41 protein-coding genes and 1 tRNA gene are annotated in these 44838 nt (G+C 62.3%); 27 read left to right on the forward strand and 15 right to left on the reverse strand.

What is annotated here, in order from left to right:
• Positions 1 to 85: 85 nt before the first annotated feature.
• The 5 genes from lptG to V7D69_RS07055 all read right to left on the reverse strand — a co-directional run bounded on the left by lptG (position 86) and on the right by V7D69_RS07055 (position 6280).
• On the reverse strand, positions 86 to 1183 hold the full coding sequence (lptG, locus tag V7D69_RS07035) for an LPS export ABC transporter permease LptG (protein ID WP_333605422.1): 1098 nt from the start codon (positions 1181 to 1183) through the stop codon (positions 86 to 88).
• Positions 1183 to 2409, reverse strand: coding sequence for an LPS export ABC transporter permease LptF (gene lptF, locus V7D69_RS07040; protein ID WP_333605423.1), 1227 nt, complete (start codon positions 2407 to 2409; stop codon positions 1183 to 1185). The genes lptG and lptF overlap by 1 nt, the downstream gene beginning before the upstream one ends.
• 162 nt (positions 2410 to 2571) lie before the next feature.
• Positions 2572 to 2958 carry an ATP-dependent Clp protease adapter ClpS gene (gene clpS / locus V7D69_RS07045; RefSeq protein WP_324064680.1) on the reverse strand — a complete coding sequence of 129 codons (387 nt, stop codon included), beginning with the start codon at positions 2956 to 2958 and terminating at the stop codon, positions 2572 to 2574.
• A gap of 125 nt (positions 2959 to 3083) precedes the next feature.
• Entirely contained in the window at positions 3084 to 4109 is a 1026-nt protein-coding gene (locus V7D69_RS07050; protein WP_324064681.1) for a phasin family protein, read from the reverse strand.
• A gap of 308 nt (positions 4110 to 4417) precedes the next feature.
• Positions 4418 to 6280 (reverse strand): PHA/PHB synthase family protein, encoded by a 1863-nt coding sequence (locus V7D69_RS07055; protein ID WP_333605424.1) that lies wholly within the window; start codon positions 6278 to 6280, stop codon positions 4418 to 4420.
• Between the two features lie 189 nt (positions 6281 to 6469).
• Here V7D69_RS07055 and V7D69_RS07060 point away from each other — a divergent pair, with 189 nt between their 5' ends.
• Both V7D69_RS07060 and V7D69_RS07065 read left to right on the forward strand, forming a co-directional pair.
• The gene (locus tag V7D69_RS07060) at positions 6470 to 7669 is read left to right on the forward strand and encodes an LL-diaminopimelate aminotransferase (protein WP_333605425.1); all 1200 of its coding nucleotides are present in this window, start codon (positions 6470 to 6472) and stop codon (positions 7667 to 7669) included.
• A gap of 127 nt (positions 7670 to 7796) precedes the next feature.
• Positions 7797 to 8564: a winged helix-turn-helix domain-containing protein gene (locus tag V7D69_RS07065; protein WP_333605426.1), complete on the forward strand. Its 768-nt coding sequence runs from the start codon at positions 7797 to 7799 to the stop codon at positions 8562 to 8564.
• On the opposite strand, the gene V7D69_RS07070 is transcribed toward V7D69_RS07065, so the two are convergent.
• Entirely contained in the window at positions 8550 to 9074 is a 525-nt protein-coding gene (locus V7D69_RS07070) for a molybdenum cofactor guanylyltransferase (RefSeq protein ID WP_324064686.1), read from the reverse strand. The genes V7D69_RS07065 and V7D69_RS07070 overlap by 15 nt on opposite strands.
• A 220-nt stretch (positions 9075 to 9294) precedes the next feature.
• On the opposite strand from V7D69_RS07070, the gene V7D69_RS07075 reads away from it, so the two are divergent.
• A tRNA-Cys gene (locus tag V7D69_RS07075) sits at positions 9295 to 9368 on the forward strand.
• A 19-nt stretch (positions 9369 to 9387) separates the two neighbouring features.
• Here V7D69_RS07075 and V7D69_RS07080 read toward each other — a convergent pair.
• A complete protein-coding gene (locus tag V7D69_RS07080; RefSeq protein WP_333605427.1) occupies positions 9388 to 10599 on the reverse strand; it encodes an indolepyruvate oxidoreductase subunit beta family protein in 1212 nt (403 codons plus the stop codon).
• A gap of 187 nt (positions 10600 to 10786) precedes the next feature.
• Complete coding sequence (locus V7D69_RS07085) at positions 10787 to 11659, reverse strand: alpha/beta hydrolase (protein ID WP_324064664.1); 873 nt, start codon at positions 11657 to 11659, stop codon at positions 10787 to 10789.
• 165 nt (positions 11660 to 11824) lie between these two features.
• Between V7D69_RS07085 and V7D69_RS07090 the strand changes: the two genes are divergently transcribed.
• The 4 genes from V7D69_RS07090 to acs all read left to right on the forward strand — a co-directional run bounded on the left by V7D69_RS07090 (position 11825) and on the right by acs (position 16241).
• A complete protein-coding gene (locus V7D69_RS07090) occupies positions 11825 to 12190 on the forward strand; it encodes a hypothetical protein (protein WP_333605428.1) in 366 nt (121 codons plus the stop codon).
• Positions 12162 to 13370 (forward strand): oxidoreductase, encoded by a 1209-nt coding sequence (locus V7D69_RS07095; RefSeq protein ID WP_333605429.1) that lies wholly within the window; start codon positions 12162 to 12164, stop codon positions 13368 to 13370. The genes V7D69_RS07090 and V7D69_RS07095 overlap by 29 nt, the downstream gene beginning before the upstream one ends.
• Before the next feature lie 246 nt (positions 13371 to 13616).
• The gene (locus V7D69_RS07100) at positions 13617 to 14093 is read left to right on the forward strand and encodes a MarR family winged helix-turn-helix transcriptional regulator (RefSeq protein WP_324064662.1); all 477 of its coding nucleotides are present in this window, start codon (positions 13617 to 13619) and stop codon (positions 14091 to 14093) included.
• A gap of 198 nt (positions 14094 to 14291) precedes the next feature.
• Positions 14292 to 16241 carry an acetate--CoA ligase gene (acs, locus tag V7D69_RS07105; protein WP_324064661.1) on the forward strand — a complete coding sequence of 650 codons (1950 nt, stop codon included), beginning with the start codon at positions 14292 to 14294 and terminating at the stop codon, positions 16239 to 16241.
• Positions 16242 to 16323: 82 nt separating this feature from the next.
• Here the strand turns inward: acs and V7D69_RS07110 are convergent, their stop codons facing one another.
• On the reverse strand, positions 16324 to 18207 hold the full coding sequence (locus V7D69_RS07110) for a potassium transporter Kup (protein WP_324064148.1): 1884 nt from the start codon (positions 18205 to 18207) through the stop codon (positions 16324 to 16326).
• A 226-nt stretch (positions 18208 to 18433) separates the two neighbouring features.
• Between V7D69_RS07110 and V7D69_RS07115 the strand changes: the two genes are divergently transcribed.
• From V7D69_RS07115 to V7D69_RS07150, 8 genes are all read left to right on the forward strand, one after another.
• Positions 18434 to 18658, forward strand: a complete 225-nt coding sequence (locus V7D69_RS07115) for a hypothetical protein (protein WP_333605430.1) — start codon at positions 18434 to 18436, stop codon at positions 18656 to 18658.
• A 108-nt stretch (positions 18659 to 18766) separates the two neighbouring features.
• Entirely contained in the window at positions 18767 to 18856 is a 90-nt protein-coding gene (gene kdpF / locus V7D69_RS07120) for a K(+)-transporting ATPase subunit F (protein WP_324064146.1), read from the forward strand.
• 12 nt (positions 18857 to 18868) lie between these two features.
• A complete protein-coding gene (kdpA, locus tag V7D69_RS07125) occupies positions 18869 to 20569 on the forward strand; it encodes a potassium-transporting ATPase subunit KdpA (RefSeq protein ID WP_324064145.1) in 1701 nt (566 codons plus the stop codon).
• 14 nt (positions 20570 to 20583) lie between these two features.
• Entirely contained in the window at positions 20584 to 22596 is a 2013-nt protein-coding gene (gene kdpB, locus V7D69_RS07130; RefSeq protein WP_333605431.1) for a potassium-transporting ATPase subunit KdpB, read from the forward strand.
• A 10-nt stretch (positions 22597 to 22606) separates the two neighbouring features.
• A complete protein-coding gene (gene kdpC / locus V7D69_RS07135; RefSeq protein ID WP_324064143.1) occupies positions 22607 to 23200 on the forward strand; it encodes a potassium-transporting ATPase subunit KdpC in 594 nt (197 codons plus the stop codon).
• Positions 23197 to 25851 (forward strand): sensor histidine kinase KdpD, encoded by a 2655-nt coding sequence (locus tag V7D69_RS07140; protein ID WP_333605432.1) that lies wholly within the window; start codon positions 23197 to 23199, stop codon positions 25849 to 25851. The genes kdpC and V7D69_RS07140 overlap by 4 nt, the downstream gene beginning before the upstream one ends.
• Positions 25848 to 26534: a response regulator transcription factor gene (locus tag V7D69_RS07145; protein WP_324064141.1), complete on the forward strand. Its 687-nt coding sequence runs from the start codon at positions 25848 to 25850 to the stop codon at positions 26532 to 26534. The genes V7D69_RS07140 and V7D69_RS07145 overlap by 4 nt, the downstream gene beginning before the upstream one ends.
• Positions 26535 to 26729: 195 nt before the next feature.
• Positions 26730 to 28004, forward strand: a complete 1275-nt coding sequence (locus V7D69_RS07150) for an N-succinylarginine dihydrolase (RefSeq protein ID WP_324064140.1) — start codon at positions 26730 to 26732, stop codon at positions 28002 to 28004.
• On the opposite strand, the gene maiA is transcribed toward V7D69_RS07150, so the two are convergent.
• The 3 genes from maiA to phhA all read right to left on the reverse strand — a co-directional run bounded on the left by maiA (position 27983) and on the right by phhA (position 30696).
• Complete coding sequence (gene maiA, locus V7D69_RS07155; RefSeq protein ID WP_324064139.1) at positions 27983 to 28621, reverse strand: maleylacetoacetate isomerase; 639 nt, start codon at positions 28619 to 28621, stop codon at positions 27983 to 27985. The two genes, V7D69_RS07150 and maiA, sit on opposite strands and share 22 nt — an antisense overlap.
• 117 nt (positions 28622 to 28738) lie before the next feature.
• Positions 28739 to 29836: a 4-hydroxyphenylpyruvate dioxygenase gene (hppD, locus tag V7D69_RS07160; protein WP_333605433.1), complete on the reverse strand. Its 1098-nt coding sequence runs from the start codon at positions 29834 to 29836 to the stop codon at positions 28739 to 28741.
• Positions 29833 to 30696, reverse strand: a complete 864-nt coding sequence (phhA, locus tag V7D69_RS07165) for a phenylalanine 4-monooxygenase (RefSeq protein WP_324064137.1) — start codon at positions 30694 to 30696, stop codon at positions 29833 to 29835. Before phhA ends, hppD begins: the two co-directional genes overlap by 4 nt.
• Positions 30697 to 30803: 107 nt before the next feature.
• Here phhA and V7D69_RS07170 point away from each other — a divergent pair, with 107 nt between their 5' ends.
• The 5 genes from V7D69_RS07170 (at position 30804) to V7D69_RS07190 (ending at position 34898) form a co-directional block, all read left to right on the forward strand.
• Positions 30804 to 31265: an Lrp/AsnC family transcriptional regulator gene (locus V7D69_RS07170; protein ID WP_324064136.1), complete on the forward strand. Its 462-nt coding sequence runs from the start codon at positions 30804 to 30806 to the stop codon at positions 31263 to 31265.
• Positions 31266 to 31590: 325 nt separating this feature from the next.
• The gene (locus V7D69_RS07175) at positions 31591 to 31929 is read left to right on the forward strand and encodes a P-II family nitrogen regulator (RefSeq protein WP_324064135.1); all 339 of its coding nucleotides are present in this window, start codon (positions 31591 to 31593) and stop codon (positions 31927 to 31929) included.
• A gap of 123 nt (positions 31930 to 32052) precedes the next feature.
• Positions 32053 to 33462 (forward strand): type I glutamate--ammonia ligase, encoded by a 1410-nt coding sequence (gene glnA / locus V7D69_RS07180; RefSeq protein WP_324064133.1) that lies wholly within the window; start codon positions 32053 to 32055, stop codon positions 33460 to 33462.
• Between the two features lie 205 nt (positions 33463 to 33667).
• Positions 33668 to 34231 carry a fasciclin domain-containing protein gene (locus V7D69_RS07185; RefSeq protein WP_333605434.1) on the forward strand — a complete coding sequence of 188 codons (564 nt, stop codon included), beginning with the start codon at positions 33668 to 33670 and terminating at the stop codon, positions 34229 to 34231.
• 79 nt (positions 34232 to 34310) lie between these two features.
• Positions 34311 to 34898 (forward strand): lysozyme, encoded by a 588-nt coding sequence (locus V7D69_RS07190; RefSeq protein ID WP_333605435.1) that lies wholly within the window; start codon positions 34311 to 34313, stop codon positions 34896 to 34898.
• A 130-nt stretch (positions 34899 to 35028) separates the two neighbouring features.
• On the opposite strand, the gene V7D69_RS07195 is transcribed toward V7D69_RS07190, so the two are convergent.
• Positions 35029 to 35451 (reverse strand): hypothetical protein, encoded by a 423-nt coding sequence (locus V7D69_RS07195; protein WP_324063740.1) that lies wholly within the window; start codon positions 35449 to 35451, stop codon positions 35029 to 35031.
• 169 nt (positions 35452 to 35620) lie between these two features.
• Entirely contained in the window at positions 35621 to 36175 is a 555-nt protein-coding gene (dcd, locus tag V7D69_RS07200; RefSeq protein WP_324063741.1) for a dCTP deaminase, read from the reverse strand.
• Positions 36176 to 36419: 244 nt separating this feature from the next.
• Between dcd and V7D69_RS07205 the strand changes: the two genes are divergently transcribed.
• The 6 genes from V7D69_RS07205 (at position 36420) to V7D69_RS07230 (ending at position 41394) form a co-directional block, all read left to right on the forward strand.
• Entirely contained in the window at positions 36420 to 36593 is a 174-nt protein-coding gene (locus V7D69_RS07205) for a Flp family type IVb pilin (RefSeq protein ID WP_324063742.1), read from the forward strand.
• A 131-nt stretch (positions 36594 to 36724) separates the two neighbouring features.
• Positions 36725 to 37858, forward strand: coding sequence for a non-hydrolyzing UDP-N-acetylglucosamine 2-epimerase (gene wecB / locus V7D69_RS07210; RefSeq protein WP_333605436.1), 1134 nt, complete (start codon positions 36725 to 36727; stop codon positions 37856 to 37858).
• Positions 37842 to 39143: a UDP-N-acetyl-D-mannosamine dehydrogenase gene (gene wecC, locus V7D69_RS07215; protein WP_333605437.1), complete on the forward strand. Its 1302-nt coding sequence runs from the start codon at positions 37842 to 37844 to the stop codon at positions 39141 to 39143. Before wecB ends, wecC begins: the two co-directional genes overlap by 17 nt.
• Before the next feature lie 99 nt (positions 39144 to 39242).
• Entirely contained in the window at positions 39243 to 39440 is a 198-nt protein-coding gene (locus V7D69_RS07220) for a zinc-finger domain-containing protein (RefSeq protein WP_333605438.1), read from the forward strand.
• 42 nt (positions 39441 to 39482) lie between these two features.
• On the forward strand, positions 39483 to 40901 hold the full coding sequence (gene tldD, locus V7D69_RS07225; RefSeq protein ID WP_333605439.1) for a metalloprotease TldD: 1419 nt from the start codon (positions 39483 to 39485) through the stop codon (positions 40899 to 40901).
• Positions 40902 to 40980: 79 nt separating this feature from the next.
• Positions 40981 to 41394: a hypothetical protein gene (locus tag V7D69_RS07230; protein WP_333605440.1), complete on the forward strand. Its 414-nt coding sequence runs from the start codon at positions 40981 to 40983 to the stop codon at positions 41392 to 41394.
• 113 nt (positions 41395 to 41507) lie between these two features.
• Here the strand turns inward: V7D69_RS07230 and V7D69_RS07235 are convergent, their stop codons facing one another.
• The gene (locus V7D69_RS07235) at positions 41508 to 42491 is read right to left on the reverse strand and encodes a zinc-dependent alcohol dehydrogenase family protein (protein ID WP_333605441.1); all 984 of its coding nucleotides are present in this window, start codon (positions 42489 to 42491) and stop codon (positions 41508 to 41510) included.
• A gap of 196 nt (positions 42492 to 42687) precedes the next feature.
• Here V7D69_RS07235 and V7D69_RS07240 point away from each other — a divergent pair.
• The coding region (locus V7D69_RS07240) for a thiamine pyrophosphate-dependent enzyme (RefSeq protein ID WP_333605442.1) at positions 42688 to 44838 on the forward strand (2151 nt) is incomplete at its 3' end.

Raw genomic sequence — 44838 nt, forward strand, 5'->3', positions numbered from 1 at the left:
GCACCTGGGGTGACCCGGTTATCCCGAGTGCTGCGGCATATAACCCAAATGGTTCGTTATGTCAATGATAATGTTCCCTTAAGACCTATTCCTCAGTGCGGATCAATACCGTCTCGCCGATCAATGCAAACAGCACGAAAGGCGCCCAGGCTGCGATGAGCGGAGGATAGCCGCCGAAATTTCCCATGGCCAATGCGGCATTGTCGATGACGAAATAGGCAAAGCCCAGCGCCATGCCGATCACGGCGCGGATCAGCAATTGCCCGGAACGGGCCAGACCGAAAGCCGCGACCGCGCCCAGCAGCGGCATGAGCGCCGAGGACAGCGGGCCGGAAAGCTTGTGCCACCAAGCCGCCTCCAGCGCGCTCGTACGCCGGCCAGCGATCCGCATGGCCTCGATCGAGCGGGCCAGCGTGAGAAGATCCTGCGAATCCCCATCGACGTTCGTAAGCTTCACTTTGGCGGGAGTGATCCCCGGCGCGACAGTGATTGAGGGAATCGTGCTGACGGTCGTGCTCGCGACATCGAAGCGTAGCGGGTTTTCCAGCCGCCACCCCGGCCTGGCGTAAGTGGCGCGCGGGCTGCGCAACTGTTCCACGATCATATCATTGGCATCGCGCCGGTAAAAGGTCACGCCGGTCATGACCATGGTGTCTCCGTGGCCGGTCAACATCTGCGCCAGCAACAAATCCCGCCCGTCGGAAAGATAGAGATTGTTGCGAACGCCCGAATCCTTCGGCACTGGCCCGTAATGAACCGCCTGCCAGACGGCGAGCGCGGCATTCGCCCGCGTGACCACCCGCTCGTTGAACGCAAAACTCAGGCCCGAGATCACCAGCGCCGTCAATATCAGCGGCGCCAGCACCTGGTGTGCAGACAGCCCCGCCGCCTTCATCGAGATGACTTCGCTGTTCTGGTTCAGCGTGGCGAGCGTGATGATCGTTGCCAGGAGCACGGAATAAGGCAGGAACCGCGCGATCAATTGAGGCGCCCGCAAGGCCACGTAATGAAGCAATTGCGCTTCGCCATTGCCCGTATAAGCCAGGATATCCCCGCTTTCGCCCAACAGATCAAGCACTTGCAACACCATCACCAGCATCAGCAGCACCGCAAGGATGCGTGTGACGAAAAGGCGCGACAAGTAAAGCGTCAGCGTGCGCGAGGGAAAAAATTCAAGCTGCATCAGGTCTGATCCACCGGAGTCGGCAGGATGGGCCCGCGACGATTGCGGCGCAGAAGGGACTTGAACCGCTTGGCCACCACGTCAACCGCCTTTTCCAGCCAACCGATCGCCTGGCCGCCGGGCACATAGGCTACGCGCCAATACATCCAGAGGATCAACAGGGAAAAAACCGCGAACGGTCCCCAAAGGCCCAGAACCGGGTTGATCCGACCAAGAGAGGCCACGTCATTCGCGTATTGATTGACCTTGTGATAAGCGACGATCATCACGATCGACACGAATAGGCCCAGTGCCGAAGTGGAGCGTTTGGGCGGGATCGCGAGGGCGACCGCCAGCAGCGGCAACAGCAACATCATCACCACTTCGACCAGACGATAACTGAAATTGGCCTGACTGGAAACGCGGCCCTGCTCCGGCATCTGGTCATTCCAGCCTAGTTTCATCAGTTCCGGCAGCAGGTATTCGCGGGCCGCGCCGCCGCGCTGGCGAAATTTCTCAACCTGCGGCAGTTCAATCGGCAAGTCATGGCGTGTGAAAGTCAGCACGCGTGATTTCTGGCCGGGTTCATCCTGAATGATCTGCCCCTGCTCCAGCCGCAATATGATCGTATCCGGCGAACCTCTAAGCGCCAGGAACCGCCCCTCGCGCGCGGAGATCGACAGCACCTGCCCCTTGCTGTTGGCCACCCGCGCGAAGATGCCCATCAACCGCCGGCCATTGTCACGGCTTTCATCGATCCGCAGCGCGATCCGGTCCTTCAGCGACGTAAACTCGCCCACTTTGATGGATGCGCCCAGCGCGCCGGACTTCAGTTCGTAATTGAGCTCTTCATAAGCATAACGCGCGAGAGGTTGCAGATAGCCGACGTTGGCGAAGTTGAGCCCGACCAGCACCAGCGTAATGAGGTAAGGGACGCGCAACATCCGTGTGTAGCTGAGGCCGACCGCGCGCATGACGTCCAGCTCGCTGCTGGTCGCCAGTTTGCGGAACGCCAGCAGGATGCCCACCATGAGCCCCAGTGGAATCGCCAGGCTGGCATATTCGGGCAGCATATTCGCCAGCATCTTGAAGACGACACCGACCGGCCCGCCTTCCGTCGCCACGAAATCGAACAGCCGCAGCATCTTGTCGAGAATCAGCAGTGACGCCGCGAGCAGGAAGATCGCGAGCATCGGCATCAGCACGAGGCGGAAGATGTAGCGGTCGATGGCGCTGAGGAAATTCACGAAGGCGTCGTCACAAAACCATCCCTCCCCGGCCCTTACCGGACAGGCGCCTGACGGCAAAGCGAATTGTGGTTACCGGCCGGACGGGAACAGCCGCGGGAAGATGGACGGTTCCGACCGTCAGCCGAACGCGGGGACGCGGCGGCATTCCGACCCGCGAAATCAGGCTTTCTCAAGCGTGCATTGGAGCGGGTGCTGGTTCTGCCGAGCAAAATCCATCACCTGGTTCACCTTGGTCTCCGCGACTTCGTAAGGAAAGATGCCGCAGACGCCCACGCCCTTTTGATGGACGTGCAGCATAACGCGCGTGGCCTGTTCCAGATCCATGTGGAAGAAGCGCTTGAGGACCATCACCACGAACTCCATCGGGGTGTAATCGTCATTCAGCATCAGCACTTTGAACTGGCTGGGTTTCTTGGGTTTGGCGCGGGTCTTGGTGGCGATGCCTACCTGTTCATCGCCGCCGGCATTGCGATCCGAATCGGAATCCTCCCCGGCGCGCACGGACCAAGGCTCAGGGTGTACGGAATCGGCGATGGAGGAAATCATGAACTAAGAATATCGTACCGGGGCACCTGTCTTCAAGATGCCCCGGTCGAGAATATCGGACTTGCAGCCCTTCTGGCGAGGTGAACCGGCCCCGGTTGCGGAGCCGGAGCAACGCCGAAGCCGTTTTACACGGCGGTCGTCGAACGCGCTTTTTCTATCGCGATGCTGACACGGCCGGAGATCGGCGCCAGCACATCGCTGACGAGCTTGAGCACCGCTTCGCTGTTCTTCGAACCGTAAGCGACGGCGCTGTCGAAGTTCTTGCGCACCATGTCGCTCTGAATCTTGAAGAAGTCGGTCGGCGACTTGGCGGCGGCGAGTTCCTTGATATCGCCCGTGGCGACTTCGAACGCGCTGCGGCCTTCGGCCACCAGTTCCGAACCCAGGCTCTGCACGCCTTCAGCCAGGATCTTGCCGGATTCGATCACGGCTTCGACATTGCCCTTGGTGAAATCGCCGACTTCGCCGAGCATCTTGGTGCTCTTTTCGAAGACTTCCTTCGCCTTGGTCTGGGCTTCGCTGATGGCATCCTGAAAACCGGAAAAGTTAGTGCTCATGTCCATTGTAATATCCTCGAGCAAGATGTTGGTAAAAAGTCCTACAAACGCGGGTGAAGGGACGGTCTGTGCCGCCTTGGGAGTGGCTGCCGCAGTGACGGTCGCCGATGAGACCGGCTTGACCCTGGGAGCCTCGACAGCCGGTTCGGGCGCCGCGGCCTTCACCGGAACAACTTTCTCGACCGGCGCGGCCGTCGAAATGGGCGGCGGCGGAGCGGCGGGCGCCGGTTCCGCTGCAATTATCGGCGCGGCCGGAACCGGCGGCGTTACCGGTTTCGCCGGGGGGGCGATCTCAGCCACTTGAGGCTTTTCGACCTTCGGCTCCGCCTTGGGCGCATCGGCGGCTTTCGCCGCGACGGGCGTTGCCGGCATCGGGACCGGCTTGGTATCCCCCTTCGCCTTGGCCACTGAAGGCGCGGCGGATTTCGTTACGCGGGGTTCTGCCTTGCGATCCTTGGTCGCCGGTTTGGGACCATCGGCCTTGGCTTTGCCCGCCCCGGCAGTCGGCTTGGCAGACACCGCATCGACAGCGGCCTGATACGCCTTGTCAGTGGTCGCGACATCCTTGCGGTCTTGGTCTTCGTTCGCAGCCATAATGTCCTATCCAGCGATTGAGAAACCATCAAACGTGTTCGGCTTAGGGCCGGATTTACGCGACATCAGTCGCGACTCACCGTGTGTTGCGATGCAAAATAAATTTTTGCGGAAGCGAGGTCAACACTTTTGTTGCACTGCACAATTTATGCTGCAACGCACAACGGCGAGCAATGCGGCCACATTACCCGTCGTTTTCCCGCAGTCAGGCGAAACTGCCCGAATTCCGTGAACTTCATTGGCCGGCAGAAGTTCCAACCCGGCGGTTAAAGTATTGTGAACTTCAGCTGAACCGAAATCGATGGCTGTCAACGCATGGAAACATAGCGTCCGGGCGCATCCTCAATCACCTTGTCGCCACGGCCACCGGGGCGGCGCTTGCCGCGAGCCGGGACTTCGGCGTGATCGATCCCCCCGATCCAGGCCCGCCAGTGCGGCCACCAGCTTCCCGGATGCTCCGTGGCTCCCGCGACGAAATCGCCGAGCGTTTCGGCGGAACCGTCATTCGTCCAATACTGGTACTTACCCGAGGAAGGCGGATTGACCACGCCGGCGATGTGCCCCGATCCTGCCAGCAGGAAAGTCCACGACCCGGATAGATAACGCGTCAGCTTCCAGACGCTTTGCGGCGGCGCGATGTGATCCTCGCGCCCGGCCTGCACATAGACGGGTGTGGCGATCCGGTGGAGATCGATCGGCACACCGCAGGCATGGAGCGAATCTGCGACCACCAGTCGATTGTCGCGATAGAGATCGCGCAAATAATCCAGGTGCCACCTGGCGGGCAGGTTAGTGACGTCTCCGTTCCAGTGAAGCAAGTCGAAGGCTGGATAGTCTTCGCCCTTGAGATAGTTCTTCTCCACATAGCTCCAGATCAAGTCGTTGCCGCGCAGGATGTTGAAAGTCGCGGCCAGATAGCGCCCGTCAAGATAGCCTTCGGGCGAGAGCTTGCCGACTGTTTCGATCTGCTGGTCGTCCACGAAATTCTTGAGGTCGCCCGCTTCCTCGAAATCGACCTGCGCTGTGAAGAATGTGGCGCTGGCCACTTTGTCCGCCTGTTCCTTGCGCGCCAAGACCGCCAGCGTCGCGGCCAGCGTCGTGCCCGCAACGCAATAGCCGATGGCATGGACTGAAGGCACACCCAGCCGCGCCCGCACGAAATCGATCGCCTCGATCTGCCCGGCGATGTAATCGTCCCACACGAGATCGGCCATCGAAGCATCGGCGGATTTCCATGAGACCATGAACACTGTCAGGCCCTGCTCCACCGCCCAGCGCACGAAGCTTTTCCGGGCATTGAGGTCCAGGATGTAGAAGCGGTTGATCCACGGCGGAAAGATCACGAGCGGGGTTTTGAGCACCTTGTCCGTGGTCGGCGTATACTGGATGAGTTGATAAAGCGGCGTCTCCAGCACAACCTTGCCCGGTGTCACCGCGATGTTCTCCCCCAGCACGAAAGCGCCGGGGCGGGTATGCGTAAGCTGGCCCTTGCGCCAATCGTCCAGCAAGTTCTCGAATCCGCGCACCAGGCTTTCGCCCTTGGTCTCTGCCGCCTTTTCGAGCGCCACCGGATTGGTCAGCGGAAAGTTCGCCGGGCTCAGCGCATCCATTACCGCGCGCGCCGCGAAGACGAGCTGCGCCTTCCTGTCCGGTTCCAGCCCCTCGACAGCGCGCACCATCTCCATCGCGTGCTCACCCAACAGCAGATAGAGCTGGTGCAGCAATGCAAAGAATGGGCGGCGGCGCCACTCGGGATCAGCGAAGCGCGGATCCCGCCGCGGCAATTGCGGCTCCTCCGTCGGCCCCGCCTGCCCCTGCGGGCCCAGGCCGTACTGGCCAAGCACGGCATTGGCGAGCGTGATACCCTCATCCCAAACCTTCTGCTGAACTTGCGGATGAGCCAATGGCAATTGCCGAAACACCGCCTCGGCCGTGGCGATCCACTTCACCGGATCGGCATAGTGGGGCGGCTTTTCCTTGACCTTGCCGATCTGCTCGACCTGATAATCCGTCCAGATCGAATGCAGCCGCGCCGCGATGCCCGCCCAATGGACCGCCTCCTGCGCCTCCGGCGTGGCTTCGGGGGGGGCGAGGTTGCCAAACAGCGTGGAGAAGGTTCGGGCCTGGCTTTGCAGAGCGTCATTCAACAGATCGCTGGCGTCGGTCGCCATGGGCAAATCGCTCTCCTTGATGAACACTGCCGGTTTGGCGTCCGGCACGCGCCCTGTCGAGTCCTGTTCCGGCGTCTAGCTCGCCAATGTTACGTTATTTGCAACGAACGGGCATTTGCGCATCGGGCGTAATCCCCTACAGGAACGGTGCGGCGCTTTTGCCGCCACATTTACGGATTCAAAGAGGTCATGGAAGACGAGTTCTACCGCATCAAGCGACTGCCGCCCTATGTCATCGCCGAAGTCAACGCGATGCGGCATGCAGCACGCCAGGCGGGTAGGGACATCATCGACCTTGGCATGGGCAACCCGGACCTGCCCCCGCCCCAGCATGTGATCGACAAGTTGTGCGAAGTGGCGCGCAAGCCGGACGCGCACGGCTATTCGGCCTCCTCGGGCATTCCCGGCATCCGCCGGGCCCAGGCGAACTACTATGCCCGCCGCTTCGGCGTCGAGCTTGATCCCGAGACCGAGGTGGTGATGACCATGGGCTCGAAGGAGGGGCTCGCCAGCCTGGCCACGGCGATCACCGCGCCTGGCGATGTCGTGCTGGCACCTAATCCCAGCTACCCAATCCACACCTTCGGCTTCATCATCGCGGGCGCAACCATTCGTTCGGTCCCGACGACGCCTGACGAGAATTACTGGCGATCGCTGGAACGGGCGATGGCCTTCACCGTGCCGCGCCCGTCGATCCTGATCGTCAATTATCCCTCCAACCCGACGGCGGAAACGGTCGACCTTGCATTCTATGAACGGCTGGTCGCCTGGGCGAAGGAAAACAAGGTCTGGGTGCTTTCCGACCTCGCTTATTCGGAGCTGTATTACGACGGCAACCCGACCCGCTCGATCCTCGAAGTGCCGGGGGCGAAGGATGTCGCGGTGGAATTTACCTCCATGTCGAAGACGTTCTCGATGGCGGGCTGGCGCGTGGGCTTTGCGGTGGGCAACCGCAAGCTGATCGCCGCGCTCAAGCGCGTGAAGTCCTATCTCGACTATGGCGCCTTCACGCCGATCCAGGCCGCCGCCTGCGCCGCGCTCAATGGCCCGCAGGACATCGTCGAGCGCAATCGGGAGCTTTACCAGAAGCGGCGCGACGTGCTGGTGGAGGCGTTCGGGCGCGCCGGGTGGGACATCCCGAGCCCCAAGGCGTCGATGTTCGCCTGGGCCCCGCTTCCTCCCGCGCTCAAGGACATGGGCAGCCTGGAGTTCTCGAAGCAGCTCCTCACGCATGCGGAAGTAGCGGTGGCGCCTGGCGTCGGTTATGGCGAAGACGGGGAAGGCTTCGTGCGCATCGCCATGGTCGAGAATGAGCAGCGCCTGCGCCAGGCCGCGCGCAATGTGAAGCGTTACCTGGCATCCATGGGAGTGAATACGCCGGCGTCCTGAAGGAAAACGCAGTAATCCGCCCAAAGTCTTCCGCGTAAACCTGTAAAATTTTACGTGTTGTTACCGGGAGATAGCCCAGCGATCCTTGCCCCATTGCATTGCCGCTCGGCAAACAGGTGGGGAAAAGATGGATACGTCGCGTCAGCGAATACATGGCACGCCGCGGTTTCGCTGGCTGGGATCGGGACCGGTCCCTGCCTGCCTCGATCTTCGGCGCTGCGGCTGGCTTCTGGATGAGCAACGGGAACCCGGCGTCGGCTGCATCGGCGTGATCGATGCCGGGGACCTCGATAGCGTCGCGTGGATGGGCGTCCTTTCGGCCTGGACCGCCGAAGTGCGGCGCGGCATCCTGGTTGCCGGCGTCAGACGGCCGCATGAGCGCGCGCGGCTGCTGGACATCGGTTTCGGCGATGCGTTGAACGAAGGCATCGACATCGGGGAACTGAGTGCGCGCGCAGACCGGGTGAACGCCCATGCATGTCTGCTTCCGCGCCTACGCGATTTCGGGCCGCTCCAACTGGACCTGCTGGCACGCGAAGCTTACGCTTTCGATGAGCCCCTCAACCTCAACCCGCGCGAGTTCGCGCTGCTTTGGCGGCTGACGGACAGCCCCAACCAGATCGTGAGCAAGCAGGCGCTGGTTCAGGATGTCTGGCGCCTGGGCTTCATGCCTCAGACGAACAGCATCGCCGTTCACATGTCCCGCCTCCGCCGCAAGCTGGGCTTCGCCGGTCTGCGCAACATGCTCGAAACGGCATCCCAGGAAGGTTATCGTCTGCGCATCCCGCACAATCACGGGAAAGTCTTCCGCACGTCCACGGCGGAACCCCCGCGCCGCGCCGCTTCGGTCGCGGCGCCGTGTGAAGCGGCGAAGGTGATCTCAGCGCAAGCCTGACAAGGCGTCCAGATCGGCCGGCGTATTGATGTTCGGGACGGCGGTTGCGATGCGAACCCGGCGCGCGCCGATCAATTCGCCGAAGCGGAGCATGGAATGCCGCGCCTCGCCGTGAAGCAGCGCCTCCAAGGTAGGCACGGCGGCCGAGGGCCAGAGGCCGATCACCGGCTGCGCCTCCAGCAATGCGGGCGCCGGAGAGAGGCGTTCCACCAGATCATCCGGCAGGAAAGCCGCATCGACGCCACAGGAGAGAACCGCTTCATACCCCTCATCAAGCGCATGGTGCAACGCGGCCGCCAGCCCGCCCAAAGGCCCCATCCCCGGCCGTGGCCAGTCAGGCAGCGTCGGTGCGGGGGCCGTTTCACGCCCGATCACGACAACATGCTCACAGCATGCCGACAGCGCGTCCACCGCAAGCGCGATCAAGGTATGGCCGCCCAGTTCAGCCAGAGCCTTGTCACTGCCAAAGCGGCTGGAAAGTCCCCCGGCAAGGACGGCTCCGAGAATCATCGACAAGGCTCCTCATCAAGCGAAGGAAAAGCGAGCCACATCATGCGACAGCGCACGCCTGGAAGAAAGTGCCCAGCCGACCGATCGTTGCCCCGTTTTCGACGGAACCGGGGATATTTGCCCCGCCCCTCCCCGTTGCCGCCCAAATTGCTCCCGAATACGCGAATCCCGGTTGCACCCCGCCCGAACCATTGCTAGGCGCGCACTCCTCCACAAGGACGGCCCGATGGCGGAGTGGTGACGCAGCGGACTGCAAATCCGTATACGCCGGTTCGATTCCGGCTCGGGCCTCCAAAATCCTGTTTGGCAACGATCACGCCACCTTGAGGAAGCTTTCAAGCGCCGTTCCCTCTTGATCCTCCAGCGCCTTCGCGCGGGCTTCCGCAAGCCAAGATGCAGTGCGATCGCGCTCCCGGAGCCCAAAAAATCCGTCTCTGATTGAAATGAAATTGCTCAGGCCGCGTTCGAACGTCTCTCCGTAGCCCTTGATGAGCTGCTGGCAGCGGATCCACTCCACTGCGGCCGCGTTGTCGGTTTTCGCCAGGTCGGCGGCAAGAGCGATCCAACGATCGATGCGCTCCTGTTCCTCGGCATAACGGATGGTGGACCGGCGGATCGCGCGGAGCTTCGCTATCAACCGCAGGATGAGGAACCAGAACAGGCTGCTGGTGCGGACATGGCGGCCTTTCCTGAAAAAAGGCGCCAGCATTTTCGCGGCCACGCCGTCGCCCAAAAGGAGGCGGCCGATCGGCGCGGGAAGAGTTTCGCCTATTTCCCGCAGCCGCGGGTGCATAAATTCGGTCACTTCCAGAATTTGGCCATCCTGAGCCATTACTTCGGAACGGACGCGCGCGATGCGGCTGGCGCGGGTCTTGAGATCGGCCACGCGAATCGTGTCCTCATAGCTCATCCACAACGCCAGATGCCGCGCCGTTTCGCTAGTCAGCAGATAGGGAGCCCGGTCAAGCGCGGCGATCCGCTGCAGCCGATCAAGATAGAGCCCTGCATATTCCGCGTCCTGATAATCCATCAGTCGTCGCAGGCCGTGCCGTGCATTGGAGAGGGCAGCGTCGGGCAGGAAGCCCCTGGCCCTCTCGTCCAGTTCACGTCCTTTGGCGGTGGTCGGCGTGGGGACGGGAACATGTTCCTGCGCCGGAAGCGTGACTGCGCCCTGTGCCGAAGCGAAACCTTCCTCGAAGCCGGCAAGGTTGGTGGAAACGGCAATCTCGCTCTCCTTGATCGCCTGTTCGTAAGTTTCGCGCGGAAAGGGCAGCGCGCCGCTTCCCGCGAGCGCGCCGAGCATGACCGCACTGATAACACTGCCGGAACGGTCGGTCGCGGCCTCCATGTCGAAGCCGATGAAGCGTTTGGAGCGTTGGCCCGCCGCCTCGATGATCCGCTCGCTGTTGCCACGGCCATCGCCCATCATCTGCTTTTCGGAAATGGCATAGATCCGGTGCGTCGATCCGATAAGCGTGGTGCGATCGGCGGTGGAGATCCCCAACGACGTGCGCCCTACGTTCATCCGTGCGGCCTTTTCGAATCCGTGGGTGCTTGAAAATCTGGGCACCGCCGCAGACTCCTCCCCCATCATCAAGGTGGATCGGAGTTGATTGTCGCTGAAAACCGAACGGCGCTCTCAGGCCGGCTTGACGCCAGCGGCCGATCAAGAGGAACGGCGCTTTATCAGCACCCGTTAAAGATCAGGCATTTCACGAGCCCCTTACGGAAGATGTCGGCGGCGCATCGTCCGCCAGCATGATGTCCAGAAAGCGCCGGGCCAACGAACTTGCGGGGTCGGAAAGCTCAAGCGCGACATCGAAATGGTTGCGACCGGCAATCTCGGTCATCGAAACCGAAACGCCTCGGTCTCGAAGATAATCTGCGTAGTTGATCGATTGCCGCTTGAAGACGTCAGGTTCAAGTTCGCCCCAGAAAATATGGACCGGGCACTCCGGCGGAGGAATCAGCAATGGACTGAGCCGCTCGGCTGCACGATCATCCAGCCGCAGCCATTCGTTGATGAAAGTATGGCTGATCGGGCGCAGATCGAAGAGGCCGCTGATCGGCATCAGCCCCCGAAAACGGCCGCCAGATGGCCAATCCGTCGCGCAGACCATGGCCGCCAGATGGCCGCCCGCCGAGCTGCCGCTGACCCAGATCGCGTCTGCTGCGACGCCGTATCGCGGCCCCCCGCGCATCAGCCAGTCTCCGGCGGCGCGCACTTGCCGCACGATCTCGTCAAGGGTGACAGCGGGCGCCAGTTGGTAATCGAGCGTGGCGACCGCAATGCCGCGTTCCACGAAAGGGCGGGCCATGAACGCGGATTCGCGCCGTGAAAACATTCGCCAGTAGCCGCCATGGATAAACAGCAGCAGCGGCGCGCCCTCGCGCGCCGGAAACAGATCGAGCGAACAGCCCGACCGGGCATCGAAGACCAGATCCTCGTACACCAGGCAATGTCGCCGTGCTTCCTCGGAGAGCTGGGCGTAGCGTTCCAGCCCGCTTTGCAACTCTTCGGGCCTGAGGCTTTCGGAAATACGGTATTGCGCTTCCGTGGCCGGATCAGGCGGAAGTTGCGTCATAAAGGGCTCCAGCTTCGTCAGGCGGTCCATGGATGCCTGTCGCATGCGAACGTGGTTCTTATCTGGCCGCAAAAAGCGCAGCGAGTCCACCGGTGCTGGGATCAGCATCATAAGGTTGCCTATTCGGCCCATTTACTTTAAGCTTAAAGCAAATGGGAGATTGCTATGCGCGTCGCATGTCTGGGCGGGGGTCCCGCCGGTATCTATTTCGCGATTTCCATGAAGCTGCGCGATCCCGCGCATGACGTGCATGTGTTCGAACGCAATCGCGGCGGTGACACTTTCGGTTGGGGCGTGGTCTTTTCGGATCAGACGTTGACCAACCTGGCCGCCAATGATCCGGTAAGCGCTGCGACCATCGCGGACAGCTTTGCCCATTGGGACGATATCGAAGTGAACGTGTCGGGCGAAGCGATCGTTTCTTCGGGTCACGGGTTCATCGGCATCGGCCGCAAGCGATTGCTCCAGATTCTTCAGCAGCGCGCGCGATCTTGGCGTGGAGATGCATTTCGAGACCGAGTTCGACGCTGATCTGTCGCGCTTTGCCGATTTCGACCTGATCGTGGCGGCCGATGGCGTGAACAGCCAGATCCGCAGCGCTCATGAGGAGAAATTCGCCGTCGACGTCCAGACCCGGCGCAACAAGTTCTGCTGGCTGGGTACGACCAGGTTGTTCGATGCCTTTGCTTTCCTATTCGAAAAGACCGAGGCCGGATGGATTTGGGCGCACGCCTATCGCTTCGACGAGACTCATTCGACATTCATCGTCGAATGCGCGCCGGAAACCTGGGAGGGGCTCGGCCTTGACAGGATGGAACAGGCGGAATCGATTGCGGCCTGCGAGCGGATCTTCGCCCGCTATCTTGATGGGCATCGCCTGATTTCCAATGCGGCTCATCTGCGCGGCTCCGCCGCCTGGATCAATTTCCGGCGCGTATTGTGCGAGCGCTGGTCGTTCGACAATGTGGTCCTCCTGGGCGATGCCGCCCATACCGCACATTTCTCCATCGGTTCGGGAACGAAGCTGGCGCTGGAAGACGCGATCAAGTTGGCGCAAGTGCTTGACCGGCCGGGTCTGGACGACCGCACGAGGCTGGCCGACGCCCTTGCGGATTATCAGGTCGAACGTCAGGCCGAAGTGCTCAAGATCCAGAACAGCGCGCGCAATTCGACCGAATGGTTCGAAACGCTGGACCGTTATCTGGACTTTGATCTGCCCCAGTTCGCTTATTCACTGATGACTCGCAGCCAGCGGGTGAGTCACGAAAATCTGCGCCTTCGCGACAGCGCCAGGCTGGAAGGCGTCGAACGATGGTTCTGGCAGGGAAATGCCAACCGCGATCGGCCCGTCCAGCCGATGTTCACCCCTTTCGCGCTTCGCAATGTGACTTTCGCGAACCGCATCGTCGTTCCGCCGATGCTGACATACTCGGCCGGCGAGGACGGCTGCGCCACGGATTTCCACGCAGTCCATTACGGCAGCCGAGCGCTGGGCGGCGCAGGGCTGGTCATGACCGAGATGCTGGCGGTATCCGCAGAGGGCCGGTCGACACCCGCATGCCCTGGTCTTTACGACGACGCGCATGTCCAGCGCTGGCGCGCGATCAATGAATTTGCGCATCGGCATAGCGCATTGCCAGCCGCCTCGCCGATGATGGACGCCGCTTTGGCAGCCGTACCGGGCGCGTCCAGAAACACCGGAGACGTCTGAACGGCAGCGGCCTTGAAGCGGGGAAGGACCAGCATATCGAAAATTTCCTTTCAGCAGCCGCCCGCGTGCCAACGGCGATTGCAAAAGAAGAGCGCCCTCCCTTGTGCACCACAGTCCATGCATCGCGCAAGATATTTTAAGCTTAAACATATTGCCGGGCGGTCGGACGTCCGTGGCTTGTCTTGCGTCCGTTGGCTGAAGCTGCACCCTATTCCACTGCGCCGCGCCGAGCGATAAGGACAGGGCATGGAAGAAACGAGCATTATGCCCGACCACCCGGTCGACACCGCTTTGGACCTGCGGATGTGGGTTCGCTTACTCGGCTGCGTGAAGATCATCGAGAAGCGGCTGCGCCGCCGCTTTCAGGAGCAGTTCGATACGACTTTGCCCCGCTTCGATGTCATGGCGGCGCTCGCTCGCGCTCCCGAAGGGATGAACATGGGTGCCCTCTCCCGCGCATTGTTGGTGTCCAACGGCAATGTGACCGCGATTGTCCGCCAGTTGCACGAACAGGGCCATGCCGTAGTGCGCACCAATCCGGGGGATGCCCGTTCGACGATCGTGGCATTGACGCCCTTGGGGAAGAGCTATTTTGAAAAGCTGGCTGCCGCGCATCATCAGTGGGTGCAGGAGGCGTTGCAGGACTTTCCCGAAGATCATCAGCAACAATTGCTCGATCTGCTGACCAGTCTGAAATCCTCTCTGGCCAACCACCTGGCCTGATTCTGGCGAGTTTCGCGCGGAAAGGTTTCCCGCGCGCCTCGCTGTTCGTTGTCGCGAACGTCCCGAAACCGAGACATGATGCGCGAGTGGCGGCCTTTGCCGCATGCTCTACGGTCGAGAACCTGCACTGGCCATGCTAAGGGGTGGCGGAAAGCCGATCATGTCGGCTACCAAAGTCCGGAGAGGAGAAAAAAGAACATGGCCGAGGCCGTTTATCCCGTCCCCGCCCAATGGGCCGCCAACGCCCTTGTCGATGCGGCGCGCTATCAGGAAATGTACCAGAGGTCTGTGGAGGACCCGGAAGGTTTCTGGCGTGACGAAGCGGCGCGGGTCGACTGGATCAGACCGTTCAGCTCGGTCAAGCAAACCAGTTTTCACGAGGCGGATTTCGGCATTTCCTGGTTCGCGGACGGCACGCTCAACCTTTCGGCCAATTGCCTTGATCGTCATCTCGGGACGCGCGGCGATGCCGTTGCCATCCTTTGGGAACCGGACGATCCGGCCAACCCGGCACGGCGCATCACGTACCGGGAACTGCACGATGCCGTTTGCCGCTTCGCCAACCTGCTGAAAGCGCGCGGCGTCCGACGCGGCGACCGCGTAACCATCTATCTGCCCATGGTGCCCGAAGCGGCGGTCGCCATGCTCGCCTGCGCGCGGATCGGCGCCATTCATTCGATCGTTTTCGCGGGCTTTTCGCCTGATGCTCTGGCCGGACGCATCCAGGACTGCGACAGCCGGATCGTGCTAACCGCCGATGAGGGTCTGCGCGGTGGCAAGAAGGTTCCGCTCAAGGCGAATGTCGACGAAGCGCTCAAGCAGTGTCCCGGCGTCGAGACAGTGATCGTCCTCGCGCATACCCGCTCGGGTGCGCCGATGATCGAAGGCCGCGACGTGGACTGGTCCGGCGCCGTTGCCGAACAAAACGCCGAGTGCCCGCCGGAGGAGATGAATGCGGAGGATCCGCTGTTCATCCTTTACACGTCCGGATCGACCGGCAAGCCCAAGGGGGTGCTGCATACGACTGGCGGCTACGCGGTCTGGGTCTCGATGACACACGAGTATGTCTTCGATTATCGACCGGGCCAGGTCTATTGGTGCGCCGCCGACGTGGGCTGGGTTACCGGGCATTCCTATGTCGTCTACGGGCCATTGATGAACGGCGCCACGACCGTGATGTTCGAAGGCGTTCCGAACTTTCCCGACCCCTCGCGCTTCTGGCAAGTGGTGGACAAGTTCAGGGTCGAGATCTTCTACGGCGCCCCTACCGCGCTGCGCGCGCTGATGCGCGAGGGTGACGATTGGGTGAAGCGAACCTCCCGGCAATCGCTGCGCCTGCTGGGTTCAGTGGGAGAGCCGATCAATCCTGAAGCCTGGGAATGGTATCACAAGGTGGTGGGCGAAGGGCGGTGCCCGATCGTCGATACCTGGTGGCAGACCGAGACGGGCGGGGCGATGATTACCCCTCTACCCGGCGCCACCGCGCTGAAGCCCGGTTCCGCATCACGGCCGATGTTCGGGGTTAAGCCCATGCTGCTCGACAATGACGGTCAGGTGCTTGACGGCGCGACGGACGGCTGCCTGGTCATCGCCGATTCCTGGCCAGGGCAGATGCGCACCGTCTGGGGCGATCACGAGCGCTTTTTCCAGACCTATTTCAGCACTTTCAAGGGCTATTATTTCACGGGCGACGGCTGCCGCCGAGATGAGGACGGCTATTATTGGATCACGGGGCGCATCGACGATGTCATCAACGTCTCCGGCCATCGCATGGGCACAGCGGAAATCGAAAGCGCCTTGGTCGCTCACCCCAAGGTGGCCGAAGCGGCGGTGGTGGGCATGCCTCATGAGATCAAGGGGCAGGGCATTTACGCCTTCGTCACCTGCAATGCAGAGGTCGAACCCGACGAGGCGCTGCGCCAGGAACTGATCCGCTGGGTCCGCCAGGAAATCGGCCCGATCGCAACGCCGGACGTGATCCAGTTCGCCCCCGGCCTGCCCAAGACCCGGTCCGGCAAGATCATGCGCCGCATCCTGCGCAAGATCGGGGAGAACGACTTCTCCAACCTGGGCGACACCTCGACCCTGGCTGATCCGTCCGTCGTCGATCACCTGATCGCCAATCGGCCGCACCCGACGCCCGCCTGACGACGAAGAGAGGGGCGCCGAAGCGTTCGCCGACGGCGCCCTCATATCCGCAAAGCGCTACGTCCCCTCGCCACGCGCGAAATCAGATCTCCAGCTGACTGCCCAGTTCGATTACGCGATTGGTGGGAAGCTTGAAGAACTCCATCGCGCTCTGGGCATTGCGAACCATCCAGGCGAACAACTTCTCCCGCCAGATCGCCATGCCCGGCCGGCTTGAGGGGATCAGGGTCTGGCGGGAGAGGAAATAGCTGGTCTCCATCACCTTGAACGGCCCACCGGCCCGCTCTTCGATCGCAAGGACCGCCGGCACGTCCACTTCATCCATGAAGCCGTAGCGCAGAAGGACCCGATAGAATCCCTGCCCCAGCGCTTCGACTTCCGATCGCGCGCTGGCCGGGACGTGCGGCACGCTCTCCGTGTTCACGGTCAGGATCACCACCCGTTCATGCAGGATGTGATTGTGCTTGAGGTTATGCAGCAGGGCCGGGGGAACCCCCTCCGTGGTCGATGCCAGGAACACCGAAGTGCCAGCGATGCGGCGCACTTTCTCAGCTACGGAACTGAGGAACACGTCGACCGGCAGACTGTCCTCGTCCAGTCGCTCCCGCATCAGGCGACGTCCGGTCGCCCAGGTCGTGAGGGCGATGAACACCACGCCCGCAACCAGTAGCGGGAACCAGCCGCCATCGGGGATCTTGGTCATGTTCGAAGCGAAGTACAGACCGTCGATCGTCAGGAACGTCACTGTCACCAGACCCGCGAGCAGCGGATGCCATTTCCACACGGCGAAGACCAGCACGCCCAGCATGCAGGCGGTGATGACCATCGTGCCGGTAACGGCGATGCCGTAGGCCGCGGCCAGGCTGCTGGAGCTGCGGAAGCCGATCACCAGCGCGATCACCATGACCAGGAGGCCCCAGTTGACCAGGGGGACATATATCTGGCCTGCCGCCTTGGCGCTGGTGTGCAGGATCTTGATGCGCGGCAGATAGCCGAGCTGCACCGCCTGCTGCGAAACGGAATAAGCGCCTGATATCACCGCTTGGCTGGCGATGATTGTCGCCAGCGTCGCCAGAATGACCATCGGCAGGCGCCCCCATTCCGGCGCCAGCAGGAAGAACGGATTCTCGATCAGTTCGGGCTGGCGCATGACCAGGGCGGCCTGCCCCAGGTAGTTCACCAATAGGCAGGGGAAGGCGATATAGAGCCACGAGATCATGATCGCCTTGCGGCCGAAATGTCCCATGTCGGCGTAAAGCGCCTCTGCCCCCGTCACCGCCAGCACCACTGAACCAAGCGCGAGAAAGGCAAGCGTCGGGTTCAGCAGAAAGAAATGGACCGCGTGAAGCGGGCTGAGCGCCCCGATCACCTGGGGGGTCTGCGCGACTGACATCGCCCCCAGCACCGCCAGAGTCGCGAAGTAGACGATCATCACCGGCCCGAACAGCTTACCCACTGTAGAGGTGCCGTGCGATTGGATGGAGAACAGACCGATCAGGATGCCGATGGAAATGGGCAGCACCCACTCGGAGAAGCCCTGATGCACCACCGTCAGCCCCTCGACCGCGGATAGCACGGAGATCGCCGGCGTGATGATCGCATCGCCATAGAACAGCGCTGTCGCCACGACGCCCAGAATCACGATGACCGGGCTCCAGCGCGTCTCACCAAGGTGTCGCCGGATCAGCGCGAGCAGCGCCAGGCTGCCGCCTTCCCCGTCATTGTCCGCATGCAGGACGATGAAGACGTACTTGACGGTGACGATCATCATCATCGTCCAGAACATCAGAGAAATAACGCCGAAGATATGCGGCTGATCGACCACCAACGGGTGATGGCCGATGAAGCTTTCCTTCACGGAATAGAGTGGGGAAGTGCCGATGTCGCCGAACACCACGCCCAAGGCGCCGATGGCAAGAGTCGCAAGGCTTTCACGGTGATGCCCGTGTCCCGGTATGTCGCTCATGCCGGGCATCTACGCGCGCGCGCGAAAGAGGACCATGCCCTTTATGGAATCTTTATGCATTGCGGCCGGATTCCCCATGGAACCTTAACGCGCAAGAGGTCCAATAAGGCTCTCGACAGGTAACATCGGGAGTTGCCGCGAGATGGCACGCGCCACGCTATCACAACGATTTTTCGCCCTTCGGGCGGGACGCCGCTGGTGGCCCGCGGAAATCGGAGTCCGCGGATTGGGATTGTTGTTGCTGGCCGCCTGCTGGCATGTGGCGCTGATTGCCCATCGCTTGGCGATCACGCCCGTTCGTCATCCAGCCGGTCTAGCCGAACTGGCGCTCTGCGCGGCTGTCGTGCTGCTGCTTTGCGCGGGCATGACGCTCACCTTCGCCGGGCCGTGGCTGTTCCGCGACGTCCCGCTTCCACCCCATTTCACGCGCCGAACGGATACCAAGCGATGAACGATCTCATCTGGCTGTCAACACTCGCCGGCCTATTCGTCCTGACGCTGGCTTACGTGCGCCTGTGCGACCGCGCCTGACCGTCCGGGTCTGAGGAGAATTACCAAAATGCCGCTTCCCTTTGTGCTCGCCGGCCTCACGGCGGCCGGGCTTCTCGCTTATCTTGTGGCCGTGCTGATCCGGCCCGAACGGTTCTGAAGGGAACCTCCGATGACCTTGCAGGGTTGGACGCTGATCCTTGTCTTCACCGCGATCACCATCGCATTGACCAAGCCGATGGGAATCTGGCTTCACGCCGTCTACGAAGGCCGACGCACACCGCTTCACGCAGTGCTGGCGCCTGTTGAACGGGGCTTTTACAGACTCGCCGGGATCGATCCGAACGCCGAGCAGGGCTGGCGGCGCTATACGGTGCATATGCTGGTCTTCCAGCTTGTCACACTGCTCTTCACATACTTCATCCTGCGCTTCCAGAATCTGCTGCCGATGAACCCGCGCGGTCTTGCCGGGCAGGACTCACATCTGGCATTCAACACGGCGGTCAGCTTCACGACCAATACCAACTGGCAGAGCTATTCGGGCGAGACGCTCTCCAACCTCAGCCAGATGCTGGGGCTGACCATTCACAATTTCCTGTCAGCGGCGACCGGCATCGCCATCGCCTTTGCATTGATCCGTGGTTTCGCGCGGCGCGAAACGAGCGGCATCGGCAACTTCTGGGCCGACCTGACCCGGATCACACTCTACGTCCTGTTGCCTGCCTGCGTGGTCTATGCGCTGTTCCTGATCGCCTGCGGGGTGCCGCAGACTTTCGCCTCGCTGGTTGACGCGCAGACGCTCGAAGGCGCGAAACAGACGATCCTGCTTGGTCCCGTCGCCTCGCAGGAAGCGATCAAGATGCTGGGCACTAACGGCGGCGGCTTCTTCAACGCCAACTCCGCCCATCCCTTCGAGAATCCCACGGCGCTGACCAACTTCGTTCAGATGCTGTCGATCTTCGCGCTCGGCGTCGGCCTGACCTGGGTGTTCGGCAAGGCGGTGAACAATACGCGCCAGGGCTGGGCGATCCTGGCGGCGATGATGCTGCTGTTCCTGGGCGGAGTGACGATCGCCTATTGGCAGGAAGCGGCCGGCAATCCCGTGCTGCACAATCTGGGGGTCGCGGGCGTCAATATGGAGGGCAAGGAAGTGCGCTTCGGCGCCGCCGCCTCCGCCCTGTTCGCCACTGTGACAACGGACGCTTCCTGCGGCGCGGTCAATGCCATGCATGACAGCTTCACGGCGTTAGGTGGCCTGGTCCCGCTGTTCAACATCCAGTTGGGTGAGATCATCGTCGGCGGCGTCGGCGCGGGCCTTTACGGCTTCCTGCTCTTCGCCATCCTCGCCGTCTTCGTGGCGGGGCTGATGGTCGGGCGCACGCCTGAATATGTCGGCAAGAAGATCGAAAGCCGCGAGGTCAAGTTCGCCGTGCTGGCGATCGCGGTCCTGCCGCTGATGATCCTGGGCCTGAGCGCGATCGGCGCGGTCCTGCCCGGGGGCCTTGCGGGGCCGCTGAACAAGGGCCCGCACGGCTTTTCGGAGATTCTCTATGCCTTCAGTTCGGGCACGGGGAACAACGGTTCGGCCTTCGCCGGCCTGACCGCCGCGACCCCCTTCTATGATGGGCTGCTGGGCCTGGCGATGTGGGTGGGACGCTTCTTCATGATCGTGCCCGCCATGGCCATCGCGGGCAGTCTAGCCGCCAAGAAATATCACCCGGAAACCACCGGCTCTTTTCCCACCACCGGCGCGCTCTGGGTCGGGCTGCTGATCGGGCTGATCCTCATCATCGGCGGGCTGACCTTTCTTCCCAGCCTCGCGCTCGGGCCGATCGCCGATCATCTTGCGATGATCCACGGCCAACTCTTCTGACAGGTGTCGCGCGTATGACCACCTCAACCATGTTTTCCGCCAAGCTGATCGGCCCGGCCATCGGTGATGCGTTCAAAAAGCTCGCCCCGCGCGACCTGGTGAAGAACCCCGTTCTTTTCACGACCGCAGTGGTGGCGCTGCTGCTTACCCTGCTGCTGTTCATCGGGGGAAACGGGCTGCCCATATCCTTCCAGATCCAGTTGATCGTCTGGCTCTGGCTGACCGTGCTGTTCGGCACTTTCGCCGAAGCGCTGGCCGAGGGACGCGGCCGCGCGCAAGCCGCCTCGTTGCGCGCGACCAAAGCCGACCTGACCGCGAAGCTGCCTTCCGGCAAGGTGGTCGCGGCGTCTCAGCTCAAGCGAGGCGAAGTGGTGTTGGTCGAAACCGGCGATCTTATCCCCGCCGACGGCGAAGTGATCGAAGGCGTCGCCTCAGTCAACGAAGCGGCAATCACCGGCGAGAGCGCGCCCGTGATCCGCGAGGCAGGCGGCGACCGTTCCGCCGTTACCGCCGGCACTCGCGTGATCTCGGATTCGATCAAGGTCAGAGTCACGCAGGAGCCAGGCCAGGGCTTCCTGGACCGGATGATCGCTCTGGTCGAAGGCGCGGAACGACAGAAGACCCCTAACGAAATCGCCCTCACCATCCTGCTTGTCGGCCTGACCATCATCTTCCTGATAGCGGTCGCCACCATTCCCGGATTTGTCTCCTATGCCAGCGGCGGGGTTCCCGTGGCGATCCTGGCCGCGCTGCTCATCACTCTGATCCCCACCACGATCGCCGCGCTGCTTTCAGCCATCGGCATCGCCGGAATGGACCGGCTGGTGCGCTTCAACGTCCTGGCCAAATCCGGCCGCGCGGTCGAGGCGGCGGGCGATGTCGACGTGTTGCTGCTGGACAAGACCGGCACGATCACCATCGGCGATCGCCAGGCGAGCGAGTTCCGCCCCCTCGCGGGCGTAATGGTCGGCGATCTGGCGCACGCGGCCATGATGGCCAGCCTGGCCGACGAGACGCCGGAGGGCCGCTCGATCGTGGTGCTGGCGCGCGAGAAATACAGCATCGCCGAAGCGCGACTGCCGGCCGACGCCGAAGTGATCCCTTTCACAGCGCAAACGCGCATCTCCGGCGTCAAGGGATCGATCGGCCTCATCCAGAAAGGCGCCGTCGATGCGATCCTGCGCGCCAATCCCGATGCGGCGGCGACATCCGCCGCGACTGAGCTGCGCCGCGTGACGGAAGAGATCGCCCGCTCCGGCCAGACCCCGCTGGCAGTGGCCCGCGACGGGAAGCTGCTGGGCATGATCGCCTTGAAAGACGTCATCAAGGCGGGAGTGCGTGAACGCTTCGCCGAACTGCGCCGCATGGGCATCCGCACGGTCATGATTACCGGCGACAATCCGCTCACCGCCGCGTCCATCGCCGCCGAAGCAGGAGTCGACGATTTCCTGGCCGAGGCGACGCCGGAGGACAAGCTGGAGTTGATCCGCAAGGAACAGCAGGGCGGCCGGCTGGTGGCCATGTGCGGGGACGGAACCAACGACGCACCGGCCCTTGCGCAAGCGGACGTCGGCGTCGCGATGAACACAGGCACCCAGGCCGCGCGTGAGGCAGGCAATATGGTGGACCTTGACAGCGATCCCACCAAGCTTATCGAAATCGTCGGGCTCGGCAAGCAGATGCTGATGACGCGCGGGGCGCTGACGACCTTCTCCGTAGCGAATGACGTCGCCAAATACTTCGCGATCATCCCGGCGATGTTCATCGCGCTTTATCCGGGGCTGGCGACGCTCAACATCATGGGCCTCGCCAGCCCGCGCAGCGCAATCCTTTCAGCGATCATCTTCAACGCCCTTATCATTCCCGCGCTAGTGCCGCTGGCCCTGCGGGGCGTCACGTACCGGCCGATCGGCGCCGGGCCGCTGCTCGCCCGCAATCTCGCGATCTATGGCGTCGGCGGGCTGATTGCGCCCTTCATCGGCATCAAGGCGATCGACTTGATCGTCGGCGGCCTTCACCTCGTCTGAGGACAGGACAATGCTCAACGACTTCACCACCTCCCTTCGTCCCGCGTTGGTGCTAACCGCACTCTTCGCGTTGCTGCTTGGGCTTGCCTATCCGACGGCCCTGACGGGGATCGGCCAACTCGTGTTTCCGGCGCAGGCCAATGGCAGCCTGATCCGCCACAACGGCAAAGTGGTCGGCTCCGAATTGATCGGCCAGGCTTTCGCCGGCGCCGGTTATTTCCACGATCGCCCCTCGGCCGCGGGCAAGGGCTATGACGCCACTGCGTCGAGCGGCTCGAACCTGGGCCCCACCAGCAAGGCGCTGGCGGACCGCATCAAGGGCGACCTGGCGTCGCTGAGCCCCTCAGGCACGCGTATTCCCACGGATCTGGTAACGACGTCCGCATCTGGTCTCGATCCGCATATCAGCCCAGAGGCGGCTCTGTTCCAGGTGTCGCGCGTGGCTTCGGCGCGCGGCCTGCCGGAGGCGGGCGTGCGCGACCTGGTCGAGCGGCACAAACAAGAACCGCTCCTCGGCTTTCTCGGCGAACCGCGTGTTAATGTCCTCGAACTCAACTTGGCTCTCGACAGGCTGGCGCAAGGGAGCGCAAGACCTGTCCGGTGAACGAACAGCGTCCTGACCCGGAAGCCCTGCTGCGCGCCGCCAAGCGCGAGGGACGCGGCCGCCTAAAGGTTTTCCTCGGGGCGGCTCCCGGCGTTGGCAAAACCTATGAAATGCTGAGCGACGGCGCCGTCCGCCGGGAAAACGGCGTCGATGTGGTCGTGGGCGTCGTCGAGACGCATGGGCGGCAGGAAACCGCCTCCAAAGTGCGCGGGTTCGAAGTCGTCCCCCGCCACCGCGTCCCGTATCAGGGGCACGTGCTTGACGAGATGGACATCGATGCCGTCCTTGCCCGCCGGCCCGCGCTGGTGCTGGTGGATGAGCTGGCGCATACTAACGCGCCCGGCAGCCGGCACGACAAGCGCTGGCAGGACGTGGAAGAACTGCGCGACGCCGGGATCGACGTTTATTCCACGCTTAATATCCAGCACCTTGAAAGCCTGAACGACGTCGTCGCGTCGTTCACGCGAGTGCGGGTGCGCGAAACGCTGCCGGACAAAGTGCTGGACGGCGCGGAGATCGAAGTCGTCGACATTCCCCCGGACGACCTCATCGAGAGGCTGCGCGAAGGCAAAGTCTACGTGCCTGACGAGGCGACCCGCGCGCTGGGGAATTTCTTTTCCAAATCCAATCTGTCCGCCTTGCGCGAGCTGGCGCTGCGCTTTGCCGCGCAAACTGTTGACGCGCAGATGCTGGACTATGTCCGCGCGCATGCGATGGAGGGAACCTGGGCTGGAGGTGATCGCCTCGTCGCCGCGATCAGCGAGCAGGGAGGCGCCCTTGAGCTGGTTCGCGCGGCCAAGCGGCTGGCCGACGCGTTGCGTGCGCCGTGGACGGCCGTGCATATCGAAACCCCACGCAGCGCCGCGTTCACCGACGTCGAGAACATCCAGCTTGCCGATGCCCTGCATCTGGCGGCGCAGCTCGGCGGGCAAGTGGCGACCGTTCCAGCCGAATCCGTTCTTGAGGGCCTGAAGAACTTCACCGCGCAGGCACGCGCCACGCAGCTCATCGTCGGCAAGTCGATCCGCTCCCGCTGGTTCGAGTTACGACACGGCTCGATCGTCGACCGGCTGGTGCGCGAAACGCCCGGTCTTGCCGTCCACGTCCTGCCTACGACGCCGGCCCCGGTTCCCAGGGGGCTCCGGCTGCGCCCACCCGGCGAATGGGGCAGTCTGACGGGCTATCTGTTCTCGCTCGCCTTGACAGCCATGGTCACGCTTATCGGCACCGCCATCCTTTCAAGCGGCAATATCACTGACCTCGGGCTGCTTTATCTGCTTCCGGTGATGTTCGCGGCAACGCGTTATGGCCTGCGCACCGGCATCGTCACCAGCCTGGCTTGCTCGCTGGCCTACAACTTCTTCTTCCTGCCTCCGACGCACACTCTGACCATCGAGGACCCGCGCAACATCATCACCGTGTTGATGCTCCTGGGCGTCGCCATCGTCAGCAGCCAGCTCGCAGCCCGGGTGCGCGCGCATGCCCTGCTCTCTCAGGCCAGCGCCGCGCAGAACAGCGCCCTCGCCGGGTTCGCAAGGCAGCTCACCGGCATCAGAACCAGCGATGAACTCGCGCAAGTGCTCTGCACCGAAATCGGTGGCCTGCTGGATGCACATACGCTGTTGCTGATGCCGGATGAGGACGGGCTTTCGCAGCGATGGAGCTGGCCGCAAGGCGCTCATCTCGAAACGCTGGATTTGGCCGCGGCGCGCTGGTGCTTCGCGAACAACCGCCCGGCCGGTCGCGGATCGGACACGCTGACGTCATCGGAATGGCTGTTTCATCCCATCGCCGCGGGCGGCACCGCGCTGGGCGTTTTCGGTCTCGCCCGAAGCGACGCGCGCGCGCCGGTACGGGCCGATCAACAACCCTTGCTACTCAGCTTTCTCGATCAGGCCGGATTGGCGCTTGAGCGGATCGAACTCGAAGCGCGCATGGGCGATCTGTCCCAGGCCCGCGAACGCGACCGGCTGCGGCACTCGCTGCTGTCCTCGGTCAGTCACGATTTGCGCACGCCGCTCACCACGATCATGGCCACTCTTGCCGCGATCGACGCGAAAGAGCCGCAACAGGCGGCGCAAGTCGCGGCGGCGCGCGGAGAGGCGGAGCGGTTGCATCGCTTCGTCACCAACTTGCTCGAAATGGCCCGCATCGAAGCCGGCGCACTGCATGGAAAGACGCAGCCCGTGGCGCTTGACGAAGCCGTCGCCGAAGCGCTGCACGGCCTGCGGCCCTTGCTGGCGGGCCGCCCGGTTACAACGGAGCTTGCGTCCGATCTGCCCATGGTGCTGGTCGACCCGAACCTGTTTCACCATTGCCTGACCAACCTGATCGAAAACGCCGCCAAGTATGGCGATCCCGACACGCCGATTTCCATCTGCGCCGCACGCACCGGCGGCGGCCTGGCCCTGTCCGTCTCTGACCGGGGGCCCGGCATTCCCCAGGGAGAGGAAGAGCGGATCTTCGAAACCTTCGCGCGTATCGAGGGGTCTGATCGCAAGGGCGGAACGGGCCTTGGCCTCGCGATCGTGAAGGGCTTCGCCACCGCCATGGGCCTGCACGTCACGGCGGCCAACCGCGATGACGGCCAGGGCGCCTGCTTCACCATTCATTTCGACACGGCGCACCTAAAGGATTGGCCAGGAATATGACGCCGAGCGCCACCATTCTCGTCGTCGATGACGAACCCGCCATTCGGCGCCTGTTCCACGCCGGCCTCGCCCGCGCGGGATATACAGTGATAGAAGCTGAGAACGCGCGGGAAGCCCTGAATGCCCTGCAGATCGATAAGCCCCAACTCGTTCTGCTCGACCTTGGCCTGCCGGACCGGGACGGACTGGAACTGATCCCTATCATGCAGGGCCACACTGCGATCATCGTCGTCTCCGCCCGTGACGCGACGGAGCAGAAAGTGGCCGCGCTTGACCTGGGCGCGGACGATTACGTCTCGAAGCCCTTTGACAGCGAGGAGGTGCTTGCCCGCATCCGCCGCGCCCTGCGCCATCGCTTCCCCGCCGACGCGGCTGAAAAGCCCTTCCGGCACGGTGATGTCGAAATAGACCTTGCCGCCCGCACGGTTCGCAAGAACGGGAACGAGGTTCACCTGACGCCCAAGGAATACGCCTTCCTGTCCGAACTGGCGCGAAGCCCCGGACGGGTCATCACCCATGCGCAATTGCTGAAGTCCGTCTGGGGCCCCGGTCATGAAGCTGACGTGGAATACCTGCGCGTCGCTGCACGGGGCATTCGCAGAAAGTTGGAAGACAATCCCGCGCAACCGGCTCTGCTGCGCAATGAGCCCGGAATCGGCTATCGACTGGCCTGCGTGGATTGAGGGCGGCCTGCTGGGAATTACCTGTCGAAACCGTTTTCCTACCTCGGTCGAAAGCGGTAATCCCATGGTATGACAAGTGCTTGCCCCCTTCCCTTCGCGCATGAGCAGGTCTTGTCTGCGGCGGATGACACTTCCGCCTCTGAACTGTGTAAACTGTGTCAACCTGATGCGGCAGGGCCGGCGTAAAGGCGTTCCATGCTCATTGAGATCAATTTTGACGGGATTGTCGGTCCCACTCACAATTACGCCGGGCTGAGCCTGGGCAACCTGGCGTCCACGCGCAATTTCGGGAAAGTCTCCCGGCCGCGCGATGCGGCGTTGCAGGGGCTGGCGAAGATGCGCGCCAATCTGAATCTGGGATTGCCGCAAGGTCTCTTCGTCCCTCTGCGCCGGCCGAACGAAGAATGGCTGCGACAGCTCGGCACAAGGATGGACAGAGCGGGCGCCGCGCTGCAAGCCAATGCCTTGTCCGCCTCCTCGATGTGGGCGGCCAATGCGGCGACCGTCTCACCGGCGCCCGATACGATTGACGGACTCTGCCACCTGACCGTCGCCAACCTCGTGACAATGCCGCATCGCAGCCACGAATGGCGCGAGACGCTGGCGCAGTTGCGCCTCGCCTTTGCCGATACCGCGCATTTCGCCGTTCACGCGCCGGTGCCCGCTCCGTTCGGCGACGAGGGCGCGGCCAATCACATGCGCCTTTGTGCGGACCATGCTGCGCCCGGCATCGAGATCTTCGTTTACGGGGAAGGCGGCGGCCCCTTCCCCGCGCGCCAGCATCGCGAAGCGAGCGAGGCGGTGGCGCGCATTCATAGGCTGCACCCGACCCGGACCGTTTTTGCCCGGCAATCAGCAGAAGCGATCGCAGCGGGGGCGTTCCACAACGATGTTGTCGCCGTGGCTAACGAACGTGTGCTTTTCGCGCATGAACTGGCATTTGCCGATCGCGACGCCTTTTATGAAACGCTGCGCGAAAAACTGCCCGGGGTGGAGCTCGTGGAAGTTCCCGCCAGCGCGGTCAGCCTGGAGGATGCGATCGCATCGTACCTCTTCAACGCACAACTGGTGACGCTGCCGTCAGGCGAAATGGCGCTGGTGTTGCCGGGAGAGGCGCGGGAGACCCCGGCCGTCTGGCAATGGCTGGAAGCCCATGTCGCCGGCAATGGGCCGATCCGCCATCTCTTCGTGCATGACTTGCGGGAATCCATGGCCAATGGCGGCGGCCCGGCCTGCCTGCGCCTGCGAGTGGTCGCCGATCCGGCGACGGTGGACCCGCGCTTCCTCGCCACGCCCGCCAAACTGGACCGGATCGAGGCGCTGGTCCGCGCGCATTGGCCGGAGCAGATCACGGCTCAGGATATTTCCAGTCCGGCGCTCTGGCGCGACTGTCTTGCCGCCCGCGAGGCCCTATGCGCCGAACTGGAATTGTCGGAACTGTGCTGGGATCAGGCGGGGTTGTCCGGCTGATTATCCGGGTGCGCGGTCATGAAGGCTGGCAGTTCCAGGCAGGCCGCCTCGATTCGCGTGCAGTGGCGATAATCGGCAAGGTCAAAGGCCATCCTGCGGGCATTATAAAGCTGCGGGATCAGCACGCATTCGAACAGGCCGGGCTCGTCCGCCAGGAAATCGCCCGCCCCGCGCCGGGCGAGTTGCGTCTCGACCCCGCTGAGGGTCCGTGCCAGCCAGTGACGATACCAGGTATCCACTTCCTCCTGGGTGTGGCCGAGATCATGCTTGAGATAGCGAAGCACCGGCAAGTTGAGCGGGGAATGAAGCTCAGTGGCAATCGCATAGGCCAATTCGCGGATGCCAAAGCGCGCGTCGGCATCGCCGGGCAGCAGCAGATGCGGCTCGGGAAAACGTTCGTCCAGCCATTCGAGGATCGCCATCGACTGCGCATAAACGCGCCCTTCGAACTCCAGCGCGGGCACCCCGCCGAACGGGTTGATCTCGCGATATGCCTCGTCGCGCTGTTCGGATTTCAGGAGGTTCACGGGAATGACTTCATAGGCCAGTCCCTTCAGATTGAGCGCGATCCGCACCCGATAACTGGTGGAACTGCGAAAATAGGCATGAAGGCGCATGAGGTTTCCTTGGGCGATCGTTGCGCGCAGCCGGGCCGCGCACCGGAACCCTTCTTCCTACGCAGCCTTTCGTCAAGCTTATCCTCGACCCGCCGCGCAGGGAGTTCCGCCCTTCCGCTACTGCGCCGGTTCGACTTTCAGCACGCCTCGGCGCACCTGGTCCCGCTCCATGGATTCGAACAGCGCCTTGAAATTGCCTTCGCCAAAGCCCTCGTCGCCCTTACGCTCGATGAACTCGAAGAAGACGGGACCGATACGGGGTTCCGCGAAGATCTGCAGCAGCAGCCGGGGCTTTCCGTGTTGGGTGGCGCCGTCAAGCAGAATGCCGCGCGACTTCAATTCGCTCACGGACTGGCCATGCCCCGGCAGGCGGTCCTCCAGCATCTCGTAATAAGTCGCAGGCGGCGCGGTCATGAACGGTACGCCGAATTGCCGCAGGTGATCCCAGGTCGCCACCAAATCGTCGGTTATCAGCGCGATATGCTGAATGCCTTCGCCGTTGAACTGGCGCAGGAACTCCTCGATCTGGCCCTTCTTGCCCTCCCCTTCCTCGTTAAGGGGGATGCGGATCCTGCCGTCCGGCGCCGTGAGCGCCTTCGAGGTAAGGCCGGTGTATTCACCCTTGATGTCGAAATAGCGGATCTCGCGAAAGTTGAAGAGCTTTTCGTAATAGTCCGCCCAATAGGCCATGCGGCCGCCGTAGACATTGTGCGTCAAGTGATCGATCAGCTTCAGTCCGGCGCCGACCGGATGCCTGTCCACGCCGGGCAAGTATTCGAAATCGATGTCATAGATGGAGAGCCCGCCGTCTCCGTTCCGTTCATAACGGTCGATCAGGTAAATGATCGAATTGCCGATGCCACGAATGCCGGGGAGGTGCAGTTCCATCGGCCCCGTCGCCACTTGCACCGGCTCGGCCGAGCGGGCGAGCAGTTCAGCATAGGCCCGCCGCGCATCGCGCACGCGAAAGCCCATGCCACAGGCCGAAGGGCCGTGTTCGCGGCTGAAAAACCAGGCCGGGCTGTGCGCCTCGTAATTAGTAATGAAATTGATCCCGCCCTGACGCCATAGCTCGACGTCCTTGGAGCGATGGCGCGCGATCCAGGCAAAACCCATGGCCTCGAATACCGGTTCCAGCACCCCCTTTTCAGGCGCGGAAAATTCCACGAACTCGAACCCGTCAAGGCCGATGGGATTTTCGAACAGGTCGCTCATGCTCTTGCTCCGGAAAAAGGGATGGGGTTTTCGTCTGGAAGACATTCGCCGGCCGGCAAGGGAGGCACATCGCGCCATGTCCGATAGATCGGACCGAAATCCAGCCCGACCAATCCGTCGATAAGCTGCGGCAAGTCATCGAGGACAAAGTATGTCTTCTGGAATTTGTCGATCATATATGCGGTGCGCATCACCCGCACCGGGTCGAACGGCAGCCGCAGCACTTGCGCGTCCGTCACCGCATAAACCGTCTCTCCGGCCGAGGAGATGATGCCCGCTCCGAAGACCTTGAGACCGCCGTGCTCGCGGACCAGCCCGAACTCAATGGTGTACCAGTAAATGCGCGCCAGCATCTCCAGCGCGCCCATGGCCATCGCTCGCTTTCCCGCCCGGCCGTAAAGTTCAAGGAAATCGGCGATCGCCGGGTCAAGCAGCATCGGCACGTGACCAAAGAAATCGTGAAACACGTCTGGTTCGACCAGGTAGTCCAACTCATGCTCCTCGCGCAGCCAGCGCGTGACCGGGAAACGACGATGAGCGAGATGATCGAAGAACGTATCGTCAGGGATGAAGCCAGGCACCGCAACCAGCCGCCAACCGGTGGCGGAGCCCAGCAGCGCATTGGCGTCCTCGAAACGGGGTATCCCCTGGCCGCAATCGAGCCGGGCCAGTCCTTCGCGGAACGAGGCGCAGGCATGGCGTTCGACCAGTTTCGTCTGGCGTGCATGGAGGCGTCGCCACCGATCATGCATCTCCGGCGTATAGGCATGCCAGTCCTGGCCGACGACATAATCGTCGGCAGCGCCTTCGTACTCTCCCCGAAGGCCGCTATCGGATGTCTGGGTGCGCGGGGTCTTCATGCGGGAGAACATAGCACGAAGAGCACGTCATTTCCGTGCGATTGCGCTATCGGGAATGCAGTTTATTAGTGGAATCAGCTATCCGTTCCGGCGTTAGGAGGCGATCCGTGCATCTGGATGAATTTGATCGCAAGATCATCGGGTCTTTGCAGGAAGACGCGCGCATGCCCGTCGCCCAAGTAGCGGAACGTGCGGCGCTCTCGTCCACGCCAGTCAGCCGCCGAATCAAGCGGCTGGAGGATGAAGGGGTGATCCGGGGCTATCAGCCCGTTCTGGATACGCGGAGGCTAGGGTTCGAACTTGACGCCTATGTGCTCATCAATCTCGACGGTCACAGCGACGCGAACATTTCGCGCTTCGAACAGGCGATTCAGGAGAACCGCTATGTCGTGGCCTGCCACGCGGTAACGGGCGACATGGATTATCTCGTCCATGTCATCGCAAGGGATGTTGAGCATCTTTCGCAGATCACCCTCAAGACTCTGGTGCGGATTCCCGGCGTGCGCGACGTGAAGTCGATCATCGTGCTGGAAACGATCAAGCAGGCGCGGGCCCTGCCGTTGGAATAGCCGAACCAGCGGCGTCGCGCAGAGCGACCTTTTTGCCGGAAACGCCGAAGTATATCGCGACTGCACAATTTTCAGGCAGGTCATGCCCGAATCTTGGACAGAAACGGCGGCAAATCCGGCAGCGGCCGGACCATGCGTTGTCCGCCGTTATGACAAATCACACGATTCCCGTCTTTTCGCGATTGCACACTTGTCCTACGACGAACGGCGGAGCATTGGCACGATTCTTGATGGAGACTCCATACGGAGTCGCGCGCGAGGCATCCGGTTCCCGGCCGGAAACCTCTCTGACGATCCGGGAGCAAATGCAGGGGTCAAGTTCGGCGTGAAAAAGATCGAAGCCATCATCAAGCCTTTCAAGCTCGACGAAGTGAAGGAAGCGCTCCACGAAGTTGGGGTTTCCGGCATCACCGTGACCGAAGCCAAAGGCTTCGGCCGCCAGAAGGGCCACACCGAACTCTACCGCGGCGCTGAATACGTGGTGGATTTCCTGCCCAAGGTGAAGCTCGAAGTCGTGGTGCCCGATGCCCTGACCGAGCGCGTGGTGGAAGCCATCGCTGACGCTGCGCAGACCGGCCGCATCGGTGACGGCAAGATTTTCGTCGTGCCGATCGAAACGGCGGTGCGCATCCGCACCGGCGAACGGGACGACGACGCTCTCTGAAAAATCTCCCGGCCTAGGTCGGATCGGAAATGCGCCGGCACGGGGGGCCGGCACCGTTTCTGAAATACGAAATACCCCTATCCTCTTTCGCCGCGCGAAAGAGCAACACGGAGAAAACAACAAATGGCAAGTGCAAAGGACGTCCTCAAGAAGATCAAGGACGAGGAGATCGAATGGGTCGATCTTCGCTTCACCGACCCCAAGGGCAAGTGGCAGCACCTGACCATGGTGTCCTCCGTCCTCGGCGAGGACGAGCTGGAAGACGGCCTGATGTTCGACGGTTCGTCGATCGAAGGCTGGAAGGCCATCAACGAGTCGGACATGATCCTGAAGCCCGACCTCGACGCCGTTTACACCGATCCGTTCTCGGCCACGCCGATGCTCATCCTGTTCTGCGACATCGTTGAGCCTTCGACCGGCGAGCTTTACGGCCGCGATCCGCGCTCGACCGCGAAGCGCGCCGAGGCTTTCGTCAAGTCGGCCGGCTTCGGCGACACCGTCTATGTCGGCCCCGAGGCCGAGTTCTTCATGTTCGATGACGTGAAGTTCTATGACAGCTATGATGGCAACGGCTTCAAGATCGACGACATCGAGCTGCCGACCAACTCGGACCGCGCCTACGACACCGGCAACCTCGCTCACCGTCCGCGCGCCAAGGGCGGTTACTTCCCGGTGGCGCCGGTTGACAGCTGCATGGACATCCGCGGAGAGATGGTCTCGACCATGCTCGAGATGGGCCTGCCCTGCGACAAGCACCACCACGAAGTCGCCTCCGCTCAGCACGAGCTGGGCCTGACTTTCGGCACGCTGGTCACCACCGCTGACCGCATGCAGATCTACAAGTACGTGGTGATGATGGTCGCTCAGGCTTACGGCAAGACCGCGACGTTCATGCCCAAGCCGATCATGAAGGACAACGGATCAGGCATGCACACCCACATGTCGATCTGGGAAAAGGGCCAGCCCCTTTTCGCCGGTAACGGCTATGCCGGCCTGTCGGACACTTGCCTCTACTTCATCGGCGGCGTCATCAAGCACGCCAAGGCGCTGAATGCTTTCACCAACCCGACCACCAACAGCTACAAGCGCCTGGTGCCGGGCTATGAAGCGCCCGTGCTGCTGGCCTATTCGGCCCGCAACCGTTCGGCCTCCTGCCGCATTCCCTACGGCGCGGGCGCCAAGGCGAAGCGCGTGGAATTTCGCTTCCCCGACGCGATGGCCAACCCCTATCTGTGCTACTCCGCGCTGCTCATGGCCGGTCTCGATGGCATCAAGAACAAGATCCATCCGGGCGAGGCCATGGACAAGAACCTCTACGATCTGCCGCCGGCCGAACTCGCCGAAGTGCCGACCGTTTGCGGCAGCTTGCGCGAAGCGCTGGACAGCCTGGTCGCCGACCACGACTTCCTCCTCGAAGGCGGCGTGTTCACCAAGGACCAGATCGAAGCTTATCTCGAACTGAAGTGGCCGGAAGTGCTGCGCTGGGAAACCACGCCGTCGGCTGTCGAGTTTGACATGTACTACAGCGCCTGATCCCAGGATCGGGCGGCGACACGTTCGCCGAGTGGGGCGTCCGGAGCAATCCGGGCGCCCTTTTTCGTTTGAGCAGGCGCGCGCGGCCTTGTTACCATCCGCGAAATTGTCACGCTGAACCGGCCGTTCATCTGGCGTTGGATTTCCCTTCATATGACAGCGGCGGCGGGCAATCGAACCGGAGACACGAGCGGAGAGTATCGACATGCGCAAGGCCCCCCTCACCCTCACCCTGATAAGCAGCGCAGCATTGGCCTTGGCCGCCTGTTCCGGGCATTCCGCCCAGGTTGCACTGGCCGCGGCGCAGCAGGCGGCGACTGCCCCCGCATCCTTGCCCGACGTGCTGGACAATGCCGACGGGCTGCAAACCGTCGCCGAGGCGCTGAAAGTCACCGGCGTCGCGACAGCCTTCAAGGGCCGGGCCAGCTACACCCTGCTCGCTCCTGAAGACGGCGCCTTCGCCGCCGCCGGTGATCCTGACAACAAGCTGATGGCCCCCGGCGATCACACCGCGCTGGCCGCCCTCATCAAGGATCACATCCTGCCGGGCCGCGTTACCCCGCGCGACATCAACGCCGCGATCGATGCCAGTCCGGACGGGCAAGTGACGATGTCCAGCCTTGGTGGGGAGGAATTGACGTTCACCCGCTCCGGCAAGACCATCACCGTCACCGCGCCGGACGGTTCAGGGGCGCAGTTCGACGGCGAGCCGGTGATCGGCGGGTCAAGCATCGCCATCCCGATCACCAGCGTCCTCAACCAAGCCTGAGCAAACTCAAAAACCATTTTCCTACAGGAGACATTTTGGTTATCTGAATTGCCGTTTCAAACCTTTATGGAGAAATGGCGTGCTGAACCGCGAGCCGATTTTCGATGAAGTGCGCCGCATGCTGGGGCGCGGGTTCGCCCAGTCCGAAGTGGCGCGCCTCGATGAGGCGATCGACCGCGCACTGAACCAAACCGCGCCTCCGCCGCGCCAACTCGGCCTCGCGGGCAGAGCGCTGATCCGTAAATGGGAAGGTTGCGCCAAGCGTCGTTCGGACGGTCGCTTCGAAGCTTATCCCGATCCCGGCAGCGCCGATGGGATGCCGTGGACGATCGGTTGGGGTTCCACCGGCCCGGATATCCGCGGGGGCGTGATCTGGACGCAGGCGGAATGCGACGCGCGCTTCGATCGCGACATCCTTAAATACGTCAACGAAGTCGCCCAGGCGCTTGGCGACGCACCCACCACGGCGAACCAGTTCGATGCGCTGGTCTCATTCCACTACAACACCGGCGCGATCGACAGAGCTTCACTGACCAGGCTGCATCGGCAGGGGCGGTTCGCGGAGGCCCAGGGGGAGTTCGGCAAGTGGGTCCACAACAACGGACCGGTGCTGGCCGGGTTGGAAAAACGCCGAGCGGAGGAGGCTGCGCTTTATGGTGAAGCATGAACGCGCGGGATGACCACCACATCAGAGTCCGCTTTAAGCAGACGTGATGCCTTCGCTGAATGGCTGGGATGTCGGGGTGAGCGGACATCGATCTTTGAGACCGCCCTTGTCGTCCGCAAAGGGGGCCGCACTAACCGCCTTCCCAAGGCGCCATATCCGACAACCATTTGTTGTATTTCTCTGTGTTACTCGGCGCCTTCACAAAAGCCATCGAGCTCCAAACAACTATCACCCCGATAAGATACCATCCCATTGCGCGGAAGAAATACTTAGCCGATAGAAAATCGCCGATCCAGAGCATCAGCAAGCAGGCCGATAGACACAGCCCAAATAGGCTCATGATCGTAATGCGCTGCCGTGAAACAGTTGTGGGCTTTGGCCGTTGGGCTGGAGCAATATAGTGTTCCCGCCGGGTCGTCTCTGGCGGGCCTATGGCAGCGAATACAGCGCCCAAGGTCAGGGAGACAATTGGCCAAGGTTGAAAGAATCGAACACTAATCGCCAAACCGCAGGGCATCGCGACGAATTTTACAAGCCAGATGAAGTCCTTCATGTTCTTTTTCCGCCTTTGATACGGACCTTGATACCTAACACAGGGGCGGGTTTACCAACATGTAAAATGACAATGCCAACGTCGGCAACGTTGGCGCATCCCGAACGACCGCTCACAAGCAATGCATGGCGGCTTCTTGCCGTAAAGCTCCCGACTGCAACCCAGCCCCTCACAACCGTGGCAGAGTCACGCCCTTTTGCCCCATGTATTTGCCCGCACGGTCGGCGTAGCTCGTCTCGCAGGGTTCGTTGCCCTGCAGGAACAGGAACTGGCAGGCGCCTTCATTGGCGTAGATCTTGGCCGGGAGCGGTGTGGTGTTGGAGAACTCCAGCGTCACGTGCCCTTCCCAGCCCGGCTCCAGCGGCGTGACGTTTACGATGATGCCGCAGCGCGCATAGGTGCTCTTGCCCAGGCAAATCACCAGCACGTCGCGCGGGATGCGGAAGTATTCGACGGTGCGGGCGAGGGCGAAGGAGTTGGGCGGGATCACGCAAACATCTGTCTTGCGGTCGACGAACGAGTTGCTGGCGAAGTCCTTGGGATCGACCACCGCCGAATCGACATTGGTGAAGATCTTGAACTCATCTGCCACGCGCGCGTCATAGCCATAGGAGGACAGGCCATAGGAAATGCACCCGTCGCGGCGCTGCGCCTCCACGAAAGGTTCGATCATGCCCGTTTCGCGGGCCTGCTGCCTTATCCATTTGTCACTGAGAATCGCCATCCGCAGGTGATTCCCGAAGGCGCTTTGCGGGGCAAGTCGCCGATGGGGGTTGTCCACCGGGCACGGACACGACAACATGGGCGAGCCCGTGCTCCTGCGAATAACGCGGCAAAATGTTCCTTAGGAACACAAACTTAGGCGTTTACCCTTGGTCTTAAGGAGTTTTTCACTGGAAACGCGGAAATTCCCATCCGCCGGGATCAGCACTTTCGGCACTCAACGCCCCTCTCGATGGAGAATGCCAGTGCGGAACCTGATTAAGAAGCTCGCCGAGGACAAAAAAGGCGCGACGGCCATTGAATACGGACTGATCGCCGCACTGATCGCTGTCGCCGCGATCGCCGCCATGCAGGGCCTGGGCTCACAGCTGAACACCACCTTCTCGACAACCTCTTCGGCAATGGTCACCACCAGCTGACACCTGACCCGTTTCCAAGCAGCTTTCGGCAAGACCCTCGGCACGGTAGAGTGTCGGGGGTCTTGCCTCATCTGAAGGACCACAGCTTAACTTTATTCCAAGCTTAACATTCGGCTGATATCCCGCGCGCCATGACCCAGCCTGCTCGCATTCTCGTGGTTTTCGGCACGCGGCCGGAAGCCATCAAGCTGTTTCCCGTCATTCACGCACTCAAAGACGATCCGCGTTTCGAATGCGTGGTCTGCGTATCGGCGCAGCATCGGCAGATGCTCGACCAGGTGCTGGAAATCGCGGGTATCGTCCCGGACCACGACCTTGACGTGATGCAACCGGACCAGACGCTGGACGCGCTCACCGCCAGCCTGCTTACCGGGCTCGGCAAAGTGATGGACCAAGTGAAGCCGGACCGCGTGATCGTGCAAGGCGATACCGCCACCGCCATGACCGGCGCCCTCGCCGCCTATTATCGCAAGCTGCCCATCGATCATGTCGAGGCGGGGCTGCGCAGCAACAATGTCTATCATCCCTGGCCGGAGGAGGTGAACCGCAAGATCATCGGCGCCATGGCCAGCCTGCACTTCGCGCCCACTGCGACTTCGGCGGCGGCCCTCATCAACGAGAATGTCGATCCCGCCCGCGTCCACGTCACCGGCAATACGGTGATCGACGCGCTGCATTGGGTTTCGGCAAAGATCGAGGCCGAGCCCGCGCTCGCTTCCGGCCTTGCGGAACTCGAAGCGATGTTCGCCGACAAGCGGATCATCGGCGTCACCAGCCATCGCCGCGAGAACTTCGGCGAGGGCATGGAGCAGATCGCCCAGGCCATTCGCGAAATCGCGGCGCGACCGGACACGGCGGTGATTTTCCCCGTCCACCTCAATCCCAACGTGCGCAAGGTGATGAACGAGCGGCTTTCCGGCCTTAGCAATGTGGCGCTGATCGAACCGCTGGATTACCCCCATTTCGCACGCCTGCTCAACATCGCAGAGATCATGCTGACGGACAGCGGCGGCGTGCAGGAAGAAGCCCCCGCGCTCGGCAAGCCGGTGCTGGTCATGCGCGAGACGACCGAGCGGCCGGAAGGCGTGGAGGCCGGAACTGCCAGGCTGGTCGGCACCGACGCATTGAGGATCGTTACCGAAATATCAACCTTGCTTGACGATACAGCAGCTTACGAGGCCATGGCGCGCGCTCACAACCCCTTTGGGGACGGGCATTCGGCGCGCCGAATCGTGGAGCTGCTTGCACATGAAATCGGACATTAAACCCAGCGTTTGCGTTGTCGGTCTGGGCTATATCGGACTTCCCACGGCCGCAGTGATCGCCCGCGCCGGATGCAAGGTGCTCGGCCTCGACGTCTCGCAGAAAGTCGTCGACACGATCAATCGCGGCGAGATCCATATCGAGGAAGTCGACCTTGACGGTCTGGTCCACGCGGTTGTCTCTCGCGGGCTGCTTTCGGCCTCGACGCAAGTGGCGCCGGCCGACATCTTCGTCATCGCGGTCCCTACGCCTTTCGACAAGAACCACGCGCCCGATATTTCCTATGTCCTGGCCGCCGGGCGCACGATAGCGCCGGTCCTGAAGGCCGGAGACGTGGTGATCCTGGAATCCACCTCTCCAGTGGGCACGACGGAGCAGCTTCGCGACATGATCGCGCAAATGCGGCCTGATCTCAAAGTGCCCGGCCTGACCGCGGAGACCCCCGATATCTCGATCGCCTATTGCCCGGAGCGCGTGCTGCCCGGCCATATCCTGGAAGAGCTGACCAACAATGATCGTTCGATCGGTGGCGTGACCCCGCGCTGCGCCCGCAAGGCGCTGGCCTTCTACAAGCGTTTCGTGCGCGGCGAATGCATCACCACCGATGCCCGTTCAGCCGAGATGACCAAGCTGGTCGAGAACGCCTATCGCGATGTCAACATCGCCTTCGCCAATGAACTTTCCATCGTTGCGGACAAGATGGGCCTGGACGTGTGGGAAGTGATCCGCCTTGCCAACCGTCACCCGCGCGTGAACATCCTTTCGCCCGGCCCCGGCGTGGGTGGCCACTGCATCGCCGTCGACCCCTGGTTCATCGTTCATGGCGCGCCCGAGGAAACCCCGCTGATCCGCACCGCACGCGGCGTCAATGACGGCAAGATGCACCACGTGATCGCCAAGGCCGAAGCACTGGTGGAGGCGCATCCCACAGCCAAAGTCGCCTGTCTCGGCCTGGCCTTCAAAGCCAATATCGACGACTTTCGAGAAAGCCCGGCCCGCTTCGTCGCCAGTCGCCTGGCCCGCAAGTTCGGCGGTCGCATCCATATCGTGGAGCCTTATGCTGCCGGGCTGCCGATTGAGTTCACCGACACCGGCGTCACTCAGATCGATATCGATGATGCCCTGGAGACTTGCGACATTCTGATCGTGCTGGTCGATCATGACGTATTCCGCGTGGTCCCCCTGGCCGAGCGGGCGGATAAGCTGGTCTACGACACGCGAGGCATCTGGCCTGACCAGCCCCGTGTCGTGCGGGAAGAAGAAGCGCGGCTGCAACTGGCGGGGTGAACCCACTCGTTCGTCTCTCGATTTGGCTCGACACGAACGAGACGGCCTCAACGTCAACCCGCTGGAAAACGCCTTCGCACCCTGCTAGATCGCCGGCTCATGATGAACCCGCCTGAAACCGTCTACACCGATTCCCACCGCGTTTGCTGCGATGGAGCCACTGACATTCGCGCCGGCGCCGCGTTAGGTCATCCGCGCGTCTGGCTGGAGATCGATGAGAAGGGCTTTGTCGAATGCGGCTATTGCGATCGCCGCTTCGTGCTTAAGAGCGGCCCGGCGGACCGGCAGGCCGCCTGATCTTTTCTTTCGCCGCAGCATAATGCTCTCTATATCGGGAGCATGACAGCCACTGATCCCCGCTCGCTCCTCTATCGCCAACTCACGCCGGAAGACGCGCAGGCGCTGGCTGCAGAAACATTGCGCCGCTGCGACGATGGCGAGCTTTACCTGCAGTTCGTGGCGAGCGAGGCGTTCGGATACGATGATGGGCGCCTGAAGACCGCAGACTATTCGCGCGATGCCGGCTTTGGCCTGCGCGGCGTTTCGGGTGAGATGACCGGCTTTGCTCATGCGAATGAGATTTCCGCCGCCGCCATACGCCGCGCGGGTGAAACGCTGCAACTGCTCGACCCTGCCACGGGACGGCGCGCCGCGCCGCCGCAGAAGAGCAACCGGCGCCTCTACACCGATGCCTCGCCGCTTGATCTTGTCGGCTTTTCCGAGAAGGTGAAGCTGCTGGAAACGATCGATGCCGCCGCCCGCGCCCGCGATCCGCGAGTGGCGCAGGTCAGCGCCACGCTTTCGGGCACCTGGTCAGTGGTGGAGATCGTTCGGCCGGACGGGTTCATCGCCACTGACGTGCGCCCACTGGTGCGCCTCAGCCTTTCGATCGTCGCGGAAAGCAATGGCCGGCGAGAAACCGGATCGTTCGGGGTCGGCGGTCGCCGGCTTTACGACGACCTTTTCAAGCCCGAGACCTGGAATGAGGCAATCGACACCGCCCTGGCCCAGGCGCTGGTCAACCTTGAAAGCGTCGATGCTCCGGCGGGCGAAATGCCGGTGCTTCTGGCGCCCGGCTGGCCCGGCGTGATCCTGCATGAGGCGATCGGGCACGGCCTGGAGGGCGATTTCAATCGCAAGGGCACTTCGGCCTTTTCCGGCCGCATCGGCGACCGCGTCGCCGCGCCCGGCGTCACCATCGTTGACGACGGCTCGATCGAGGGACGTCGTGGCTCTCTGTCCATCGATGATGAAGGCACACCGACCCAGGAAACCGTGTTGATCGAGGACGGCATTCTGAAAGGTTATATGCAGGATCGCCTCAATGCGCGCCTGATGGGCGTGGAACCCACGGGCAACGGCCGCCGTGAAAGCTATGCCCATGCGCCCATGCCGCGAATGACCAACACGTTCATGAAGGCGGGCAACGACGATCCCGCCGAATTGCTCAGCCGGATCGGGAAAGGCATCTATGCCAAGAACTTCGGCGGCGGGCAGGTGGACATCGTCTCAGGCAAGTTCGTGTTCTCGTGCACCGAAGCCTACAAGGTGGAGAATGGCAAGCTCGGCCCCCCAATCAAGGGGGCTACCTTGATCGGTGACGGACCCTCGGTGCTGACCAGGGTGAAGGGCATCGGCAACGACATGGAACTTGATCGAGGCGTCGGCGTCTGCGGCAAGGGCGGCCAGAGCGTTCCGGCAGGCGTCGGGCAGCCGACGCTGCTGATCGAAGGGCTGACGGTGGGCGGCACGGCCTGACGCGGTCAGCTTCGGTTCAGGCAGCCGGCGCTAAATGCCGTATGGCGGACGAGGGAACGTTTGAGAGGGGAGAATGGCTATGAAAAAATCCGTCACCGCCATAGCCGCGACCCTGCTGGCGGGCGCCGTCCTGCTTTGCCCTCCAGCGATTGCGGCGCAACCTAAGCTTACCGGCGAGCAACAACTTGCAAAGATGCTGGAAGGCCGCGAAGCGGGAAAGCCGGTCGACTGCATTCCGTTGTCGCAGACATCCAACACGACCGTCATTTATAAAACCGCTATCGTCTATCGCGTCGGCTCGACGCTCTACGTCAACCGGCCGACCAATGCCGACCTGCTCGACAATGACCAGATTCTGGTGACACGCCTCACCGGCTCGCAGCTTTGCAGCATCGATACAGTGCAATTGCACGACCGCAGCATGCCGCACATGTGGAACGGCTTCGTCGGACTGAGAGAGTTTGTTCCTTACAAGAAGGCGGCGGCCAAGTAGGCGCCACCGCTCGACACGAGTCCCTTGCAGGAGGCGGCCGGGAGCTTGCTCGCGGCCGTTTCCTTATGCATTCCCTGTAAAAGCACTTTTCAGCCGATATTGATCGCGCGCGATTATGGGATGAGGACGGCCGCGCCGTCAAAGCGTCCGGCGCGCAGATCGGCCAGCGCCTGGTTGGCATCGCCGAGCGGATAAATCGTCGTCTCGGTCCGAATGCCTATTTTCGGTGCGAGCGCCAGGAAATCCAGCCCGTCCTTGCGCGTGAGATTAGCGACGGAAACGAGTTGCCGCTCTTCCCACAAGAGCGAATAGGGAAAGGCGGGAATATCGCTCATATGGATGCCCGCGCACACTACTCGGCCACCCTTGCGAACCACCTTCAGCGCTTGAGGGACCAGCGCTCCAACCGGGGCGAAGAGGATCGCTGCATCGGGCGGTTCGGGCGGCTGTTCCATCGAATCTCCAGCCCAGGTGGCCCCCAGCTGCCGTGCGAACGCCTGCGAAGCCAAATCGCCAGGACGGGCGAAGGCGAAGACCTTCCTGCCCTGCCAAAGCGCCACCTGCGCAATGATGTGCGCAGCGGCACCGAAGCCGTAAAGGCCCAGGCGTTTCCCCTCTCCCGCCATGGTCAGCGAGCGCCACCCGATCAGCCCCGCGCACAGCAACGGCGCCAGCGCAACGTCATCCCCATCCTCTCCCAAGGGGAAGACGTAACGCGCATCGGCCAAGGCCGCGGTCGCATAACCGCCATTGCGCGTGTACCCCGTGAACGTGGGCGCATCGCACAGATTCTCATGATCCGTCTGGCAATAAGAACAAACGCCGCAGGTGTGGCCGAGCCACGGAATACCGACGCGTTCGCCGAGGCGAAGCCCCTCCACCCCCGCGCCGAGCGCATCAATGCGGCCGACAATCTCGTGTCCCGGAACGATCGGCAGATGCGGCTCGGACAACTCGCCATCCACCACGTGCAGATCGGTCCGGCATACGCCGCAGGCCGTCACGCGGACGCGAATCTGGCCGGGATCGGGGATGGGATCAGGCAACTGGGTATATTCGAGCGGGCTACGCAATGCCTTGAGGACCATGGCCCACATACGCGTCTCCTTCGAGAGCGGCGACTGTCTGGAATGCATGCCGACATGGCTTCTCAACATACCATACCGCTCACTCAAAGCGCTCGGCAATCCGCACAGCCTAACAGCGGGGAATGGGGCGGCAGTAATACGACGTCTTGCCCGCCAAGCCTTGGCATCATAACCATCGAAGCGCTCTTTGCTGAAGATGAGAACCATGGATCCTGCCGACAGCGTGCACAACAATCTGGTTCAGGCGCTTAGTTCGGGCGCGCTTCCATCGCGGCGATCCACCTTCACGTTAACCGACGCCGGCGTTGACGCTCCGGCGCTGTTGGACCTGTTTCATTCCCAGGTCGTCAGCCGCCAGCTCGATCGCATATCGCGGCAGCTTCAGGCGCGCGGCGAAAGTTTCTACACCATTGGCAGTTCCGGCCATGAGGGCAATGCCTCCATCGCCGCGGCCACGCGCGTCGGCGACATGGCCTTCCTTCATTATCGCGACGCTGCTTTCCAGGTCCAGCGATCGAAGCAGCTGCCAGGGCAGACGCCGATCTGGGACATGTTATTAAGCTTCGCGGCTTCGTCGGAGGACCCCATTTCAGGGGGGCGCCACAAGGTTCTGGGCTCGAAAGCACTCCATATCCCACCGCAGACCAGCACGATCGCCTCGCATCTGCCGAAAGCCGTGGGTGCGGCCTTCGGAATCGGCATCGCCAAGGCGTTGGACCTTCGCGACCGCCCACTGGACGATGATGCCATTATTTTGTGCAGCTTCGGCGATGCTTCCGCCAATCATTCGACGGCGCAGGGCGCGATCAACTGCGCCAGCTGGGCGGCCTATCAGGGCACGCCGATGCCGATCATGTTCATTTGCGAGGACAATGGCATAGGCATTTCTACCCATACTCCAGAGGGCTGGATCGCCGCCTCGTTCCGCAACCGCCCGGCGCTTACCTACATTGCGTGCGACGGGCTTGACCTGCTCGATACGCTGATCGCCGCCAAAGCCGCAGCGGACATCGCACGCCTGCGCCGGAGGCCGGTGTTCCTGCACATGGGATGTGTTCGGCTTTATGGCCATGCCGGCTCTGACGTGCAAACCGCCTATATGTCGAAAGCGGAAATCCTGGAAACTGAGGCGCACGATCCATTGCTTCACAGTGCCGCGGTACTGGTCGACCTGGGTGTGATGCGGGCCGATCAGATTCTCGATCTTTATTCGGAAACGGGCGAAACGATCGTCCGGCTCGCCGAGGATGCAATAAAACGGCCGAAGATCGGCAGCGCAAGGCAAGTAATGGCAAGCGTGATCCCGCCACGTCGGCCCTTGCCGCCCGCCCACCGGCCCACACCCGAAGAGCGTGCAGCGCTCTTCGCTAGTGATGCTTCTCAGTTGGACAAGCCTCAGCATATGGCCCGCCTGTTGAGTTGGGCGCTCGCGGACCTGATGCTGGCCTATCCGCAAATCGTGCTGGCTGGGGAAGACGTGGGGCCCAAGGGCGGTGTCTATAACGTGACCGCAAAACTCCACCATCGTTTCGGACCCCGGCGCGTCATCAATACCCTGCTGGATGAGCAGAGTATTTTGGGCTTGGGTATCGGCTTTGCCCACAATGACTTGCTGGCTATCACGGAAATCCAGTTCCTGGCTTACGTGCATAACGCCGAAGACCAATTGCGAGGCGAAGCGGCTACCCTGCCCTTCTTTTCGAACGGTCAATATGCCAATCCAATGATCGTGCGGGTCGCCGGGCTGGGCTATCAAAAGGGCTTCGGCGGGCATTTCCATAATGATAACAGTCTGGCGATCTTTCGCGACATTCCCGGCTTGATCGTTGCTTGCCCGTCAAACGGCCGGGATGCCGTCGCCATGCTACGCGAGTGTGTTCGTCTTGCGCTTGAGGAGCGCCGCGTCGTGGTTTTCGTGGAGCCGATCGCCCTTTACATGACGCGAGACCTCAATGCCGAAGCGGACGGCCTGTGGGCCAGCATTTATGAAGAGCCCGTTCAGGCAGCGCCGATTCCGTTGGGCGCAATCGGACGTTATGGCGACGGAACCGACCTGGCCATCGTAAGTTACGCCAACGGCTGTTATCTGTCGCGCCAGGCGCAAACGCTGCTGGCGGAACGGCACGACATCAACGCGCGGGTGATCGATCTACGCTGGCTGGCGCCGCTCGATGCGGATGCCCTTCTGGCCGAAGTGGGTGAAGCGACACGCGTTCTCATCGTCGATGAATGCCGCATCACCGGATCGCAGAGTGAGGGGCTAATGGCGCTGTTCACGGAGCGGGCGCCAGATCTGGCAGTCAGCCGCGTCGCCGCTGAGGACAGCTTCATCCCTCTCGGCCGCGCAGCAACATTG

The organism is Novosphingobium sp., from assembly GCF_036733805.1.
In the GTDB taxonomy this organism is placed as follows: domain Bacteria; phylum Pseudomonadota; class Alphaproteobacteria; order Sphingomonadales; family Sphingomonadaceae; genus Novosphingobium.

What these genes read in the sequence shown, in the direction of transcription:
- V7D69_RS07145 (WP_324064141.1), top strand. Translation starts at nt 25,848, where the DNA reads ATGACGCCGAGCGCCACCATTCTCGTCGTCGATGACGAACCCGCCATT.
- wecC (WP_333605437.1), top strand. Translation starts at nt 37,842, where the DNA reads ATGAAATCGGACATTAAACCCAGCGTTTGCGTTGTCGGTCTGGGCTAT.
- V7D69_RS07070 (WP_324064686.1), bottom strand. Translation starts at nt 9,074, where the DNA reads ATGATTCTCGGAGCCGTCCTTGCCGGGGGACTTTCCAGCCGCTTTGGC.
- V7D69_RS07065 (WP_333605426.1), top strand. Translation starts at nt 7,797, where the DNA reads ATGGATACGTCGCGTCAGCGAATACATGGCACGCCGCGGTTTCGCTGG.
- maiA (WP_324064139.1), bottom strand. Translation starts at nt 28,621, where the DNA reads ATGCGCCTTCATGCCTATTTTCGCAGTTCCACCAGTTATCGGGTGCGG.
- V7D69_RS07055 (WP_333605424.1), bottom strand. Translation starts at nt 6,280, where the DNA reads ATGGCGACCGACGCCAGCGATCTGTTGAATGACGCTCTGCAAAGCCAG.
- V7D69_RS07110 (WP_324064148.1), bottom strand. Translation starts at nt 18,207, where the DNA reads ATGAGCGACATACCGGGACACGGGCATCACCGTGAAAGCCTTGCGACT.
- V7D69_RS07150 (WP_324064140.1), top strand. Translation starts at nt 26,730, where the DNA reads ATGCTCATTGAGATCAATTTTGACGGGATTGTCGGTCCCACTCACAAT.
- V7D69_RS07235 (WP_333605441.1), bottom strand. Translation starts at nt 42,491, where the DNA reads ATGTGGGCCATGGTCCTCAAGGCATTGCGTAGCCCGCTCGAATATACC.
- V7D69_RS07195 (WP_324063740.1), bottom strand. Translation starts at nt 35,451, where the DNA reads ATGAAGGACTTCATCTGGCTTGTAAAATTCGTCGCGATGCCCTGCGGT.
- tldD (WP_333605439.1), top strand. Translation starts at nt 39,483, where the DNA reads ATGACAGCCACTGATCCCCGCTCGCTCCTCTATCGCCAACTCACGCCG.
- kdpA (WP_324064145.1), top strand. Translation starts at nt 18,869, where the DNA reads ATGACCTTGCAGGGTTGGACGCTGATCCTTGTCTTCACCGCGATCACC.
- kdpC (WP_324064143.1), top strand. Translation starts at nt 22,607, where the DNA reads ATGCTCAACGACTTCACCACCTCCCTTCGTCCCGCGTTGGTGCTAACC.
- V7D69_RS07050 (WP_324064681.1), bottom strand. Translation starts at nt 4,109, where the DNA reads ATGGCTGCGAACGAAGACCAAGACCGCAAGGATGTCGCGACCACTGAC.
- hppD (WP_333605433.1), bottom strand. Translation starts at nt 29,836, where the DNA reads ATGAGCGACCTGTTCGAAAATCCCATCGGCCTTGACGGGTTCGAGTTC.
- V7D69_RS07100 (WP_324064662.1), top strand. Translation starts at nt 13,617, where the DNA reads ATGGAAGAAACGAGCATTATGCCCGACCACCCGGTCGACACCGCTTTG.
- V7D69_RS07230 (WP_333605440.1), top strand. Translation starts at nt 40,981, where the DNA reads ATGAAAAAATCCGTCACCGCCATAGCCGCGACCCTGCTGGCGGGCGCC.
- dcd (WP_324063741.1), bottom strand. Translation starts at nt 36,175, where the DNA reads ATGGCGATTCTCAGTGACAAATGGATAAGGCAGCAGGCCCGCGAAACG.
- phhA (WP_324064137.1), bottom strand. Translation starts at nt 30,696, where the DNA reads ATGAAGACCCCGCGCACCCAGACATCCGATAGCGGCCTTCGGGGAGAG.
- clpS (WP_324064680.1), bottom strand. Translation starts at nt 2,958, where the DNA reads ATGATTTCCTCCATCGCCGATTCCGTACACCCTGAGCCTTGGTCCGTG.
- V7D69_RS07085 (WP_324064664.1), bottom strand. Translation starts at nt 11,659, where the DNA reads ATGACGCAACTTCCGCCTGATCCGGCCACGGAAGCGCAATACCGTATT.
- lptG (WP_333605422.1), bottom strand. Translation starts at nt 1,183, where the DNA reads ATGCAGCTTGAATTTTTTCCCTCGCGCACGCTGACGCTTTACTTGTCG.
- V7D69_RS07095 (WP_333605429.1), top strand. Translation starts at nt 12,162, where the DNA reads ATGCATTTCGAGACCGAGTTCGACGCTGATCTGTCGCGCTTTGCCGAT.
- V7D69_RS07090 (WP_333605428.1), top strand. Translation starts at nt 11,825, where the DNA reads ATGCGCGTCGCATGTCTGGGCGGGGGTCCCGCCGGTATCTATTTCGCG.
- glnA (WP_324064133.1), top strand. Translation starts at nt 32,053, where the DNA reads ATGGCAAGTGCAAAGGACGTCCTCAAGAAGATCAAGGACGAGGAGATC.
- kdpB (WP_333605431.1), top strand. Translation starts at nt 20,584, where the DNA reads ATGACCACCTCAACCATGTTTTCCGCCAAGCTGATCGGCCCGGCCATC.
- V7D69_RS07220 (WP_333605438.1), top strand. Translation starts at nt 39,243, where the DNA reads ATGATGAACCCGCCTGAAACCGTCTACACCGATTCCCACCGCGTTTGC.
- V7D69_RS07185 (WP_333605434.1), top strand. Translation starts at nt 33,668, where the DNA reads ATGCGCAAGGCCCCCCTCACCCTCACCCTGATAAGCAGCGCAGCATTG.
- V7D69_RS07080 (WP_333605427.1), bottom strand. Translation starts at nt 10,599, where the DNA reads ATGAACGTAGGGCGCACGTCGTTGGGGATCTCCACCGCCGATCGCACC.
- acs (WP_324064661.1), top strand. Translation starts at nt 14,292, where the DNA reads ATGGCCGAGGCCGTTTATCCCGTCCCCGCCCAATGGGCCGCCAACGCC.
- V7D69_RS07060 (WP_333605425.1), top strand. Translation starts at nt 6,470, where the DNA reads ATGGAAGACGAGTTCTACCGCATCAAGCGACTGCCGCCCTATGTCATC.
- kdpF (WP_324064146.1), top strand. Translation starts at nt 18,767, where the DNA reads ATGCCGCTTCCCTTTGTGCTCGCCGGCCTCACGGCGGCCGGGCTTCTC.
- wecB (WP_333605436.1), top strand. Translation starts at nt 36,725, where the DNA reads ATGACCCAGCCTGCTCGCATTCTCGTGGTTTTCGGCACGCGGCCGGAA.